The 53,608-nt window shown below is 40.8% G+C and carries 49 protein-coding genes, 3 tRNA genes and 2 pseudogenes; 22 read left to right on the plus strand and 32 right to left on the minus strand.

Annotated features, from left to right (window positions below):
* Both FTU72_RS10060 and FTU72_RS10065 read right to left on the minus strand, forming a co-directional pair.
* A pseudogene (locus FTU72_RS10060) lies at positions 1-131 on the minus strand (IS5/IS1182 family transposase); the annotation flags it as partial.
* Positions 132-271: 140 nt separating this feature from the next.
* Entirely contained in the window at positions 272-478 is a 207-nt protein-coding gene (locus FTU72_RS10065) for a hypothetical protein (protein WP_004782913.1), read from the minus strand.
* Positions 479-722: 244 nt separating this feature from the next.
* On the opposite strand from FTU72_RS10065, the gene FTU72_RS10070 reads away from it, so the two are divergent.
* The 3 genes from FTU72_RS10070 (at position 723) to FTU72_RS10080 (ending at position 2,774) form a co-directional block, all read left to right on the plus strand.
* The gene (locus FTU72_RS10070) at positions 723-1,472 is read left to right on the plus strand and encodes a sulfite exporter TauE/SafE family protein (RefSeq protein WP_180052790.1); all 750 of its coding nucleotides are present in this window, start codon (positions 723-725) and stop codon (positions 1,470-1,472) included.
* A gap of 84 nt (positions 1,473-1,556) precedes the next feature.
* Positions 1,557-2,318 carry a 3-oxoacyl-ACP reductase gene (locus FTU72_RS10075; RefSeq protein WP_180052789.1) on the plus strand — a complete coding sequence of 254 codons (762 nt, stop codon included), beginning with the start codon at positions 1,557-1,559 and terminating at the stop codon, positions 2,316-2,318.
* Positions 2,319-2,450: 132 nt separating this feature from the next.
* The gene (locus tag FTU72_RS10080; RefSeq protein WP_125278719.1) at positions 2,451-2,774 is read left to right on the plus strand and encodes a hypothetical protein; all 324 of its coding nucleotides are present in this window, start codon (positions 2,451-2,453) and stop codon (positions 2,772-2,774) included.
* A gap of 64 nt (positions 2,775-2,838) precedes the next feature.
* Here the strand turns inward: FTU72_RS10080 and FTU72_RS10085 are convergent, their stop codons facing one another.
* On the minus strand, positions 2,839-3,417 hold the full coding sequence (locus FTU72_RS10085) for a 1-acyl-sn-glycerol-3-phosphate acyltransferase (RefSeq protein ID WP_125278720.1): 579 nt from the start codon (positions 3,415-3,417) through the stop codon (positions 2,839-2,841).
* A 308-nt stretch (positions 3,418-3,725) separates the two neighbouring features.
* Here FTU72_RS10085 and FTU72_RS10090 point away from each other — a divergent pair, with 308 nt between their 5' ends.
* The gene (locus FTU72_RS10090) at positions 3,726-4,910 is read left to right on the plus strand and encodes a hypothetical protein (RefSeq protein ID WP_180052788.1); all 1,185 of its coding nucleotides are present in this window, start codon (positions 3,726-3,728) and stop codon (positions 4,908-4,910) included.
* 38 nt (positions 4,911-4,948) lie between these two features.
* Here FTU72_RS10090 and FTU72_RS10095 read toward each other — a convergent pair whose 3' ends face one another.
* Positions 4,949-6,103, minus strand: a complete 1,155-nt coding sequence (locus FTU72_RS10095) for a helix-turn-helix transcriptional regulator (protein WP_180052787.1) — start codon at positions 6,101-6,103, stop codon at positions 4,949-4,951.
* A gap of 230 nt (positions 6,104-6,333) precedes the next feature.
* Between FTU72_RS10095 and FTU72_RS10100 the strand changes: the two genes are divergently transcribed.
* Positions 6,334-6,840 carry a copper resistance protein NlpE gene (locus FTU72_RS10100; RefSeq protein WP_125278722.1) on the plus strand — a complete coding sequence of 169 codons (507 nt, stop codon included), beginning with the start codon at positions 6,334-6,336 and terminating at the stop codon, positions 6,838-6,840.
* Positions 6,841-6,910: 70 nt separating this feature from the next.
* Here FTU72_RS10100 and FTU72_RS10105 read toward each other — a convergent pair whose 3' ends face one another.
* Entirely contained in the window at positions 6,911-8,512 is a 1,602-nt protein-coding gene (locus FTU72_RS10105) for a YadA C-terminal domain-containing protein (protein ID WP_180052786.1), read from the minus strand.
* A gap of 510 nt (positions 8,513-9,022) precedes the next feature.
* Here FTU72_RS10105 and FTU72_RS10110 point away from each other — a divergent pair.
* The gene (locus FTU72_RS10110; protein ID WP_179992096.1) at positions 9,023-9,400 is read left to right on the plus strand and encodes a hypothetical protein; all 378 of its coding nucleotides are present in this window, start codon (positions 9,023-9,025) and stop codon (positions 9,398-9,400) included.
* Positions 9,401-9,833: 433 nt separating this feature from the next.
* Here the strand turns inward: FTU72_RS10110 and groL are convergent, their stop codons facing one another.
* The 4 genes from groL to FTU72_RS10130 all read right to left on the minus strand — a co-directional run bounded on the left by groL (position 9,834) and on the right by FTU72_RS10130 (position 13,702).
* Positions 9,834-11,468 (minus strand): chaperonin GroEL, encoded by a 1,635-nt coding sequence (gene groL, locus FTU72_RS10115; RefSeq protein ID WP_005234685.1) that lies wholly within the window; start codon positions 11,466-11,468, stop codon positions 9,834-9,836.
* 69 nt (positions 11,469-11,537) lie between these two features.
* Positions 11,538-11,828 (minus strand): co-chaperone GroES, encoded by a 291-nt coding sequence (gene groES / locus FTU72_RS10120; RefSeq protein ID WP_004646315.1) that lies wholly within the window; start codon positions 11,826-11,828, stop codon positions 11,538-11,540.
* A 178-nt stretch (positions 11,829-12,006) separates the two neighbouring features.
* Positions 12,007-12,783, minus strand: coding sequence for a metallophosphoesterase (locus FTU72_RS10125; protein ID WP_180052785.1), 777 nt, complete (start codon positions 12,781-12,783; stop codon positions 12,007-12,009).
* A complete protein-coding gene (locus tag FTU72_RS10130; protein WP_180052784.1) occupies positions 12,764-13,702 on the minus strand; it encodes a diacylglycerol kinase family protein in 939 nt (312 codons plus the stop codon). Before FTU72_RS10130 ends, FTU72_RS10125 begins: the two co-directional genes overlap by 20 nt.
* A gap of 414 nt (positions 13,703-14,116) precedes the next feature.
* Here FTU72_RS10130 and FTU72_RS10135 point away from each other — a divergent pair, with 414 nt between their 5' ends.
* From FTU72_RS10135 to FTU72_RS10145, 3 genes are all read left to right on the plus strand, one after another.
* The gene (locus FTU72_RS10135; RefSeq protein ID WP_034706283.1) at positions 14,117-15,946 is read left to right on the plus strand and encodes a phosphoenolpyruvate carboxykinase (GTP); all 1,830 of its coding nucleotides are present in this window, start codon (positions 14,117-14,119) and stop codon (positions 15,944-15,946) included.
* 355 nt (positions 15,947-16,301) lie between these two features.
* Positions 16,302-17,654 carry an MFS transporter gene (locus FTU72_RS10140; RefSeq protein ID WP_218947518.1) on the plus strand — a complete coding sequence of 451 codons (1,353 nt, stop codon included), beginning with the start codon at positions 16,302-16,304 and terminating at the stop codon, positions 17,652-17,654.
* 136 nt (positions 17,655-17,790) lie between these two features.
* Positions 17,791-18,213 (plus strand): hypothetical protein, encoded by a 423-nt coding sequence (locus FTU72_RS10145; protein ID WP_218947519.1) that lies wholly within the window; start codon positions 17,791-17,793, stop codon positions 18,211-18,213.
* Between the two features lie 55 nt (positions 18,214-18,268).
* Here the strand turns inward: FTU72_RS10145 and FTU72_RS10150 are convergent, their stop codons facing one another.
* On the minus strand, positions 18,269-18,937 hold the full coding sequence (locus FTU72_RS10150; protein ID WP_034704932.1) for a methyltransferase: 669 nt from the start codon (positions 18,935-18,937) through the stop codon (positions 18,269-18,271).
* 263 nt (positions 18,938-19,200) lie between these two features.
* Positions 19,201-20,049, minus strand: a complete 849-nt coding sequence (gene folD / locus FTU72_RS10155; RefSeq protein ID WP_004782941.1) for a bifunctional methylenetetrahydrofolate dehydrogenase/methenyltetrahydrofolate cyclohydrolase FolD — start codon at positions 20,047-20,049, stop codon at positions 19,201-19,203.
* A gap of 153 nt (positions 20,050-20,202) precedes the next feature.
* On the opposite strand from folD, the gene FTU72_RS10160 reads away from it, so the two are divergent.
* Positions 20,203-20,276 (plus strand) — tRNA-Cys (locus FTU72_RS10160).
* 11 nt (positions 20,277-20,287) lie between these two features.
* Positions 20,288-20,373 (plus strand) — tRNA-Leu (locus FTU72_RS10165).
* A 131-nt stretch (positions 20,374-20,504) separates the two neighbouring features.
* Here the strand turns inward: FTU72_RS10165 and FTU72_RS10170 are convergent.
* The 3 genes from FTU72_RS10170 to FTU72_RS10180 all read right to left on the minus strand — a co-directional run bounded on the left by FTU72_RS10170 (position 20,505) and on the right by FTU72_RS10180 (position 22,980).
* The gene (locus tag FTU72_RS10170; protein WP_180052781.1) at positions 20,505-21,410 is read right to left on the minus strand and encodes a YafY family protein; all 906 of its coding nucleotides are present in this window, start codon (positions 21,408-21,410) and stop codon (positions 20,505-20,507) included.
* A 139-nt stretch (positions 21,411-21,549) separates the two neighbouring features.
* A complete protein-coding gene (locus FTU72_RS10175; protein WP_159123322.1) occupies positions 21,550-21,750 on the minus strand; it encodes a hypothetical protein in 201 nt (66 codons plus the stop codon).
* Positions 21,751-21,987: 237 nt separating this feature from the next.
* Positions 21,988-22,980, minus strand: coding sequence for an NAD(P)H-quinone oxidoreductase (locus FTU72_RS10180; protein WP_180052780.1), 993 nt, complete (start codon positions 22,978-22,980; stop codon positions 21,988-21,990).
* Positions 22,981-23,109: 129 nt separating this feature from the next.
* Here FTU72_RS10180 and FTU72_RS10185 point away from each other — a divergent pair, with 129 nt between their 5' ends.
* Complete coding sequence (locus FTU72_RS10185) at positions 23,110-23,550, plus strand: N-acetyltransferase (RefSeq protein ID WP_180052779.1); 441 nt, start codon at positions 23,110-23,112, stop codon at positions 23,548-23,550.
* Between the two features lie 24 nt (positions 23,551-23,574).
* Complete coding sequence (locus FTU72_RS10190) at positions 23,575-23,925, plus strand: co-chaperone YbbN (RefSeq protein WP_034704950.1); 351 nt, start codon at positions 23,575-23,577, stop codon at positions 23,923-23,925.
* 17 nt (positions 23,926-23,942) lie between these two features.
* On the opposite strand, the gene FTU72_RS10195 is transcribed toward FTU72_RS10190, so the two are convergent.
* The 6 genes from FTU72_RS10195 to cysD all read right to left on the minus strand — a co-directional run bounded on the left by FTU72_RS10195 (position 23,943) and on the right by cysD (position 28,424).
* Positions 23,943-24,203, minus strand: a complete 261-nt coding sequence (locus FTU72_RS10195; protein WP_179992105.1) for a DUF2798 domain-containing protein — start codon at positions 24,201-24,203, stop codon at positions 23,943-23,945.
* An 18-nt stretch (positions 24,204-24,221) separates the two neighbouring features.
* Positions 24,222-24,533: a DUF3861 domain-containing protein gene (locus FTU72_RS10200; RefSeq protein ID WP_180052778.1), complete on the minus strand. Its 312-nt coding sequence runs from the start codon at positions 24,531-24,533 to the stop codon at positions 24,222-24,224.
* A gap of 9 nt (positions 24,534-24,542) precedes the next feature.
* Positions 24,543-25,058, minus strand: a complete 516-nt coding sequence (locus FTU72_RS10205; protein WP_180052777.1) for a PadR family transcriptional regulator — start codon at positions 25,056-25,058, stop codon at positions 24,543-24,545.
* A 254-nt stretch (positions 25,059-25,312) separates the two neighbouring features.
* Positions 25,313-25,579, minus strand: a complete 267-nt coding sequence (locus FTU72_RS10210) for a hypothetical protein (RefSeq protein ID WP_180016796.1) — start codon at positions 25,577-25,579, stop codon at positions 25,313-25,315.
* 147 nt (positions 25,580-25,726) lie between these two features.
* Positions 25,727-27,340 (minus strand): sulfate adenylyltransferase subunit CysN, encoded by a 1,614-nt coding sequence (cysN, locus tag FTU72_RS10215; protein WP_159122809.1) that lies wholly within the window; start codon positions 27,338-27,340, stop codon positions 25,727-25,729.
* Between the two features lie 169 nt (positions 27,341-27,509).
* The gene (gene cysD / locus FTU72_RS10220; RefSeq protein WP_034170514.1) at positions 27,510-28,424 is read right to left on the minus strand and encodes a sulfate adenylyltransferase subunit CysD; all 915 of its coding nucleotides are present in this window, start codon (positions 28,422-28,424) and stop codon (positions 27,510-27,512) included.
* Positions 28,425-28,741: 317 nt separating this feature from the next.
* On the opposite strand from cysD, the gene FTU72_RS10225 reads away from it, so the two are divergent.
* From FTU72_RS10225 to FTU72_RS10235, 3 genes are all read left to right on the plus strand, one after another.
* Positions 28,742-29,284: a hypothetical protein gene (locus FTU72_RS10225; RefSeq protein WP_180052776.1), complete on the plus strand. Its 543-nt coding sequence runs from the start codon at positions 28,742-28,744 to the stop codon at positions 29,282-29,284.
* A gap of 269 nt (positions 29,285-29,553) precedes the next feature.
* Positions 29,554-30,189 carry a YqiJ family protein gene (locus tag FTU72_RS10230; RefSeq protein ID WP_004782965.1) on the plus strand — a complete coding sequence of 212 codons (636 nt, stop codon included), beginning with the start codon at positions 29,554-29,556 and terminating at the stop codon, positions 30,187-30,189.
* A gap of 51 nt (positions 30,190-30,240) precedes the next feature.
* The gene (locus FTU72_RS10235; protein ID WP_159122812.1) at positions 30,241-31,959 is read left to right on the plus strand and encodes a flotillin family protein; all 1,719 of its coding nucleotides are present in this window, start codon (positions 30,241-30,243) and stop codon (positions 31,957-31,959) included.
* 100 nt (positions 31,960-32,059) lie between these two features.
* On the opposite strand, the gene sucD is transcribed toward FTU72_RS10235, so the two are convergent.
* The 9 genes from sucD to sdhC all read right to left on the minus strand — a co-directional run bounded on the left by sucD (position 32,060) and on the right by sdhC (position 44,090).
* The gene (gene sucD, locus FTU72_RS10240; RefSeq protein WP_180052775.1) at positions 32,060-32,950 is read right to left on the minus strand and encodes a succinate--CoA ligase subunit alpha; all 891 of its coding nucleotides are present in this window, start codon (positions 32,948-32,950) and stop codon (positions 32,060-32,062) included.
* Between the two features lie 11 nt (positions 32,951-32,961).
* Entirely contained in the window at positions 32,962-34,128 is a 1,167-nt protein-coding gene (sucC, locus tag FTU72_RS10245) for an ADP-forming succinate--CoA ligase subunit beta (RefSeq protein WP_004782971.1), read from the minus strand.
* A 184-nt stretch (positions 34,129-34,312) separates the two neighbouring features.
* Positions 34,313-35,746, minus strand: coding sequence for a dihydrolipoyl dehydrogenase (gene lpdA / locus FTU72_RS10250; RefSeq protein ID WP_004782973.1), 1,434 nt, complete (start codon positions 35,744-35,746; stop codon positions 34,313-34,315).
* A 60-nt stretch (positions 35,747-35,806) separates the two neighbouring features.
* Positions 35,807-37,027, minus strand: coding sequence for a 2-oxoglutarate dehydrogenase complex dihydrolipoyllysine-residue succinyltransferase (odhB, locus tag FTU72_RS10255; protein WP_005234619.1), 1,221 nt, complete (start codon positions 37,025-37,027; stop codon positions 35,807-35,809).
* A gap of 18 nt (positions 37,028-37,045) precedes the next feature.
* Positions 37,046-39,868, minus strand: coding sequence for a 2-oxoglutarate dehydrogenase E1 component (locus FTU72_RS10260; RefSeq protein ID WP_004782976.1), 2,823 nt, complete (start codon positions 39,866-39,868; stop codon positions 37,046-37,048).
* 822 nt (positions 39,869-40,690) lie between these two features.
* Positions 40,691-41,401: a succinate dehydrogenase iron-sulfur subunit gene (locus FTU72_RS10265; protein WP_004782977.1), complete on the minus strand. Its 711-nt coding sequence runs from the start codon at positions 41,399-41,401 to the stop codon at positions 40,691-40,693.
* Between the two features lie 14 nt (positions 41,402-41,415).
* Positions 41,416-43,314, minus strand: coding sequence for an FAD-binding protein (locus FTU72_RS10270; protein ID WP_004782979.1), 1,899 nt, complete (start codon positions 43,312-43,314; stop codon positions 41,416-41,418).
* A 12-nt stretch (positions 43,315-43,326) separates the two neighbouring features.
* Complete coding sequence (gene sdhD, locus FTU72_RS10275) at positions 43,327-43,692, minus strand: succinate dehydrogenase, hydrophobic membrane anchor protein (RefSeq protein ID WP_004782980.1); 366 nt, start codon at positions 43,690-43,692, stop codon at positions 43,327-43,329.
* Positions 43,692-44,090 carry a succinate dehydrogenase, cytochrome b556 subunit gene (sdhC, locus tag FTU72_RS10280; RefSeq protein WP_034705238.1) on the minus strand — a complete coding sequence of 133 codons (399 nt, stop codon included), beginning with the start codon at positions 44,088-44,090 and terminating at the stop codon, positions 43,692-43,694. The genes sdhD and sdhC overlap by 1 nt, the downstream gene beginning before the upstream one ends.
* Positions 44,091-45,094: 1,004 nt before the next feature.
* Between sdhC and gltA the strand changes: the two genes are divergently transcribed.
* From gltA to FTU72_RS10295, 3 genes are all read left to right on the plus strand, one after another.
* Complete coding sequence (gene gltA, locus FTU72_RS10285; RefSeq protein WP_004782984.1) at positions 45,095-46,369, plus strand: citrate synthase; 1,275 nt, start codon at positions 45,095-45,097, stop codon at positions 46,367-46,369.
* Between the two features lie 169 nt (positions 46,370-46,538).
* Positions 46,539-47,042: a hypothetical protein gene (locus tag FTU72_RS10290; protein ID WP_159122815.1), complete on the plus strand. Its 504-nt coding sequence runs from the start codon at positions 46,539-46,541 to the stop codon at positions 47,040-47,042.
* Positions 47,043-47,415: 373 nt separating this feature from the next.
* On the plus strand, positions 47,416-49,041 hold the full coding sequence (locus FTU72_RS10295) for an NAD+ synthase (RefSeq protein ID WP_180052774.1): 1,626 nt from the start codon (positions 47,416-47,418) through the stop codon (positions 49,039-49,041).
* Between the two features lie 204 nt (positions 49,042-49,245).
* On the opposite strand, the gene FTU72_RS10300 is transcribed toward FTU72_RS10295, so the two are convergent.
* A tRNA-Met gene (locus FTU72_RS10300) sits at positions 49,246-49,322 on the minus strand.
* 325 nt (positions 49,323-49,647) lie between these two features.
* On the opposite strand from FTU72_RS10300, the gene FTU72_RS10305 reads away from it, so the two are divergent.
* Positions 49,648-50,061 (plus strand): hypothetical protein, encoded by a 414-nt coding sequence (locus FTU72_RS10305; protein WP_081400934.1) that lies wholly within the window; start codon positions 49,648-49,650, stop codon positions 50,059-50,061.
* A 417-nt stretch (positions 50,062-50,478) separates the two neighbouring features.
* Positions 50,479-50,919 (plus strand): universal stress protein, encoded by a 441-nt coding sequence (locus tag FTU72_RS10310; protein ID WP_004782991.1) that lies wholly within the window; start codon positions 50,479-50,481, stop codon positions 50,917-50,919.
* A gap of 39 nt (positions 50,920-50,958) precedes the next feature.
* Here FTU72_RS10310 and FTU72_RS10315 read toward each other — a convergent pair whose 3' ends face one another.
* A complete protein-coding gene (locus FTU72_RS10315) occupies positions 50,959-51,255 on the minus strand; it encodes an MGMT family protein (RefSeq protein ID WP_180052791.1) in 297 nt (98 codons plus the stop codon).
* A 65-nt stretch (positions 51,256-51,320) separates the two neighbouring features.
* On the minus strand, positions 51,321-52,820 hold the full coding sequence (locus tag FTU72_RS10320) for a sodium:proton antiporter (protein ID WP_004782994.1): 1,500 nt from the start codon (positions 52,818-52,820) through the stop codon (positions 51,321-51,323).
* A 218-nt stretch (positions 52,821-53,038) separates the two neighbouring features.
* Here FTU72_RS10320 and FTU72_RS10325 point away from each other — a divergent pair.
* Positions 53,039-53,488, plus strand: a pseudogene (locus FTU72_RS10325) (hypothetical protein); the annotation flags it as partial.
* Positions 53,489-53,608 lie beyond the last annotated feature (120 nt).

Raw genomic sequence — 53,608 nt, forward strand, 5'->3', positions numbered from 1 at the left:
CAACCTGTCCTAATTCTATAGAGAATAGCTTCAATAAAATTGCGTAAATTTGAGTTGTGGTGAATGGATAAATTACGCAGAATAACTTTCAACTTTTGCCAGTGTTGATCTGTCAGCATGGTACGAGTCATAGCGAATAGTAAAATTGGGTTTGGCGATTTGATTTTACTACTTCGCTATTTTTTTAAGCTAAAAGTGTCAACACACCCTAAATACTTAAATAAAAAAGGATTCCTTAAAGGAAATCTTTTTTATAAATGGAAGGTAACGATTAACGATTACGACGCCAATCCCGATCGCCTCTGTCACGTTTCCAGTCACGATGATCTTTATGTTTTTTCCAGTCCTTATCACCACGATCCCGATCATAATGTCCATTACGATCATGATGACCGCGATAACCTTCATCCCAAGGATCAACCACACAGCCTGTTAGCGCTACTGCCAATACAGATGACAGTAATATCATTTTTTTCATGTTCATCACCTCTATACCGCACTCAATTAGTATCAAGTGATTTCATGAAGAGTACGCGGAGCCATTGTTGCACTCTTGTATGATTTTGTTCATTTTCCATACTTAATTAAAGGATTTGTCTCGGATTTAATAAAAATCATTTATGCATATTTACACTTAGATTCGCATAAATACAGCTAAGGATCTGCTTGGTTTTTCTAGCCATATTTTGAATACTACAAACTTTTCCAATATCCTGATTTTTATGACCTGGCTACTCTTTATTCTTGGTGCAATTATCGCAGGATTTGTACAGGGACTTACCGGTTTTGCTTTTGCATTAATTGCCATGTCATTCTGGGTATGGGGATTAAGTCCTCAACTTGCTGCGCCCTTAGTAGTTTTTGCCTCGGTGTGGAGTCACCTCATTTCATTATCCAATGAACCTAGACTTCCTCATCTGCACCGAACCTTATATCTACCTTATTTAATTGCTGGTCTGATCGGTGTCCCACTCGGCACCTGGTTACTGAATATCGTTGAGGCGAGTACTTTTCGTATTTTGCTTGGTATATTTCTCGTGATCTGGTGTCCACTGATGTTGCTTAATCCACAGATTAAATTGATTCAACATTCAGGTAAAACTGCGGATGCAGGGATTGGTTTGGTTGGCGGCATCTTAGGAGGTTTAGGGGGATTCTGTGGTTCTGTACCCTCTGCCTGGTTAATGCTGAAGCAACTGCCGAAAGAACAGCAGCGCTATATATTGCGTCATTTTAATTTTGCCATACAGGTGTTTACCTTAGCCGCCTATTTACTGCAAGGGACCTTAAATCAGACTCACCTCCCCTATATGGCGGTACTCATTCTGGCTGTAAGTATTCCCGCTATTTTAGGCGCACGTCTGTTTCATCAAATTTCAGAATTACGTTTTAAACAGATTGTCTTAGGCTTGCTCTTCAGCTCGGGCTGCTTTCTCCTGATCAAAGAAGGCATTGACTCATTTGCGCGATAGAGCAGCTCTAAAACCTTACATCACTTTGCTTTCAGCCCTATTGCTGTTATGTTAGCCCGAATGATTCTCAGGCGGATATAAGCAATGCAAATTCGTGATCAAATTATCCTTGTGACTGGTGGTGCCCGTGGATTGGGACTAGCCATTACCCAGCTCCTGATTCAGGAAGGTGCACGTGTGGTAGTAAATTACCATAGCAGCAAAACCCAAGCTGAAGCTTTGCAAAATCAGTATCCTGATCAGGTCTTTGCCTGTCAGGCAGATGTAACACAAGCTGATCAGGTAAAAGCTTTATTCACTGCCAGCAAGGCCCATTTTGGAGAAGCCATCCATTCCGTCATTAATAATGCGCTGGTGCAGTTTGAGTTTAATGGCGATGAGCGACCTAAAGTTGAAGATCTGACCTGGGAAAGCATGGCCCGTCAGTTTAGTGGAGCAGTTCAAGCCTGTTTAAATACGACGCAAGCTGCATTAGAAGATATGAAACAGGCACATTTTGGCCGTATCGTGAATATTGGGACTAACCTGGTTCAAAACCCTGTCGTTCCTTATCATGATTATACGACTGGGAAAGCGGCGCTATTGGCCTTTACCCGAACTACTGCGCAAGACCTGGGTCAGTATGGGGTTAACGTGAACATGCTTTCAGGCGGATTACTGCAAACCACGGATGCAAGTAAAGCAACGCCTGACTTTGTCTTTGACCTGATTGCTCAGTCCACTCCTCTGCGCCGCGTGATTACGCCTGAAGAATTTGCATCTGCTATTCTGATGTTCCTGTCACCTTATTCACGTGCAGTGACAGGTCAAAACCTGATTGTCGATGGCGGACTGGTTAAAGGTTAAAGATCGCCAAGGAAGAATGAGATTCTGAATTTTATTCTTCTATTTTTTGACCAGTTGTTGAATAAAACTACTTTTGCATAGCGCATTTACTTCTACAATAGTGCGCTCCCCATCAAAGTTCATCTATTTTCTATGAAACTCCTAACGGCATTGCTCAGTAGCATGTTACTGGCAGGTTGTATGTCCAATGATCTTAAAAAGTCAGAACAGCTTCTGCGAAACTTCAATTGTGCCAAGATTGATACAGCGCAAATGCCACACAGTAGTATGACGGATTATTATCAACACATGCTATACAGCAGCAAAACCAAGGTCGAATCTTATATTGAGCAATATCATCAAGGAGAAGAGCTTTTTGACCTGCCTTTATATGAAGTGGTAGAACAGCAATACAATCTTTATAAAGATGCCTGCCAGAATCTGGGGGGAATTTTATCTGAAGAGAATCAAAATTAAATTCGGTATTTATATATCGTACAGAAAAGCAGAGTCCATCCCTCTGCTTTTATTTTTCCTGAAATTAAAAATAGCGTTGATCAATACTGAATTTTTCAGGAAATTTAGGTTCAATATTGGCATAGAACGTCATGATCTCAGCCATATCCTGTTCATAATTTCCTGTTGGATAAATGATTTTACCTACGCCCGCTTCTTTTTTTGCATAATCCATATAAGCCAGCGCAATTGGCACACCCGCATTGATCGCCACATGATAAAAACCGGTTTTCCATTGTTCCTGACGGGCACGTGTGCCTTCCGGTGTAACCAGCATCACTAGTTTAGGATGCTCTTTAAATAGACCTGTCATGACCTGAACCATGCTTGGACGTGGCTCACCCGGTTGTTTGGGACGACGGTCAATACCAATTCCACCCATTGCACGTACAAAAGGCCCAAATGGAAATTTCATATAGCTGTCTTTAATGGTCAGACGCACATTCACTTTTAATGCCTTTAAGGCCAAACGTGCATATAGTGCATCCCAGTTACTGGTATGTGGCGCTGCAATCATCACACATTGATCAAGGTCTTCGGGCCATTGGTCATCGGTTTTCCAGCCCATTAAATTTAAAGTTTTCTCAGCTAAATTTTCAAACACAGCTACATCACAATCATTATCAAAATTTCGCCACAGTCTAACAATGCAGCAGAATATAGATAGTGCATCCTGATCAATAAAACATCAATTAATATATATTTGTATTTTTAAGCTTTAGGAAGAATTTCAATTTATTGTTATTTGAATATTTCTTCTTTCACTACCTATTGCAAGCTCACTCTTTTAAGCAAATAGTGAGTTCAATTTATTTTACTGATTTATATATTTTTCCATCCTAATTTTAGGATATGTCGATTTTAGCTTTCTTTCTATACTTCGCTGACATAATAAATTTCAGGAAGATTTTCATGAAAAAGACTTTAATTTGTCTTGCCTTAGCGGGGTTACTTACAGCATGTGGCGGTTCAGATAATGATCGTACAGAGGGTTCATCACCTGTTCCACCTACAGCTCCGGTCGGGACCGAAACTGGTGTACTGACAGATGGAATTATCTCAGGGGTAACATATATCACCAGCAGCGGTGCGGAAGGGGTTACTAATGAAAAAGGTGAATTTAAATTTAATGATGGAGAAAAGGTTAAATTCCTGATTGGTGACGTACAACTAGGTCAAGAAATTGAAGCGAAAGAACGTGTTACTCCGTTAGATTTAGCACAAACTGAAAATGCACGTACCAATCTGATGGTGCTTTTACAGTCTTTAGATACAGATAGTAATCATGACAATGGGATTAGCATCAGTACTGAAGCTGCTAATGCCCTTCTTAATAAAAGTTTAGATTTTTCTAAGGCCCCTACAGCATTTGCTACAGACGTGGTATCAACAGGCGTAGTTACCACAGAAAAATTGATTACACCTGAAAAAGCTGCAGAAAACTTCCAGTCAACTTTCTATAAAGATATTGCCGGTACTTGGGAAATTGGCCGTAATGCAAACAGCGCTGTTCTAATCCATATTTTAGAAGATGGCCGTTATGCCTTAGGTCAAGCAGAAGCTGCTGATGGTGATGGAACGCCTGGCATTGAAACTGGAGAGTTAAACTGGAATGCAACTACCAGTGTAATTTCACCGCGTATTATTCAAGACAGTAATGGTGAATGGGGACTCTCACATCCTGCAGGAGGCAAACCTTATACGTTAAACTATGATGGAACGACCTTAATTCTGACAGAACCGGGGATCAATACCGAATACCGTTTAAGCCGCGTCAAACAGTCTGCTAATGGTCTGGTAGGTGCTTGGAGATTTAGTGACACCCATTTATTTGCCTTCTTTGACACAAACTATTATTTCTTCCTGGACACTGAAGGCGGAGATGATTGTGGCTGGCCTGGAATTGAATATGGCAAATTTACTCTTTCAGGTAATACACTCACAACCACTGAAGTTTTATTCGATACCAATGAATGTGGCGGATTACAAGACAGTTCCGATGGCAGCAAGACCATTGCAAACGTCAATGTAACGGCTGAAACTCTGATCTTGCACCCACAAGGTGAAGGTCCTGTAACATTACAGCGCGTTAGATAATGAGCATAGCCTACCTAAAGAATTATCTTTAGGTAGGTTTAATTAATATGTTCAAAATGAATCGTACATCCCATCAATAAGTGCATCAGCTCAATTTGTGAAGTGCAGTCAGTTTTTTCATAAATATTCTTAAAATAAGTTCGTACTGAACTTAAAGTGATCCCACATTTTGTCGCAATTTCTTCTAATTTATAGCCATTGATTAAAAGCTCACACAAATCAAATTCACGTTTCGACAGTTGATATGCTTGCTGCAAATAAGCTCTAGATAATGAATAATGCCTGTTTTTGTCTGTCATAAATACGGCAATCTGATGCTGAGCTTCAGAAAATTGCTGCATCTTTTTTAATCTTTTAAAAGGCACAATAGTGAGCATCAATTGCTGTCCTTTAGAATCCTGCACAGCCAAGACCCCACCTATTTCACTCGACATACTGGTATCTTCCAGCAAAGCACTGGACAGCAATCTGTCCAGACGTTCCTGATCACCTACCAGTGTTTTTAGGCGGTTATGCATATCCATTTCCAGACATGTTGAAGCTTCAATCATGCTTTGTGCCAGTGGATTTGAATAAGACAGCTTGAGATCCTGATCCAACAAAATAATACCGATTTTTAAACAGTCTAATACGGTATATAAGCTGATATTGTCTTGTTGTACCAAACTGATTTGCCGATGAATCTGTAAAGAGCGACGCAAATGTATGCCGATCCGTTTGAGAAAATTCAGTTCAGCTGCTTCAAAACCTTGAGTGTGTGGAGCACGATGTAGTCCCATGACTGCCCAGCGATAGTTTCCTCTGTCCAGCAATACTCCCGCCATATACCCTATCCCTGTAGGCTTAAGGCATTTTTCATAAAAAATATACTGTTCTGTTCCAGGTTGATCCGCATAATGACGGCAGTCCTGATTAAGTGCCTCCCCCATATCAATTTCATTCCATAAAGGCATATGCAGCTTCATGTCAATGACCCGAATCCGTTCATCCTGATAAGCAGCCAGACTTTCTTCCGGGATATTGTAAGTATAAACAAAGTCATAGGCGGGATTGAATTGATCAAGACCGGTAAAAATTGCACTATGACTCTGGGTATATTGCACAATATCCTGAATGACCTCTAGCCATAAAGCAGGCAATAAAGCAGCATCATATATTTTCGCGATGATATTATTTTCCTGTTCTGCTTTCATGACCGCTCTTATTAATAATTATTTCTATCAAATCATAACCTTAAGGTTTATAAAATAAAACTAAAGAAAACCTATCGCTTATTTTGTATTTTAATTATCTTAGTTTCTCATCTACATATATTTAATCCGTTTCACTTAACGAATCAATTTTTAACAAGATCTCTCTGTATATTGATAGCTCATACTTTTAATGTAAATCCTAATACAGAAGAACAAGAGGATGATCTTCAATGAAAAAAATATTATGGCCTGCTTTATTGGTAGTAACAGTTACTAGTTTAAGTGCATGTTCTAAACAGAATGACCGCGATATGGCCAGTGCAGATACTCAATCTAATACCACAAATGCTCCTGTTACTACAGAGACTACAAATAGTCAAAGCAATATGAGTACTGAGATGAGCAGTAATGCCACTGCCAACTCAAACTGGGCAGGTGAATATGAAGGTGTTTTCCCGTGTGCTGACTGCGAAGGTATTAAAGTTGAACTAGATCTTAATCCTGACAAAACTTATGAATTGAGTGAGGAATATTTAGGTAAAACTGGAAATAATGAAACTGAAACCAAAGGTAGCTTCACTTTCGATCCTCAACAACCTTCTATTATCGTCCTAGATGGAAAAGCTGAAAACCGGAAGTTTTATGTAGGTGATAATTTCGTTGAAGCTCGTGATATAGAAACAGGTAAGGAAATACAGAGTAATCTGAATTATAAATTAGTTAAAAAATCACCTTAATCATTTTGTAACTTAATAAAAAATCCCCACAAAAGCGGGGATTTTTTATTTCAACTATGTTGAGGGTAAATTATTTACCGCCAAACACATATGAAACACCTACACGGCCACCAACTTCGTTACCGCCAGCGAAACCAAGAGCAGCACTTAGAGAAGTACGGCCATCAGCGAATACGCTTGCAACACCTAAAGCACCGGCAGTTTCACCTTCATAGTGACCTACACCACCGAATACTGCGAATTGACCAGCACCGATGTTAGGAATTTGTTGTTGAGCAGCTAAAGCAATTGCAACACCACGGTAAGCAGTTTGCTCTACGTCATCAATACGGCTGTTCAAACGAGCTGCTGTAGAATTGAATTGAGTTAAACGAGAATCAACTTCCACTAGAGCAGCATCAACTTTAGCATCAACAGCTTTAGAAGTTTCTTCTAAGTAGCCTTTCACAGAAGTTTTTGAACCAGTAGCAGCGTCAACAAAAGCGATGTCACCAGTGGTTTCAATACCAGCTGCAGTTACAGTTGTAAATTGATCTGCTTTACCAGTTTCAGTTTTAGCAACAGTTAAACCGTATACATTATTAGCATTTTGATCTGCACCAATAATACCAGTAGTTACTGATTGAGCAGTTTCGACACGGTTAGCATTAGCACCACCGATTGTATATTCTGTACCAGCTGCTAAAACACTACCTACATCAGCATTACCAACTGTAATAGTATTAGCATTGTCATAAGAAACTTTAGACTCGCCATATTTTACATTTTGAGCACCAACAAATGCTTGATTTGTTTTGATTTCAGTTTTTGAATCGCTAAAACCTGTTGCTGCACCAGCTCCAATTAGCGCCAAGTCACCAGCATCAGTAGTTTCAGTCAAAGATCCTTTTTCACCAACGTTATAGAATTTACCAGCAACTTCAATAACTTTAATATCTGTACCAGTACCGTAAGCTTTCACTTCTTGGTTTGGAGTTTCTACACCAGTAATTTTAGTTTCTGTTACCAGACCTTTATCAAGATCAACTACTACATTAGGATTAAGCGTATTTACTTCATGAACTAGACCTAAACCTTTTGAAGTAAGCGCTGAACCTGATACCACAGAAGAAACGAGGTTTTCATCTTGATCATAAGTATCAACCCCATCAACAACAGCTACACCAACACTATTTTCACTGATGTCACCAGCTGTAAATTCTTGATATTCTGATTTTTTAAGGTAGTCATATCCTGGTACAGTAATATCAGCTAAAATTTTCTCTTCAGTATCAGCTTCAGGCGCAGTAATTGTACCCTCAAGTGATGTTTTGCCGCCTTCATTAAAAACGATAGTGTCTTTCCATTTACCAGCATAGATTGTTTCTGCTGTATAACCACCAGAAATAGTTTCTTCTTCTTCTACACCGATTTCTTGAGAAGAGTCAACCAGACCACCACGTAATAGGTTACTGTATGCAGAAGCATCACCTTCAAACTTAACAAAACCTTCGCCAGTTAAAGTATACGCTACATCATTGATTTTGTAGATAACATCAGTAGCATCGATATCAGTAGTTTTACCATACTGGTAAACTGGTGTTTTACCTTTTACAGGTGTAACTTCTGCTGCTGTTACTGCTACAGCTGAAATAGAAAGAGCTACAGCTAAGAGAGTTTTCTGGAATTTCATATAAATTTCCTTCAATTTTTATAAAAAGACTGGCCTACCCTAGGATCATGTAAACCAGCAAAACTGTTACGAATGCGTGGTTAAAAGGGAATTACGCCATTCATACCCCACCGCCACCGCGGTCCTGAGGCAATAATATACAAAACATAACAAATTTATCAATCAAAATTTGATTTATTTTTTAAATATTAATTTATCTATTATGTTTAATATTAATTTATATGTATAACTTTATGTTTTTATTGCATATATAATTGGATTATAATCATCAACTAAAAGTTTATGTTGTTAGAATTATTTACTAATATTTGAATTAAGCTGAGCTAAATAAATTTGATTTAAGAAATAAAGAAAATTCATTACAAATAATTACAACAAGTTATCTTAAATAAAGTTGTTACAATTGAAATATTTTCGAAGTTTTCTTAAAATTAGGCTCTGAAACATTGTAGTATTTAAAATACTTTTTAAGGCTAGGCTTAAAAGTATAGGAATAGATAGAAGGAATTTATGAGCAGCCAAAAAGAAAAAAATCTATTTGCTGAACGGCTGAAAAGTGCTTTAACAAATGCAAGACATCCTATAAGTCCTACTTATTTATCAAAAGAATTTAATTATCGTTATGACGGTCCAGCTATTTCAGTACAGTCAGCAAATAACTGGTTGTTAGGAAAGGCAATTCCTAGCCAAGATAAATTGGCAATACTCGCAATTTGGCTTAATGTTTCCAACCAATGGTTAAGATTTGGAGACCATGATTTTAATCCTGCCCCTCAAGTTTCAGAACATGATACTGAAGATTTGGATTATTATTTAAAGTTTCGCTCTTTAAAAAATACCCAGAAAGATATTATTAAAAAGTTGATTGATGAATTTAATCAATTGTAATCTTTTGAGTGAAGTAAGCTAATAGCTTTCTATGTTCATATTCACTTTTCTTTAAACGATCTTCATACTCTCTTAATTTTCGGTATAAAGATTTTAATTCACATTTACTCACCAATACCAGTTCAGAATGATCCTCTGAACTTTTCCCCTCATTATTTATAACTGTACTGTTCATATAGCCGCATATCAATTATATTTTGATTAAATGATAAATCAAAACTTTACATAAACCAAGCCTAAAAATATTACAAAAGTAAACATTTTTCATTTATTTAAAAAAAATTGAATACTTCATCAATCATTTATGACTATAAGTCAACTTAAGTCTCAAATTCTACTATATTTTACACGAAAATCTCACTTTTATTTTATTTAAAATTAAAAAAATCCCCGCAAAAGCGGGGATTTTTTGAGCATATAATCGGGTAATGAATTACATCATACCGCCCATTCCACCCATGCCGCCCATATCAGGCATCGCTGGTTTTTCTTCTGGGATTTCAGTAATCATACATTCTGTTGTTAACATCAAGCCAGCAACAGAAGCTGCATGCTCAAGTGCAGAACGAGTTACTTTCGCAGGGTCAAGAATACCCATTTCCAGCATGTCGCCATATTCACCTGTCGCAGCGTTATAACCATAGTTACCTTCACCGTTCTTCACAGCATTGATCACTACAGATGGCTCATCACCAGCATTGGCTACGATTTGACGAAGTGGCGCTTCAATCGCACGACGAAGAATGTTGATACCTACGTTTTGGTCATCGTTAGCACCAGTCAGACCATCAAGTGCAGATGCAGCACGTACCAGTGCAACACCACCACCCGCAACAACACCTTCTTCAACCGCAGCACGAGTTGCGTGAAGCGCATCATCCACACGGTCTTTCTTCTCTTTCATTTCAACTTCAGTTGCAGCACCGATTTTAATCACTGCTACACCGCCTGCTAGTTTAGCAACGCGTTCTTGAAGTTTTTCTTTGTCATATTCAGAAGTAGATTCTTCGATTTGTGCACGGATTTGTTGTACACGTTCAGAAATCTGATTTGCATCACCAGCACCATCAACAATCACTGTATTTTCTTTAGATACAGTTACTTTGTGGGCAGTACCTAAGTGTTCTAGTGAAGTTTGATCTAACTGCATACCGATTTCTTCAGAAATTACAGTACCACCAGTCAGGATCGCGATATCTTGAAGCATTGCTTTACGACGGTCACCAAAACCAGGTGCTTTAACAGCACATACTTTGATAATGCCGCGCATGTTGTTTACTACAAGTGTAGCCAACGCTTCGCCTTCAACATCTTCAGCAATGATAAGAAGAGGCTTACCAGTTTTCGCAACCGCTTCCAAAACAGTGATCAATTCACGGATGTTGCTGATTTTTTTGTCAACCAATAGGATGTATGGGTTTTCAAGTTCAGCAGTCAACGTATCTTGTTTGTTTGCGAAGTACGGAGAGATATAACCGCGGTCAAACTGCATACCTTCTACAACATCAAGCGAATCTTCAAAGCCTGAACCTTCCTCAACAGTGATTACGCCTTCTTTGCCTACTTTTTCCATTGCTTGTGCAATCAGAGAACCAACAGTGGTGTCAGAGTTTGCAGAAATCGAACCGACTTGCTCAATCGCTTTAGAATCAGAAGCTGGTTTTGCAGTTTGTTTAATATTTTCAACAACAGTTTTCACTGCAAGGTCGATACCGCGTTTCAGATCCATTGGGTTCATACCCGCAGTTACTGACTTGATCCCTTCGTTCAGGATTGCTTGAGCCAATACAGTTGCAGTTGTTGTACCGTCACCTGCGATATCATTGGTTTTTGAAGAAACTTCACGAACCAGTTGCGCACCCATGTTTTCGAATTTGTCTTTCAGGGTAATTTCTTTCGCAACAGATACACCATCTTTAGTAATGTGCGGTGCACCGAAAGAACGGTCGATTACAACGTTACGGCCTTTAGGACCTAAAGTCACTTTCACCGCATCTGCAAGGATGTTCACACCAGCGATCATTTTTGAACGAGCTGAATCACCAAATTTTACGTCTTTAGCTGACATATTTGACTCCGAATATTGTTATATCTTTACAAAATCTGAATTGGAATGAGTAAAACGATCTGGCGCAGATTAAGCTTCTAATACTGCCAGAATGTCAGACTCTTTCATGATTAAAAGTTCTTCGCCGTTTACTTTTACAGTTGTACCTGCATAAGTACCGAACAATACTTTGTCGCCAACTTTTACGTCTAACGCGCGTACGCCATTGTCAGTGATTTGACCATTACCAACTGCAATGATTTCACCTTGTGCAGGTTTTTCAGCAGCAGAACCTGGAAGTAAGATGCCCCCAGCTGTTTTTGTTTCTTCTTCAACACGACGAATAACAACGCGGTCATGTAATGGACGAATGTTGCTCATAAATAACTCCATCAGACTAAGTCTTTTTTAGATCACCGATGACGACTTATTTATTCCATTGGTCATCATCAAAATTTTTTGATGTCCTTTTTATGGAGATGGAATAAAACGCTTCAAGGGCAAAAATGAAAAAAAATTGGTTTTTTTTTAATTTTTTGATGGATTGCGTATTTTTTGTCTATTTATTTATGGGATCAGGCTGTGGAACAAAGGTTTTTAACTGTTCATCAAAACAATATTGCGTAATTTTTCCTGTTTCATCAATTGCATTAAAGCTATTCGGCTGATTCTTATGGAGCCGATGTGACGCAGAAGTCCCTGCATGTACATCATAAACCGGATGATTTCCTCCCAATTCGAATATACGGTTCAAATCATAGACTGCGGTACGATGCAAATGCCCATGCAATACAGCAAACAGACCATGTTGCGACCAGGACTCCAATGCAATTTTGGCCATCAGGGGAATATCCTTAAACCCCCGCCTATTCTGAAATGGCACATAAAAAGGTTGATGACTGACAATAATCTTAATTTTGGAAGCAGGTGCCTGCTGTAGTTTCAGGTCAATCCTTTGAATCTGCTCAAGGGATAAATGGCCTTTGGTATGATATCGACGTCTAATCGAATTTACCCCGATCAGATAAAAATGTTCAGTTTCTAAAACAGGCTCGAGTTCACCGAAAAATAATTGATAACGGGTAAATGGAGTAAATAGCCGATTCCATAAATGATAAAGCGGAATGTCATGATTCCCTGGTATCACCAGATAAGGCGTATTCAACTGATCCAGAAACCGTTTACATGCAAAGAACTGCCCTAAACGTGCTCGCTGGGTGAGATCGCCGCTGACTACCACCGCTTCCAGTGCATGATCCCGACAAAATTGCTGGATGGCTTCCAAACATTCAGGTCTTTCTGTACCAAAATGTAGATCAGAGAGATGCAGAATCATGCGGCACCATTACACTTAAACTATTTTTTAAAACTGAAATATTTAACGGTGGTGTCATTTCTACCGTTTCTCCATCTATAGCTACCATTAATTTCTTACGTTTAGACTCAATTCGCACCTGATCTGCAGCAAAACTATAGACATCGGAGGCTTCATCAATTTTGCCCCGAATTAACTGATATACCAGCTTGAATAACGTCAGCTTGTCACTTTTAGAGACCACAACCCCAGCCACCTTCCCTTGCTCAGCAGCTTGGGCAATCCGCATTTTCATGTCTGCTAACTGTAGTGGATTATTGCCAAAGAAAATCAGTGGAGTTTTGACCGGATATTTCTTCTGATCTACCCAGATTTCCAGTTTTAATTCTTTACGGTCACGAATCAACACATCGAGTGCTGAGGTATAGGCATGTAAAGGGAAACGGCCAAATATGCGATTATAGTCTTCACGTTTTTTAATAAATAAGGGATATAAGCCCAGACTAGCATTGTTCAGGTAGATTTCCTGATTGATGCGTGCCACATGGATACGTTTGGTTTGACCCGTTGCAATGACTTGTGCGGCTTCAACCAAATCTAAGGGAATATCCAGCAATCTTGCCGCATAGTTAAAAGTACCTAGAGGCAATATTCCGACTGGAATATCAGTTTCAAGCAGGTGTTTGGCGACTGAATTGAGCGTTCCATCTCCTCCTGCTGCCACGACCACACCATGATCCGGCGATTGTTGATGCCGTTGCAGCACTTCAGCAATGACTTTTTTGAACTGTTCTGGATCGTTGATTTCAAAGGCTTTAGTCTCAAAATCATGCGCTGCAAAAATATCTAGTAATTGCTCATATTTTTCTTGTTGGTCGAATAGACGGAAACCAGAATTATGATTATAAATAATGGATAAGGGTTTAGATTGATTAGACATTTTTTACACAGATTGATGCACACCTATTGGCATTTTGTCCAATTCATAAACAATTAATAGTTGCTTTATGTAAAATTCGAATGGCGACCATTTATTTAATCAATAACAAATATAACTGAACAATTTTAATTAAACATTTGATTTAAATAAAAATAATTAAAATAAATACCACACATAAATTTAATAAATATATATTTAAGATTTTGAATTTATTTATATCTTATTGTTTTATATAAATTTAAACAGAAAATAGCATAATATTCCAAATAAAATCCAGCACTTCTTTAGTCTTATTTTTTTGATGATTTTATGCTTTAATACAGCCACTTTTTTTCATATTTCATCTGGCCAGTATTTTATTGACCAGATTGTACTTTGTACAAAATTTTGTACACATTTGAGATAGGCCTCACCATGACCCAAGTGAACGCACCAGAATTCGTTCGTCACCCTAAGCTTATTGCATGGGTGGAAGAAATTGCTAAATTAACAAAACCAGCAAAAATTGAATGGTGTGACGGTAGCGCAGAAGAATATCAACGTTATATCGACTTGATGATCGCTAACGGCACAATGCAAGCGCTTAACCAAGAGAAACATCCTGGTTCTTATCTTGCAAATTCTGATCCTTCTGACGTTGCTCGTGTTGAAGACCGTACTTTTATCTGTTCTGCAAATAAAGAAGATGCTGGCGCGACCAATAACTGGGAAGATCCAGCAGTTATGCGCGAAAAATTGAATGGTCTGTTTGATGGTTCAATGAAAGGTCGTACCCTGTATGTGGTTCCATTCTCTATGGGTCCATTGGGTTCACACATTGCGCACATCGGTATCGAATTAACTGACTCTCCTTATGTGGCAGTCAGTATGTCTAAAATGGCTCGTATGGGTAAAGCTGTTTATGACGTTCTAGGTACAGATGGCGAATTTGTTCCTTGCGTACACACTGTGGGTGCACCACTTGAAGAAGGTCAAAAAGATGTTGCTTGGCCTTGCAACAAAGAAAAATACATCGTGCACTACCCAGAAACTCGTGAAATCTGGTCATTTGGTTCTGGTTACGGCGGTAACGCATTGTTAGGTAAAAAATGCCTAGCTTTACGTATTGCATCTTATATGGGTCGTCAACAAGGCTGGTTAGCTGAACACATGCTAATCCTTGGCGTGACTAGCCCTAAAGGCGAAAAACACTACATCGCAGCTGCATTCCCATCTGCTTGTGGTAAAACAAACTTCGCAATGCTAATCCCACCAGCAGGTTACGAAGGCTGGAAAATTGAAACTGTAGGTGACGATATTGCCTGGATCAAACCAGGTGAAGATGGCCGCTTATATGCAATTAACCCTGAAGCTGGTTTCTTCGGTGTAGCTCCTGGTACAAATACCAAAACGAATCCGAACTGTATGGCAACGCTTCATAAAGACGTGATCTATACAAACGTTGCTGTAACTGACAACGGTGAAGTTTGGTGGGAAGGTCTGACTAAAGAAGCACCTGCGAATCTGACTAACTGGAAAGGCCAACCACACACTGGCGAAGAAAAAGCGGCTCATCCGAACGCTCGTTTCACAGTTTCTGCTGGTCAATGCCCTTCTATCGATGCGGATTGGGAAAATCCAGCAGGTGTTCCAATTTCTGCGTTCATCTTCGGTGGTCGCCGTGCAGACACAGTGCCTCTGATTTCAGAAGCATTTGACTGGGTTGATGGTGTTTATAAAGCTGCAACCATGGGTTCTGAAACAACTGCTGCTGCTGTTGGTCAACAAGGTATCGTTCGTCGCGACCCATTTGCGATGCTTCCATTTGCTGGCTACAACATGGCTGACTACTTCACTCACTGGTTAGAAATGGGTGAGAAAGTTGGCGAGAAAGCTGCTGCTGCTGGTAACAAGCTTCCTGGTATCTACAACGTGAACTGGTTCCGTCGTGATGCTGAAGGTAACTTCGTATGGCCTGGTTTCGGTCAAAACATGCGTGTTCTTGAGTGGATCATCGATCGTTGTGAAGGTCGTGCTGACGCTGTTGAAACTCCAATCGGCCGTGTACCTACTTACGAACAGCTAAACTGGACTGGTTCTGATTTCACTAAAGAACAATTTGACCTGGTAACTTCTCAAGACAAAGATCAATGGATCAAAGAACTTGAAAGCCACACTGAATTGTTCAACAAATTAGGTGATCGTCTGCCAGAAGCGTTGAAAAAACGCCAAGCTGAACTTCTTGAAGCGGTTAAATCTGCTTAATTGCTGATTTAATTTTAAAAAGGTCGCGTAAGCGGCCTTTTTTATTATCTTAAGATAAGGTTAAAGCCAATTTTTTAATCTATTTTACATCTAAATAAAAACTACCTTTACCATTCATTAATCCCCTTAAAGAACAGCATTTAACCAGTTAATCCAATATAAAAATCAAGCAATTACTCTAAACAAATGGTAAATTTATGTTTTATAAAAATATTTGAAAACTACATTATTTATTAAGACTAAAGTCCTATAAAAAGAGAAAACTTGGAGGCGTATAAGTATATGAAATCTCCTCACTTTCTCTCTCACTAAAACATAACTTTTTAGATTTTATAGCAATGAAAATTTAAAAAAGATGTGTTTTACAGCATTCCTTTGGAGCAATGTTGTGAATCAGCCACTTCCTGAAGCTGCTACACCGCAGCTTGATAGTAAAACACGGGTTAAATCTATTCTCGGTGGTTCTGCAGGTAACCTGGTCGAATGGTACGACTGGTATGTTTATGCAGCCTTTACCTTATATTTCGCTTCACAGTTCTTCCCTGATGGCGACAATACCGTCAAACTTCTTCAGGCTGCTGCTGTATTCGCACTTGGTTTCTTGATGCGTCCGATTGGCGCATGGATTATGGGAATTTACGCTGACCGCAAAGGTCGTAAAGCAGGTTTGACCCTATCCGTTTCTCTAATGTGTGTAGGTTCCTTGATTATTGCCTGTGCACCCACCTATGATTCAGTGGGCATGCTCGCCCCTGCGCTGCTGTTATTTGCTCGTTTATTACAAGGTTTGAGTGTAGGTGGTGAATACGGTTCAAGTGCCACTTACTTGACTGAAATGGCAGGTAAAAATCATCGTGGTTTCTACTCAAGCTTCCAGTATGTGACCCTGATCTCAGGTCAACTATTGGCACTCTGTGTCTTGATCTTCCTACAACGCACTTTGACTGAAGCACAACTCACTGAATGGGGCTGGCGTATTCCCTTCCTGATTGGTGCATTCTTAGCGATTGTGGTGTTCTGGATCCGTCGCGGTCTGGTAGAAACACAATCTTCAAAACAGGCTGTTGAACAGGCGAAAAAAGGTGGCCCTAAATCCGGTGCCTTAGCTTTATTCACTAAATATCCTAAACAGGCATTTACCGTGATCATGCTAACTGCAGGTGGTACTTTAGCTTTCAATACTTTCACTACTTATTTGCAGAAATATCTGGTGAACACCTCAGGATTTGAAAAAACCACAGCGACTGAAATCACGACTCTTGCGATCTTTGTATTCATGCTCTTGCAACCTGTGATTGGTGCACTTTCTGACAAGATCGGCCGTAAGCCAATCATGATTGCTTTTGGTGTGCTTGGTGTACTATTTACCATTCCTATCTTTAATGGCTTAGGCTCAACTACCAACCCAACTACAGCATTCATGCTGTGTATGAGTGGTATGGTGATTGTGACTGGTTACACAGCGATTAATGCCGTAGTGAAAGCTGAGCTATTCCCTGCCCATATCCGTGCCTTAGGCGTAGCTTTGCCTTATGCGATTGCCAATACACTATTTGGGGGTACAGCAGAACTGGTGGCTTTAAGCTTTAAAAATGCCGGCCATGAAAACTACTTCTTCTATTACATTACTTTTATGATTGGCCTGTCGCTGCTCACTTATGTCTTTATGAAAGACACTAAAAAGCACAGCATGATTACTGATGACTAAGTAACTGTATTGCTTTAGGAGCTTTCCGGATGGAAACATTCGGAAAGCTTTTTTATTGGAATTTTATGTTTACTGCCATTCCGCTATTTCGTTGCTATGGCATACTTGTCTGATAAAAATACGGGAAATCATCATGATGAAAAAAACAGTTTTTTTACTCGGCTTAACTATCGGCACTTTAGGCCTGACAGCATGTCAGACGGCACCTCAACAATTTAACGGTCAGACCGGTTATGAAATTCTGGAACGTTCAGAAAATACTGCGACCTTAAGCTATACATTAGCAGGACGACCAAGTCAGGATGAAAACAGGTTACAGGCTGCTTGTAGACAAGTTCTTGGAACCTCTAAAAACTATAATATCCAGATTATCAATAGTCAGGAAATAGTTAACCCAACTCCAGAACAGGTTCAGTATGGCCGTCAACTCGGGGATAGCCGCACCCAGATCAGCCTGAGTAATACACCTGATTTATATAACAGTGAAAATCCGGGTGCCCGAGAGGCATTAGAAGCTCGTCCTACCACTGTACGTGTGATTCGTTATACCTGCTCATAAAAACAGAGCATAAAAAAAGGGCATAATGCCCTTTTTCTTTTTCAATTCTTGGATGTTATTTAGTTCGATAGAAGCTGACATTGCGGAATTCTGGTGATTCATCCAGATCTGGCCAGGTGGTCGCACTGCGTTCATCCAGTTTAAGATATTGTGGATGACTAAAGTTTTTAACCCGGCTGTCTGCAACCCAGACCTCGGGTGCAAATTTCAGGAATTCATCCAGGAAGAAACGGTTACACTGATCATAAAGCACATCTGCCGCTAGCAGTATATCCACCTGTTCTGCTTTATAGAGATCATCCAGATATTCCAGCTCAACATCATTTAACTCAGCATTGGCACGACAGGCATTCAGACTGACCTGATCGATATCACAACAGATCACACGTTTGGCTCCTGCCATTTTCGCTGCAATAGCAACAACACCTGATCCTGCACCAAAATCTAGTACCACTTTGTCTTTGACATGATGCGGTTCAGCCAGCAACCACTGTGCCATGGCCAATCCTGATGCCCAGCAGAAGATCCAGTACGGCGTATCATTCCAGATACGACGAATCACTTCATCATCTAGTTTGTCTGTCGGAAAGACTGGTGGAATCAGCCAGAGTGAAATCGGTGTTTCTGGTAGCTGCTGTGCCATCAGTTCACAATTAGGAATAACTTGGTGTAAGGCTTGAAGTAAATGCTCAGGGGCTTTAGGAAATTGGAAAGTACAGCTCATGAAGAAAGCCTTGATGCGAAAATATCTTTATTGGAATTTATACATTAATCGGATACATGACCACGTCATTCGCAGCTGTTCGAGGCAGACTGAAATCTAATTCGTCCTGTTTTTGCGACACATCAACCACGCAAAAGAAATATGACGAGTTCTGCGAATGACAAATGGTTTTGGTTACTTTTGCCGAAACAAAAGTAACGAATGAGCTTCTTACATCTATAGTCACAACGATACAACTCCGCCGTAACTAATTAAAATTTCAATTAACCCAAAGCCTTCTCAGCAGCTTCTACAGTTTGACGAATCAGCGTAGTGATTGTCATAGGACCTACACCACCCGGAACTGGGGTATAAGCAGAAGCAACTTCTTCAATACCGACTAATTGAATATCACCCACACCACCGCCATCACGTGGGTGGAAACCAGCATCAACAACCACTGCACCTGGTTTAATCCAGTCTTTCTGGATCAGTTCAGCTTTACCCACCGCACCCACAATAATGTCAGCTTGTTTTACAAATTCTGGAAGGTTTTGAGTACGTGAATGGCAAATAGTCACTGTAGCATTCGCTTCAAGCAACATTGCTGCCATTGGTTTACCTAGAATCGCAGAACGACCAACCACTACCGCATGTTTACCTGCGATTTCAATATTGTTTTCTTTCAGGATAGTCATGATACCTGCAGGAGTAGCAGAACCATAAGCTGCTTCACCCATCGCCATACGACCATAGCCCAGACAAGTCACACCATCGACGTCTTTTTCAAGCGAGATAGCATCAAAACAAGCACGTTCATCAATTTGCGCAGGTACTGGGTGTTGTAAAAGAATACCGTGAACATCCGGATTTGCATTCAGTTTTTCAATTTCAGCCAGCAATTCTTCAGTAGTCGTTTCTTTTGGAAGCTCAACTTTTAGTGAATCCATACCAACACGGCGGCAAGCATTGCCTTTCATACGAACATAAGTTGCAGATGCGCCATCGTCACCCACTAAAATAGTCGCAAGAATTGGAGTACGACCTGATTTTGCTTTCAGCGCTTCTACGCGAGTTAACAAGTCAGCTTCAATTTGCTTCGCCAATGCACGACCGTCTAAAACTAATGCCACGGCACTTCTCCCAAGTGTTGATATGAATCAATTTTGCACATTCTACATGATAATTCTGAATATTTTCCGCCATATGCTGTTTTTATGCGCATACAAATGAATATCCTATTGTTTTTTTTTCAGAGCTTGATAATATACGCATCAACAAGACGCGGCGGGGTGGCAGAGTGGTCATGCAGCGGACTGCAACTCCGTGGACGCCGGTTCGATTCCGACCTCCGCCTCCAATCTTGTTAAAGCCCGAGTGGTGAAATCGGTAGACACAGGGGATTTAAAATCCCCCGCCCACAAAGCGTGCCAGTTCGAGTCTGGCCTCGGGCACCATTCTTCTACTACTGAAGATGGTGCAAATAAAGAACCCAGCTAAAGCTGGTTTTTTTATGCCTGTAATTTGCTAAATCTAATTCTCAATAGAATTCTATAAGCATTCGCCAACCTGCTCTGCTTTCAAAATATTATCCAGCAGAGCGTAAATAACCTTCCAGATCCTGTTCCAGTTTTTCCTGAAAATGAATCGGCTCAATGATCTTTACATACGGTAGCCAGTAACGTACCAGTGGCAATAACTGCATTTCATGACGAATCTGACAACTAATTAACAATTCTCCAGACTCTGATTCCTGTTCGATCTGCTGTTCCGGAAATAAACGGCGCTCTTTAAAAAATACCGTGACTTCAGGTTGCACCTTCATCAAAACCTGCTGTTTTTGCTGACCAAACCAGATGCTGTCTTCATCTGCCAGCATTTTCAGAACTTCAGGATCATGCTCAAAGCTTTCATTTTCAAAAACCAGTTTGACTTCCTGCAACTGACTTAAACGATAGGTTTTGAGCTCAGCTTCAGTGACACCGGCCAGATACCAGATGCCATGATGATGAATCAACCGGTATGGCTGGATGATCCGTGTTTGTTCGGAATATTGCAGCTCAATCTGCTGCCGTTTATAGATCGCCCCTGCAAGCAGCTTGAAATGCTCGGCAAACTGTTTGGCATCTTCAAAATAATAACCTTTTGCCGAAAATACCTGATTTGCCCGCTCATCCAGCAATTCACGAATAAAAGACATATCCAGTGCCGGATACAAGTCACTGATTCCAGACAACTGTGCAAAATTCTGGATATCCTGTAACTTGAAACGCCCTAAATATGAAGGCTCAAGATAATAGCGTTTGGTATTTTGATCCTGTATGAGCGGTAAATACGCATTCAGACGAACAAAATCACGCTCAATGGTACGGGTGCTGACCTGAAATTCTCGTGCCAGCTCCTGTACACTTAACTGATGCCCTATATTAAGTTTGGTTAAAATATTTGCCAAACGGTCTGCGAGGCGCTCATGCGTTGACGCATTGCCCTTCATAAATACCCTCTTCGTGCCGCTTGTGCAGCACAATGAATCATTTGCTTAGAATTTTTAAATTATGGGAAAATTATACAGCCAAATAAAAACAAGATTAGAGTTATTCACTTCAACTTAAGGCTAATAGGCAAGATGTTTTTTAAGATTTTTTACGACGTTTGTAGTGAGGTTTTGGTGCTGAGTGGCTCAGCCGTTCCATATAGCGTTCCAGATGCAACATGGCTTGATACAGCTTGTGTAAATCGGAACGAAGTAACTGATTACGGATAATCGCTTTATGCAAACGCTTCAATGCACGAAAGCCATGTTCATGCGTATAAGGGGCCGACACTATCTTCATAATATACTTCCTTTTAATACGTGACATTTCATCAAATACCAAACAATTTAGTCAGATTATATTTAAGCGCTAATTTACTCCTCAGTTTTGACAGGTTGTGTCGAATAATCGACACTTTTTACCGTTTTTTAAAATTTATACTCCTATTTCAAGCAATTAATTTAAATTATTTATCGTTTTTTATGCAAAATAAAAGCCAACAAAAGTTGGCTTTTAGTATTTCTATCACAAGAATAATTAGATGATTTCCACCACAATCTTACCGATATGTTCACCTGTATCCATCGCTGCATGCGCATCCTGAATCTGGTCAAACTTGAAGGTTTTATAGATCATCGGTAAACATTCACCTGTTGCCCAGAGTGGTGCCACATGCTCTTTCAGGCCCTGGGCAATTCCAGCTTTCTCAGCCGTATTGCGTGCCCGCATGGTGGAACCGGTAATGGTCAAACGTTTCATCATAATTTGACCCAATTTTACCTCCTTAGCCTTAGCACCGCCCAAGAATGCGATATACACCAGACGACCATCACGACGCAGCAGATTCAGGTTTTTCTCCAGGTACGGTGCACCTACCATATCCAAGATCACATCTACACCAGCATTATCCGTGGCTTCATTGATAACCTGCTCAAAGTTTTGGGTCTTGTAATTGATTCCTGTGGTCAGATGTGAAATCGCTTGGATTTTTTCATCACTACCTGCTGTCGCAAAGGTTTTGATGCCTAGAGATTTACATAGCATTAAGGCCGTGGTCCCAATCCCGCTGGTACCGCCATGAATCAGTACAGTCTCTCCTGCCTTAGCCTTACCCATCTGGAACACATTTGCCCATACAGTAAAGAAGGTTTCTGGAATCGCCGCAGCCTGTACAAAGCTCACGCCTTCAGGAATGTTTAAAGTCTGGCTCTCTGGCACAACGCAATATTCTGCATAACCACCACCATTGGTCAGGCCACAGACTTTGTCACCTACTTTAAACTGACTTACTTCACTTCCGACTGCAACCACTTCACCGGCAACTTCCAGACCTGGTACAGGTGTTACCCCTTTCGGAATTGGATACAAACCCTGACGCTGCAAGATATCCGGACGGTTAATCCCGAAAGCATGTACCTTAACCAGCACTTCGTCTGCTTTAGGTTCAGGGATGGCAACCGTTTCATAAGCGAGTTTCTCTACACCACCCGGTTCTGTAATGATGACTTGTTGCATGCTTTGTTGCGTCATGGATTCTTTCCCTAATATTCACGTTTCATATTTTTCGAACTTATTTGAACATAGAAATGCTATGGATTGAAGCAGCATGGACTTATGTATAATCAGCTGCCTATTTAGTAAATTGATATAAGACCACTGATGACAATAATTACAAAAGCGAAAACCGAGGATATCGACGCTATTCTTGAAATCTGGTTCCAGGCTTCTTTAAAGGCGCATGATTTTATTCCTGCTAGTTATTGGGAAAATCAGCTACTTCCAATGCGAGATGTATATTTACCCTTAGCAGAAAACTATGTCCTTAAAGAAAATCATACGGTACTTGGCTTTGTTTCGTTATTAAAATCGGAAAATATATTAGCTGCACTTTTCATTGATCCTGAGCAGCAAGGTGCTGGCTATGGTCGCCGTTTAGTTGACTTCTTAAAACAGCAATGTAATCAGCTGCATTTAAATGTCTATGCTGCAAATACATCAGCAGTTCATTTTTACCAAAAGCAGGGTTTTAAGGTGATCAATCAAGGAATCGATGAGAATACCGGTCAGGCTGAACTCACTATGAGCTGGTTTAAATCTTAATTTTGAAATGATGAGAGCAAATTCATGTCAGCAGTCATCCCCTACAATGAAGATAATTACAGTGACTTCGAATGGTTTGAAGGCTTTGCTGTGATCCGTTTCTATGCTGACTGGTGCAAGCCTTGTGTACAGAATTTTCCGGTTTTTGAGGAACTGGCAGCACAATATGCTGGGCATAACCCAGAAATTAAGTTCGGTAAAATCAATGTCGATCAATCACCAATTCTGACCTTACGCTATAATGTCTATGGCTTGCCTTCCACTCTAATCTTTAAAAATAGCCAGATTATTCATCGTATTGCGGGTGTGAAAAGCTTGTCTGAAATGAAATCTATTTTGTCTCAAGTTCTGAATAAGTCATCCGATTCCGACTGATTCGAATAAGCAATTTCTTATTTAGCAGATTGATCTGACATCTGCACAAACTGCATCAGAAATTTGCGTACCAGCGGCAATACAAGCAGAATCAGTGGAAATGCCACCAGCCATGACAGCCCCCAAGCATGTAACCATAGCGAGATAAACGCATCGCTCCAACCTTTATTCAGCAGCATATTAAAGCAGGAAATCGCACCGCTCATAATGCCGGAAAGGATTAAGGGCATTAACCAGTTCAGATGTTTTGAGTGAAATTTTGGGAGATTCTTTTTCATAAATGACCTTTAGAATACTTACTGTTCTTCACTTTGGGCTTTCACTGTCTGTTTTAAGGATTTCATAAACTGGGCAAATTGCGGCAGGAATTCCTTGAAGAGTGGCAACTCTTTATTTTCCAGCATGACTTCACTAAACAGTTTTAAGCCGATAACAAATGCTTTGGTACTTTCCTCATCTAGCAACTGACTGGCTTGAAGTTTTTCCAGTATTTTAAAGATGTCATCGTGATTACCCACCTGAAACTGTAGCGCTTCACTATAGGTTGATGGATTATCTTGAGCATCAGCCAGATGTTGAACAGTCACTTCATAGAGATGTTGTTTCATACCCTGCTCCTACAGTTGACGGATATTAATTGCAGCCTGTTCAATCTGGGCAGCAATATCACTGATCTGCTCTGGACGAAGTTCATTTTGCAGTTTGAATCGTAGTGAAGCTTTCAGGCTTTCCATTGAATTATGGATATCGATATAGCGCTCATCTTCTTGAATGCGGCGACGGGTTTCAAAACGGCTAAGAACTCTTTGTAGAGTTTCCTGATTATCTTTCAGATGCTCACGACCTTTGTCTGTAATGTGGTATTGCTTACGCTCATCAGCACTCATGATCACTTGGCTATATTGCTGTTCTTCAAGATAGCTAATTGTTGGGCAGATCGTACCTGTACTCGGTTTATAGTTCCCCCCGACCAAAGCAGCAACATCTTTGATAATGTCATAGCTGTACTTGGGTGCTTGGGCAATAAAATGCAGCACCAGTAGTTTCATTTCACCTGCTTCAAAGAGGCGTTTACGAGGTTTTGGAGAGTTTTTTCGCTCTTCTTTTAATGCAGAATCAGAAGTTCTAGACATACAAAAGATATATCTTAAATTTAATTAAGATATATCTTATCATAGATAATATTGAATTTATTTCAAGTGAAGCAATAAAAGTTAAATTTAAGAAGAAAAAATAGGCACGAAATACTTGTGAAAAAATCCTTCCTTATAAAGCCATTTTCTCAGTGGAGATTACAACAATTAACTAGGAACTTTTTTTATAGTTACTGTCTTATCTAAATGTATAAAAATAGATGATTTATAATCTTAGTCCCTCAACTTAAATTTTAACTTTTATATTCTCGCACCATCCGATCACTGACATCTTCCGGATAGCAAAACGGTGCATAACCACCAGCACGGTTATAAGCACTACGCTTGCCGCAACGACTACCATTACGCGCTGTATTGTATGGACAAGGACAATTTCCCGGATAGCTTTCAATCGACTGTTGAATAATCTTCTGTTTAATTGCTTCCGTACTTTGGCTGCTCTGCTTGGCTTCTGCTCCAAAAGCTACACATAGTCCAACTAGTAATAATAATTTTTTCATACATTCCCCCCATCTACGGAGCATTGTATAAAGCTACATATAAATTGAAAGATCACATTTTGAATAACCGAATGATTTTCAAACATTCAAAATTCAGGCAATAAAAAACCCGCCTTACAGCGGGTTTTTCTTAAAATCAGTCCAGTCTTATAGACGAACCAATTCCACAATTTTCTCAGCCAGTTCTTCAACTGCATCGGCTGTGTAAGTCACATCTGTACCTTCTGCAAGGTCAGTAATCACCACCACACCTGTTTCACGTACAAGTGCAACCTGTACATCAGTCAGACCCGCTTTAGCAATTGCAACTACACCTTGCTGAATCAACAGGCTTTCAAGTGCTTGAGCATTTTCCAGTGCTTTCGCAGTTACAGTGACCGCAGCAGGTTTTTGACCTAAACGTGCAGCACGTGCTTCGGCAGTCACAGGCTCGTTGTGTGCAGTCCATTCCACTGCAGCTTCAACCATACCCGCACCAACAGTCACGTTGCTTAGACGGTCGATGAAGATGAATGAACCTGTGTAACGGCTATCTTGATAACGGTCAAATACCACTGGCGCATCAAATTCGATAGTGACATCAGCAATTGCATTCAGATCCAGCTGCTCTACTTGTAGTTTTTCCAATGTATTGACATTGGTACGGTAGTTAATTTTCGCAACTTTCGCTGGAATAGTTTGAGTACCAAACTTCACATTATAAAGTTTGCCAACCACGAGCGGTTGATCGTTCATCCACACTACAGACGCACGTGCAGAACGTGAAATCAGTGGTTGTTCGCCAGCTTTTACCAACACGTTACCACGTGAAATATCGATCTCATCGTTCAGTGTTAACGTAACAGCTTGACCAGCTACAGCATGATCCAGATTGCCATCAAAAGTGACAATTTCTTTTACTGTTGATTTCTTGCCAGATGGCAGCGCAACAATTTCATCACCAACTTTCACTTCACCCAGTGCTATGGTACCGCAGAAACCACGGAAGTCGAGGTTAGGACGGTTGACATACTGAACTGGGAAACGGAATTCATCTTTGCTGGTATTACGTGTAATTTCAACGGTTTCCAAAGTTTCCATTAAGGTCTGACCTTGGTACCACGGCGTATTTGGTGATTTGTTTACAACGTTATCACCGTTCAACGCAGAAATTGGCGTGAACACAATATTTTCAGGTTTACGATCGCCCAACTGGTTCACGAACTCGTTGTATTCAGCCTGAATTTCATTGAAGCGTGCTTCAGAGAATTCAACCAGGTCCATTTTGTTCACTGCAACCACGATATTACGAATACCTAATAGGCTCGCAATAAATGAGTGACGACGTGTTTGAGTCTGAACACCGTAACGCGCATCGATCAGGATAATTGCAAGATCCGCAGTAGACGCACCAGTTGCCATGTTACGAGTGTACTGTTCGTGCCCTGGGGTGTCAGCAATGATGAACTTACGTTTTTCAGTAGAGAAATAACGGTAAGCTACGTCAATGGTAATACCTTGCTCACGTTCAGCTTGCAGACCATCGACAAGCAGTGCCAAGTCAGGAGCATCACCAGTAGTACCGACTTTTTTAGAGTCACGGGTAACCGCTTGCAGCTGATCTTCATAAATCAGTTTTGAATCATAAAGCAGACGGCCGATCAGGGTTGATTTACCATCATCCACGTTACCGCAAGTCAGGAAACGCAATAAGTCTTTATTTTCGTGCTGTTTCAAATAAGCCAAAATGTCTTGGCTAATAAGTTCTGATTGGTGAGACATCGCTCATAGCTCCACAAATACGTTGAAATCGTTTCTAATCTTCAAATCCACCTAAATCCTCCTTTACTAAAGGAGGACTTTCCTCCGCTTTTTTAAGCCCCTCTTTGGTAAAGAGGGTGAGCAGCACTGCTGCGCAAGGAGATTCTTAGGAGGAGATTTCTTAAGATTCTTAGAAGTAACCTTCCTGCTTTTTCTTTTCCATCGAACCTGCTTCGTCATGATCGATCATACGGCCTTGACGTTCAGATGTGGTCGCTAAAAGCATTTCCTGGATAATTTCCGGTAAAGTTGTTGCAGTTGATTCAACCGCACCCGTTAATGGGTAACAACCTAAAGTACGGAAACGAACCGATTTCATTTGTGGCACTTCGCCTGGATTCAGGCGCATACGCTCATCATCAACCATGATCAGTGTACCATTACGCTCAACGACTGGACGTTCAGCAGCTAAGTACAATGGAACAAGTTTGATATTTTCAAGGTAGATATATTGCCAGATGTCTAGCTCAGTCCAGTTAGACAATGGAAATACACGAATACTTTCGCCTTTGTTCACTTTACCGTTATAAAGATTCCAAAGTTCTGGACGCTGGTTTTTCGGATCCCAACGGTGTTTAGAGTCACGGAATGAATAAACACGTTCTTTGGCACGTGATTTTTCTTCGTCACGACGTGCACCACCGAAAGCAGCATCAAACTGATATTTATCCAGTGCCTGTTTCAGACCTTGGGTTTTCATAATGTCAGTATATTTAGAGCTACCATAGTCGAATGGGTTTACGCCCGCATCACGACCTTCTTTGTTCTGATGCACGATCAGATCAAAGCCATGTTCTTTGGCCATGTTATCACGGAACTTGATCATGTCTTTGAATTTCCAGCCGGTATCTACATGAAGTAGCGGGAATGGAAGTTTTGCAGGATAAAACGCTTTCAGTGCTAAATGCAGCATAACTGCTGAATCTTTACCGATTGAATAAAGCATAACCGGATTTTCAAACTCGGCAGCAACTTCGCGAATGATGTGAATACTCTCAGCTTCAAGCTGTTTAAGATGAGTAAGTCTTTCCTCATTTAATGACATGGACAACCTGCGTATTACACGTGTACTTATTACACTTTATAAAATTTATATTCATTATAGTGATTAACTTTTCATAACGATTGCTTGTTTTGTGATATTCATATATTAAAACGTCATATAAAAATTCACTAATATCAACTATCAGTTTTTATGAATCTGATAGCTTAGCTAAATAAAGACAATTGATTGTTTAGTCAAAGCACTCTGGAAGATTACTTTTAGCAATGAAATGATATATTAATCATCTAAACGGACAGTTCACATCGTGGTGAAAAAAAATTAGAGTAGGATTAGTTCTTCCAATTTATAAACTATGTATGCCTTATAACGAATTTGATTTAGATACTTTAAAATCCCGTCTGGAACAGGCAAAACTTGCCGGTTTTATTTACCAGCACCAGCAACATATTTTGGTTCTTCAGGAACCCTATACTGAAGATGGCAGTCCTTTAAACATTTATATCCAGCATGAATTGACCGCGGATCAGATTGGCATGCAGTTTGGCCTGCGTAAGCTGAACGGTCAATGGGAATACCTGCTCGGTATGACTTATAGCAACCAGCAGGCAGGTTACGAAATAGGTGCCGGCAATCTGAGAAGTGATCAAAAAGCTTTCAATCTGCTTTATGCTTTCTATAACTATCCTAAAGCCTTTTTCTTGGTGGCCCTTCCTTTGTCTGCAAATACTCAGGCATTGGAACAGGCTCTCGACGAACAACTATTTAATCAGCCTGAACTTAAATTTCTGGAGACTGCAGTAAAAACCAATCCAATGGGCGAACAGGTGCAATGGATCAAGAACTATATCCTGCAACAAGCCCTAGAAATGAAAGTCCGTATCCAGACCGCCATCCTTTAATTCTTTTATACATCTACCTAGGGACAGAAAAGCAAATGTACACAATTGCTTTTCTATTCTTGAGATAAAACCTCAGATTCGCCCACCTATAAAATAGTCGACATTTATTTGCAGCTAAGAAAAGCTCAACACATATTGTTAAATTTTGGATTTTATCAAGCTATCCCGATTGGGATTTTTGTTGTTTTTTGCTTACAATTTTATTAATAACTGTTATCTTTAACAGGGTCATAAAATTTCTATAAAACCATAATTAGAGACAGAAACTCATGTGGGAACTGTTCATTCATCCTTCCAACATTGTATTTAGTATCAGTTTAAGCCTGATGCTGATGTTTGCTGCCTTGGAATGTGTCTTGCTGATGCTGGGAGGTGGTTCCCAGAATATGTTCGAACAATTTCTGCCTGAAGAACCGCTTCATCCGGAAGTAGGTATTGATCAGCAGACCGGCCTGTTCAATAAAGTATTCGACTGGCTTTATCTGGGTCGCCTGCCTCTCTTTATCTGGCTCATTATTTTCCTGACCAGTTATGGTCTGAGCGGTTTATTGATCCAAGGCCTGTTCGAACGATTTACCAGTCAGCTTTTAAATGCATGGATTATTTCCCCTGCCTGTTTATTTTTATGCATGCCGATTGTACGTGGGCTGTCCGTGCTTGCTGCCAAAATTCTGCCTCAGGATGAAACCATCGCGATCTATAGCGATGAACTGATCGGACGAACCGCCACGATTATTCTGGGAGATGCCAAAGCTAACTCCCCTGCTCAGGCCAAAGTTCAGGATCAGCATGGTAAGACCCATTATGTGCTGGTCGAACCTGAACGCAATGAAATATTTAATCAAGGTCAGACAGTGGTTTTGACTCAAAAAACTAAAAATGGCTTTCAGGCTATTGAACTTTAATTAAACCAATTTCCTATAAAAATCAAGCTTGCCCAAAGAGACTTTATAACAATGCTAAATTTTGATTTATATAATGTTTTGATTATTGCGGGGATTATATTCGTTGGCCTAGTCACCTTCGGATTAATCATTGCGCGTTTATACCGTCGTTCCAGTAAAGAGATTTCCTTTGTACGTACCGGTTGGGGTGGTGAAAAAGTGATTCTAGGTGGTGGGGCTTTGGTGCTACCGGTGCTACATGAAATCATTCCCGTCAATATGAATACCCTACGGCTGGAAGTCCGTCGTGCCGATGATCAGGCGCTGATTACCCGTGATCGCATGCGTGTCGATGTAATGGCTGAATTCTATGTGCGCGTTAAGCCTACCGCCGATTCGATTGCAACCGCAGCACAAACTCTTGGTCAAAAGACCATGTCGCCAAACGAATTAAAGAATCTGGTAGAAGGAAAATTTGTCGATTCACTCCGTGCGGTGGCTGCTGAAATGGCCATGGAAGAATTACACGAAAAACGGGTCGACTTCGTACAAAAAGTACAGCAAGTGGTGTCTGAAGATCTGCACAAAAATGGTCTGGAACTGGAAACTGTTTCTTTAACTGGCTTAGATCAAACTGGCTTTAAATATTTCAATCCACAAAATGCTTTCGATGCTGAAGGTTTGACCAAACTCACTGAAACGATTGAAGATCGTCGCCGTAAGCGTAATCATATTGAACAGGATACAGATCTGGCCATTAAAGCCAAAAATCTGGAAGCTGAGCAAGCACGTCTACAAATTATCCGTGAAGAAGAATATGCCAAACTGCAACAGGAACGTGAAATTTCGATTCGCCGCGCTGAACAGTTAGCTGAAATTGCAGCTCAGGAAGCTGCAAAAAAACGTGAAGCGGAAGAAGCTCGCATTGCTGCTGAACGTGAAGTAGAACTGAAACGTATTCTGGCAGCTCGTGATGTTGAAAATGAAAACATTCAGAAAGCCCAGCTCATTCAAAAAGCTCAAGTTGAACAGAAGAAAACCATTGAGCTGGCTGAACAGGATCGTGCGATTGCGATTGCAGAAAAATCTCGTGCTGAATCTGAAGCCAAAGCTTTAGCTGATCAGGCACGTGCTCAAGCGGTTAAAGCGGAAGAAGAAGTCGTCACTGTCCGCCAGATCCAGCAAGCAGAACGTCAAAAAGCGGTTGAACTGGTTGCAGCGAAAGAACAAGCTGAGAAAGATGCAATTGCCATTACCGTTGCAGCAGAAGCTGGCAAACAGGCAGCAGCTGATGATGCAGAAGCGGTTCGTATTGCCGCTGAAGCTGAAGCTGAAAAAGTTCGCCTGAAAGCCAAAGGTGAAGCGGATGCCAAAGTCTTACTTGCTCAAGCGATGGAGAAACAGTATCAGGTCGATGCTGAAGGTACCCGCGCAGTGAATGAAGCAAATAATGTACTGTCATCTGAACAGGTGGAAATGCAAATCCGCCTAGCCATGCTGAAATACTTACCTGAAATCATTCGTGAAAGTGTTAAGCCGATGGAAAACATTGATGACATCAAGATTCTGCAAGTCAATGGCCTACATGGCACATATGCGGGTTCTTGCCAAGCAGATGCCCATCATGAAGGCGGCAATGTTGCCCTCTCCGATCAGGTGGTGAATAGTGCTTTGCGTTATCGTAGCCAAGCACCTTTGATTGATAGCCTGATGAATGAATTAGGCATTCAGGGTGGTGACATCAATGGGATGACTCAAAGCCTGAAAGCTAAAGCTGGTATAGATAACTAAATACTCAATTTTCGAATTATCATTTAGTTAGACTTTAATCTCCTTTTGCAGCAATTATAAAAAGCCCTCAATATTGAGGGCTTTTTATCAGCTTAATAAATTAAGCCAAACCTTTTTCTTTCAAAACCTCAAGCATGGTTGAACCCAACTCTGCAGGACTACGTGTATACGCCATTCCCGCGCGTTCAAAAGCTGCAAACTTCTCTTCAGCAGTTCCTTTACCGCCAGAAATGATGGCACCTGCGTGACCCATACGCTTACCTTTCGGCGCTGTTACACCAGCGATATAACCTACCACTGGCTTGGTCACATGCGACTGGATATACTCAGCCGCTTCTTCTTCCGCAGTACCGCCAATTTCACCAATCATGATAATGGCTTCAGTTTGCGGGTCTTCCTGGAACAGTTTCAAGCAATCAATCTGGTTCATGCCTGGAATCGGATCACCACCGATTCCGATACAGGTTGACTGTCCAAGACCTAATTTAGTGGTTTGTGCAACCGCTTCATAAGTCAAAGTACCTGAACGTGAGATAATGCCGATCTTACCTGGCTGATGAATATGACCCGGCATAATCCCGATCTTACACTCGCCTGGCGTAATGATACCGGGACAGTTTGGACCGATCAGACGCGTACCATTACCATTGGTTTCCAGATAACGTTTAGCTTTTAGCATATCCAGTGTTGGTACGCCTTCAGTAATCACCACAATCAGCTCAATACCTGAGTCAACAGCTTCTACAATAGAATCGAGGACAAAAGGTGCTGGCACATAAATCACAGAAGCATCAGCTTGGGTTTCTTGCATCGCTTCACGCATGGTATTAAATACTGGCAGATCCAGATGTGATTGACCACCTTTGCCCGGTGTTACCCCACCAACGACTTTAGTGCCATAGGCAATAGCCTGTTCAGAGTGAAATGTACCGTTCTTGCCTGTAAAGCCTTGGACTAAAACTTTGGTGTCTTTATTAATTAATACGCTCATTGTGATACTCCTTAAGCTTTTACTGCAGCAACAATTTTTTCTGCAGCATCGGCCAAGCCATTTGCAGAAATCAATTTCAAACCAGATTCATCCAGTAACTTGGCACCAAGCTCTGCATTGTTCCCTTCAAGGCGAACAACTACAGGCACAGTGACATTTACTTCCTGAACCGCTGCAATAATTGCCTCAGCAATCATGTCACAACGTACAATTCCACCAAAAATATTAATCAAGACACCTTGTACAGAAGAATCTGCCAAGATAATTTTAAATGCTTCGATGACACGCTCTTTGGTTGCACCACCACCTACATCCAGGAAGTTAGCTGGTTGACCACCATAAAGCTTGATAATGTCCATGGTTGCCATCGCAAGACCGGCACCATTGACCATACAACCAATATTACCCTCTAAAGCAACATAGTTCAGGTCAAATTCAGATGCTTTCAGCTCACGCTCATTTTCTTGTGATTTATCACGTAAAGCAGCAACTTCAGGCAGACGGTATAGCGCATTTGAATCAATACCGACTTTGGCATCGACACAGAGAATGTCACCATTTTCACGAACAGAGAGTGGGTTAATTTCAAATAAAGCAAAATCATTTTCGACAAAGGCTTGGTAAGCAGCTGTCATGACTTTAACAAATTGATTGATCTGGCTATCTTTTAACTTAAGTGCAAACGCCACTTCACGCGCCTGAAATGGCAATAATCCTACTAAAGGATCAACTTCGACTTTAATGATTTTTTCAGGATTTTCTTCTGCAACTTTTTCAATTTCGACACCACCTTCAGTGGATGCCATGAAAGTAATACGACGGCTAGAACGGTCTACCACTGCACCTAAATAGAGTTCACGCTCGACCGGATAAACATCTTCAGAAACCAAAATACTATTGACTGGTTGACCATTTGCATCGGTTTGATAGGTCACTAAACGTGAACCAATAATCTGATTGGCATATTCAGCTGCTTCTTCAGCCGACTTTACCACTTTTACCCCACCCGCTTTGCCACGACCACCTGCGTGAACCTGCGCTTTTAATACTGCAAACTTCCCACCAAGCTGCTCAAAAGCATGTACTGTTTCTTCAGCATTGGTAGCAAGAATACCTTCTTGTACAGGCATCCCATATTTTTTTAATAACGCTTTTGCTTGATACTCATGTAAATTCATTGATTAACCTTTTACTACTTATTTGACTTTGTTATTACACGTTTTCCCAATATTTCTTGGTTCACATCAATCAATATTGGTATTTTTGGATCTTAGATTTTACTTATCTTTATTTTTAGATGATTATTCATTCAAAAACAACCACCAAATGTAAAAAGAGCGGCCTGAGCCGCTCTTCGAAGAATTACTTACGCTTACGTTGGATCGCGTGGATCGCACGACCATCGACTGCAAGAGCAGCTTCATGTACGACTTCAGAGAATGTTGGGTGACCGAAAGTCATCAACTGTAGATCTTCAACTGAAGAGACAAACTCAAGTGCGATCATACCTTGGTGAACGATATCAGACGCAGCAGGTCCAATCACGTGCATACCAAGTAGACGATCAGTTTTTGCATCAGCAACAAACTTCACGAAACCGGCACCTTCACCAGCAGCCAAAGCACGACCATTTACAGCAAAACCGAATTGACCAGTTTTCACTTCATGACCTTTTTCTTTGGCTTGCTCTTCTGTTAAACCTACCCAAGCCGCTTCCGGGTGAGTGTAGATGACAGAAATGATAGTATCGTAGTTCACTTGAGCAGCATGACCGTGGATACGTTCAACAGCCATTACGCCTTCTTCCATTGCTTTATGTGCAAGCATTGGACCACGTACCAAGTCACCGATTGCGTATACGCCTTCAACAGAAGTTGCACACCAGTCGTTTACCTCAACCAGACCGCGCTCAGTCAGTTTGATACCTGAGTCTTCAGCCAATAGGCCTTCAGCATAAGCACGACGGCCTACACAAACGATCAGCTTATCGAAAGTCTGTTCTTTGTCTTCGCCGCCCTGGCTGTATTTAACAGTCACTTCACGACCGTTAACTTCAGTACCAGAAACTTTTGCACCAATGCGGATATCAAGACCTTGCTTGGTCAGCAGTTTTTGGTAGTCTTTTGCCAATGCTTTGTCAGCCATTGGCAAGAATGCGTCCATTGCTTCAAATACAACAACTTCCGCACCCAGACGACGCCATACTGAACCAAGTTCAAGACCGATTACACCAGCACCGATCACACCAAGACGTTTAGGCACTTCTGGGAATTCAAGCGCACCAGTTGAGTCTACGATCAGGTCTTGATCTACAGGAGCAACTGGAATATTGACTGGTACAGAACCAGATGCAAGGATGACATATTTAGGCTCTAAAACCTGAGTTTCGCCTTCATGCGGTACGAACTCAACTTTTTTACCAGCAAGTAATTTACCAGTACCTTGTAACCATTCTATGCCATTACCTTTAAGTAACTGCGCAACACCACCAGTCAATTGTTCAACGACTTTGTCTTTACGCGCAAGCATTTTAGACAAATCGAAAGCAACTTCACCCGTTGTAATACCGTGGTCATCTAAATGCTTAACAGTATCTTCATAACGGTGAGAAGAATCTAGAAGTGCTTTAGAAGGAATACAACCGACGTTTAAGCAAGTACCACCTAAAGAAGGTTTACCTTTATGAATACGTTTTTCGATACACGCAACTTTAAAACCAAGCTGTGCAGCACGAATTGCAGCTTCGTAGCCACCTGGGCCACCACCGATTACAACTAAATCGAATTGTTGAGACATTATTCTCTCCAAAAATGGGCCTAGAGGATCACCCTAAGCCCATGGATTTATTCTTTAGAATTAAAGATCAAGGATCAGACGAGCTGGTTCTTCTAACAATTCTTTGATTGTTACAAGGAAACCTACAGCTTCTTTACCATCGATTAGACGGTGGTCATAAGAAAGCGCTAGGTACATCATTGGCAAGATTTCAACCTGACCATTCACTGCCATAGGACGTTCCTGGATTTTATGCATACCCAGAATCGCAGTTTGTGGAGTGTTCAAGATTGGAGTTGAAAGCAATGAACCGAAAGTACCACCGTTGGTAATTGTGAAAGTACCACCAGTCATGTCTTCGATTGCAAGTTTACCTTCACGCGCTTTACCAGCGTATGCACGGATACCGTTTTCAACTTCAGCATAGTTCATGCGGTCTGTATCACGAAGTACAGGAACCACCAAACCACGGTCAGAAGAAACTGCTACACCGATGTCATAGTAACCATGGTAAACAATGTCGTCGCCATCGATAGACGCATTCACTGCTGGATAGCGTTTCAGTGCTTCAGTCGCAGCTTTAACGAAGAATGACATGAAGCCTAGACGCGCACCATGACGTTTTTCAAACGCTTCTTTGTACTGGTTACGCATTTCCATGATTGGTTTCATGTTAACTTCGTTGAACGTAGTCAACATTGCTGTTTCTTGAGTTGCAGCAAGCAGACGTTCAGCAACACGTTTACGCAGACGAGTCATTGGAACGCGTTTTTCAATACGTTCGCCAACCGCAACGCTTAACGGTGCAGCAGCAGGCGCTGCAGGTTTAGACTGATGGTTCGCAACATCTTCTTTAGTAATGCGACCGCCACGACCTGTACCAGATACGTCAGCAGCATTGATACCAGATTCAGTCAATGCTTTACGTACTGCTGGAGCTTGGTCTTGAACCTGTTGACGCTCAACGATCGGTGCATTACCCGCTTCAGTTTTTGCAGCAGCTTGCTCTACTGATGCTTCAGTTTCAGATTGAACTGCTTGAGTTTGAGTTGCGCCAGATACGGCACCCTCTTCAAACTGTGCAATCACTTCAGCAGAAAGCACTGTATCGCCTTCATTTTTAACGATTGATGCAATTGTACCGTCTGCAGGAGCAACAACTTCTAAAACAACTTTATCAGTTTCAATATCACAGATCACTTCATCACGTGATACTGCTTCACCTGGTTGTTTGTGCCAAGTTGCGATCGTACCGTCCGCAACTGACTCTGGAAATACCGGTGCTTTAATTTCGGTTGCCATTATTTAGAATCTCCTGGATTATTCAGCATCGATCGCTAGAGCGTCGTTAACGAGCTGAGCTTGTTGTTTTGCATGCAAGTATGGTGAACCACACGCCGGTGCAGCTGAAGCTTCACGGCCTGCATAACTAATACGGATTTGTTTGCCCGCTTTCATCACATCGTCATATAAACGAGGCGCGATGAACAACCAAGCACCTTGGTTTTTCGGTTCTTCTTGTGCCCAAACCAGTTCTTTCACGTTTGGATACTGAGCAAGAACTTCTGCAAGACGTGCTTCTGGGTACGGATACAATTGTTCAATACGTACAATTGCAGTGTTGTTCAATTCTTTTTCACGACGTTTTTCAACCAGATCGTAGTAAACCTTACCACCACACAATACCAGACGGGTTACGTCTGCTTTGCTGATGTTGTCTACTTCGTCGATCACAGTCTGGAATGTACCGTTAGCCAGTTCTTCCAGGTTAGACACCGCCAATTTGTGACGAAGCAATGATTTAGGTGACATGATGATCATTGGTTTACGGATCGGGCGGATTGCCTGACGACGTAACGCGTGGAAGATCTGTGCAGGTGTAGTTGGAGTCATCACTTGCATATTGTCTTCAGCACATAGCTGCAAGAAACGTTCCAGACGTGCAGATGAATGCTCAGGACCTTGGCCTTCGAAGCCGTGTGGCAGAAGCATAGTCAGACCACATACACGTTCCCATTTGGTTTCACCAGATGAGATGAACTGGTCGATCACCACCTGTGCACAGTTTGCAAAGTCACCGAACTGAGCTTCCCAGATGATCAGGCTCTTAGGAAGAGTCGTCGCATAACCATATTCAAATGCCAGTACTGCCATTTCAGACAATAAAGAGTCATAGATCGCAACACGCGGTTGGTTCTCTTTAATATGGCAAAGTGGAATATAAGTTGAGCCATCTACCTGGTTATGCAGTTTTGCATGACGGTGTGAGAATGTACCACGACCCACGTCTTCACCAGTTAAACGGACCAGATAACCATCATCTAGCAGTGATGCATAGGCTAGAGTTTCAGCAGCACCCCAGTTCAGCGGCATTTCACCAGTTTGCATTTTCAGACGGTCGTCAATTACTTTAGATACCTGACGCTGCATCACGAAGCCTTCTGGAAGCTCACGCATTTTGCGGCCAAGCTCTTTAAGACGTTCTAGATCGCAAGTAGTATCCCACTCGTCTGTGTATTCATGACCCAGGTACGGTGTCCAGTCTACAAACATTTTTTTGTTCGGTTCTAGAACCAGTGCATTGGCAACATGTTTACCTGCTTCAAGATCAGAACGGTATTGTTCAACCATTTGATCTGCAGTAGCACGATCAAGTACACCTTCTTGAACCAGTTTGTCAGCATAAAGCGTACGAGTGGTCGCTTTCTTGTTGATCACTTGGTACATCATTGGCTGAGTTGCAGCAGGCTCGTCCGCTTCGTTATGACCACGACGACGGTAACAGAACATGTCGATCACAACGTCTTTACGGAAAGTATGACGGAAATCGTGGGCAAGCTGAGCAACAAACAACACAGCTTCAGGATCATCACCATTTACATGGAAGATCGGCGCCTGAATCATTTTCGCGATATCAGTACAGTATTCTGTAGAACGCGCATCACGTGGATCAGAGGTTGTGAAACCAACCTGGTTGTTCACTACGATATGAACTGTACCACCTACTGTGTAACCACGAGTCTGTGACATCTGGAAGGTTTCTTGGTTTACGCCCTGACCTGCAAATGCAGCATCACCGTGAACAATGACTGGCAATACGTCATCACCGCCAATGTCTTTACGACGGACTTGACGTGCACGTACAGAACCTTCAACTACAGGTCCAACGATTTCAAGGTGAGATGGGTTAAATGCCAATGCCAAGTGAACTTCACCACCTGGAGTCATCACGTTAGAAGAGAAACCTTGGTGATACTTAACGTCACCAGAACCTTTCTTGTGTAGTGATTTGCCTTCGAACTCACCGAACAGGTCAGCCGGGTTTTTACCCATGATGTTAACCAGAAGGTTCAGACGACCACGGTGTGGCATACCGATTACGACTTCTTTACAGCCTACAGAACCGGCACGCTGGATCAATTCATTCACCATAGGAATGAAAGACTCACCACCTTCAACACCAAAACGTTTTGCACCCACGAATTTATTACCGAGGTATTTTTCCAGACCTTCAGCCGCAGTTAAACGTTCAAGAACATGTTTTTTCTGATCAGCACTCAGGCCATATTGACCACGTGCGCTTTCAAGACGTTGCTGGATCCAGCGTTTTTCTTTGGTATCCACGATGTGCATGTATTCAGCACCGATAGAGCTACAGTAAGTCGCTTCCATCGCTTGGACCATTTCGCCCAAAGTCGCTGCTTCCTTACCAATCGCAAGGTTACCGGTATTGAATATAGTGTCCAGATCAGACTGAGTTAAACCGTGCGCAGAAAGATCAAGATCTGGCACAACTTCGCGTTTAGCCAGACCTAATGGATCCAATTTTGCTTTTTGGTGGCCACGGTTACGGTACGCAGCAATCAGCTGTAAAACGCCAATTTGACGACGTTCATGCTCTGAACTTACTGTCGATTGGATAACAGGCTGAATACGGCTTGAATTGCGACCTAAAAGTAGGAATTGCTCACGTACATTACTGTGTGGTTGATCACCTTTTGGGAATTTATCGAAGTACGCTCTCCAGTCAGCACCCACTGAGTCTGGAGCAGTGAGGTACTGCTCATAAAGTTCTTCAATATACGCTGCACTATCAGCGGAAAGTTCAGTGTCAAGACGCAGAGCGTCAGCAACTTCTTGCATTTGTGGACCCATTTCCTATTGCAAAAACATTTTCAGGATGCTTTTTAAGCAAAACCCAGGATTAGTAATGTCAAATTGATAATTCAACATTAGTCCCCCATAAGGCATAAGCCATGAGGCGTTATCACCACACCAAGAAAATTCTTGATATGTTTAATGAACAATAACGCCCCTCAGCGGCATCATCACTCATTGAATACCCGATCGTGACCGAGCAATTTTTTGCAAATCGACTTAGAAAAAACAAAGATTTAAACTATATTTTTTCTAAAGCGACTTTGACTTACATTTATATACTATTCTCAACCTCTTCCGTGTTTAAAAAATGTACATCGGCCCACACATTTTTTAAATATAGTCTTGTGCTAAATGCTATCACGATCTCGACTAATCAATTGATTTTTTTGACGAGGAACGCATGTTTTTTAGTCAAATACTTCTATCAGAAATTACTCTAACATAGGGAGCTTTAAATGAAAAACACATTCAGCGTAGACCAAAGTCCTACATCTTTTTGATAAACAAAAAGAGAGTAAATCTTCCAATCCACTCCCTTTGCAACTTTGCGTTATATAATAACATTATTGAAAACCTTTTTCAGTCCAGAATTACATCTAAAAATCATAAATACCTCAAACAACATCATAATAGTGCATAAATCCGACCAAAATGTTCTGCAATGATTCATCACCCGATTTGATCATATGAGATACAGCACCAATAACAGCAGTTTTCACGACCACTGTTCGTTTATGGAGCCCTATAAAGCAAAAAGCACACCAAGTGGTGTGCTTTTTGAAAAACTGTTTATTGCAGTCTAAATTAGCCAGCCATATCTAGAAGCATGTTACGGATGTGACCGATTGCTTTAGTAGGGTTCAAGCCTTTAGGACATACAGATACACAGTTCATGATACCTTTACAACGGAACAGAGAGAACGGATCGTCAAGACGAGCCAGACGCTCTTGAGTACCTGTATCACGCGAATCGATGATGAAACGGTATGCATTCAATAATGCTGAAGGACCCAAGAACTTGTCTGGGTTCCACCAGAATGATGGGCATGAAGTTGAACAACATGCACAAAGAATACATTCATACAGACCATTCAAGTGTTCACGTTCTTCAGGAGACTGCAGACGCTCTTTAGGAGGTGCAGGCTGGTTGTTGATCAAGAACGGATGAATCTTGTTGTACTGGTCGTAGAACTGGTTCATGTCAACTACAAGGTCTTTGATTACTGGAAGACCAGGTAGTGGACGAATCGTGATTTCATTTGGTAAATCGTTCAGGTTCCAAAGACACGCCAAACCGTTTTTACCATTAATGTTCACACCATCAGAACCACAGATCCCTTCACGGCATGAACGACGGAATGTCAAAGATTCGTCCTGTACTTTTAATGCAAGAAGCGCATCAAGCAACATACGGTGCTTATCAGTCAGTTCAAGCTTAAAAGTTTGCATATACGGTGCTTTATCCTTATCAGGATCGTAGCGGTAGATATGAAATGTACGAGTACCTCTACTCATCTTTAATCTCCTGATTAGAATGTACGTGGTTTCGGTGGAATTGCATCAACCGAAAGTGGTTTGTAACGCACTGGCTTGTACTCAAGACGGTTATCAGCAGAGAACCACAAGGTGTGTTTCATCCACTCGTCGTCACGACGGCCATATGGATACTCTGGGTGATCTGGTGGTAATTCGAAATCTACCACAGTGTGAGCACCACGACATTCTTTACGTGCAGCAGCTGAAATCAAGGTCGCTTTAGCAACTTCATACAGGTTTTCAACTTCTAGAGCTTCAATACGTGCAGTATTGAATACTTTAGATTTGTCTTTCAAGTGAATGTTGCGAACACGCGGCTCAATTGCAAGAATTTGTTTTACACCTTCTTCAAGCAGCGCAGTTGTACGGAATACACCCGCGTGGTCTTGAACGATGTCACGGATTGCATCAGCAACTTCTTGAGCATTCTCACCAGTTGTTGATTCATCCAGCTTACGAACACGCTTAATTGTGTTTTCAAGCACAGTTGTAGGAAGCGGTTCATACTCATCACCGTGGTGTTTAGTCACGTAGTCGATGATGTGCTGGCCAGCAGCCTTACCAAATACAACCAAATCAAGCAGTGAGTTTGTACCTAAACGGTTTGCACCGTGTACAGATACACATGAACATTCACCGATCGCATAGAAGCCTTTCACTGGTTTCGTGAAGTTGCGACCTTCTTGGTTAGTAGAATAGGTATCAGTATTCTTGTCGTAGTTGGTTACTAGAGCTTCAGATTCTGGAGACTCAGGAACAACTACCTGACCATGAATATTTGTAGGAATACCACCCATTTGGTAATGGATTGTAGGTACTACAGGAATTGGCTCTTTAGTAATGTCAACGTTCGCGAATTTCTTACCAATCTCGAATACAGATGGCAGACGTTTCATGATGGTGTCAGCACCCAAGTGAGTCATATCAAGAAGGATATAATCACCTTTAGGACCACAACCACGACCTTCTTTGATTTCCTGGTCCATAGAACGTGATACGAAGTCACGAGGAGCCAAGTCTTTCAGAGTCGGTGCATAACGTTCCATGAACGGTTCGCCGTCTTTGTTACGAAGGATTGCACCTTCACCACGACAACCTTCAGTTAACAGTACGCCTGCGCCCGCAACACCTGTAGGGTGGAATTGCCAGAATTCCATATCTTGTAATGGAATGCCTGCACGAGCTGCCATACCAAGACCGTCACCGGTGTTGATATAAGCATTAGTAGATGCACGGTAAACACGACCAGCACCACCTGTAGCGAATAATGTAGCTTTCGCCTGGAATACAGCAATTTTACCAGTTTCCTGATCGATTGCTGTCACACCCAGTACATCACCAGCTTCGTTACGGATCAGGTCAAGCGCGATCCATTCAACGAAGAACTGAGTACCCATTTTCACGTTGCTTTGATAAAGCGTATGAAGAAGCGCGTGACCTGTACGGTCGGCTGCAGCACATGCACGTGGAACTGCTTTTTCACCGTAGTTTGCAGAGTGACCACCAAATGGACGTTGGTAAATCGTACCGTCTGCGTTACGGTCAAATGGCATACCTAAATGTTCTAATTCGTATACCACTTGCGGTGCTTCGCGAGTCATGAACTCGATCGCGTCTTGGTCACCTAACCAGTCAGAACCTTTAACTGTGTCGTAGAAGTGGTAGTGCCAGTTATCTTCTTGCATGTTACCAAGAGATGCACCGATACCACCCTGCGCTGCTACAGTGTGAGAACGTGTTGGGAATACTTTAGTCAGTACCGCAACTTTCAAACCTGCTTGAGCAAGTTGGTAAGAAGCGCGCATACCAGAACCACCACCACCAACGATAACTGCATCGAAAGTTTCGTGTGGAATATTTGTGTAATCTTCTTTAGGGGTTATAGCGCCCATGATTGTTTCCTATCAATTCGCCCAAAAAATCTGGATTGCCCAGATCGCATATGCAAATACAGCAATAATCACTGCTGAAGTCAGTACAAGGCGTAAACCTGATGCTGATGGACCCATTTGACGAGTAGTCACATAGTCAGTGAATACCTGCCACATACCGATCCATGCATGCGCAACAAGAGATAAGACTGCCAACAAAGACATGATCTTCATTGGAACTGTCATCATAAAGCCGTACCATTGCTCGTAGTTGAAGCCACCATTCAGTAGGATCCAACCAAACACCACAACGGTATAAACAGCTAGAACTACAGCACTGATGCGTTGGACAAACCAATCACGAGAACCTGAACCTGTTAAACCAGTAGCACTTTTCATTAGAGTACGATCCATACAAATGCTGCAACAATACCGATTGCAGACAAGATTAATGAAATAGTAGCTGCAGTACGACCGCTTTGCAGTTCTTCTGCAACGCCGATATCTGCAAGTAAGTGCTTAATACCAGTGAACAAATGATAAATTAAGCCGGCTACAAATACCCATACGATAAAGCGGACAAAGAAACCGTTAAAGATTTCCTGCACTTCAGCAAAACCTTCTGCTGAAGACAATGATTTATCCAACAGCCACAAAAGGACCGGTACGAGTAAAAATACGATGACACCTGAAAGACGGTGTAGAATTGATGCAATAGCCACGGGTGATTTTAAGTTTACTTCTAAAACTTGACCCATGGACAAATTGACAGGTCTGTTGCTTTTCACAGCGGGCATCCTGTAGTTAAAAACTCCATCCGGAGTTTGTTGGAATTAATTCGAAGGAAAGCTGGCATTATCAGGCAAATACATGCCTAAACATAAAACGACACTGAATTATAAAACGTGAACTATTAAAATACAAACAACTGTATTTGGCTTTTTGAACAAAAAACCTTTAAATAAGAATCATTAACAATAACTTTAAGTTCTCCTCCACTTACTTTATCTTCATATTCTCATTCTAGATATTTGTTTTTTAATAATTAACTTGATTAATTTAGTCTGTTATCTAGCCAAGCTTCGACTAAGTAGATTTAGACTAAAGATGAACAGCAAAAATATAATTTCGATCCTAAGTCCTTATTAATCCCAAGTAAAATCATAAGGATATATTTCACAAATAAATAATGACTATTTATATAAAGGCATCTCAATTTAGAATTTTTATACTAAAACCTACTTATCTCTTTATAGATCATAGTTTTTTTGATGTTTTTAGACATTTTATATTCAAAAAAACACTTATTTATTTTTGTTTAAGTTGTATTAAACAAAGTGAAGCAAATTTACGAGCTATTTTTTAGCCGATTAAACAGAGCCAAAAAGAAAATTTATTGCTTTTATTTATAATTCAAGTTTGAAGTAAAAACTTAAGGAAATCGATGTAAGTTACGAGATTTATATAATTTTAAGTTGCAGTCTTAGAATATTTTCTCAATTTCTCCTTTATTTTTTGCTAGGAAAAAACGCTTACAAATACGGCAAAGACTATATTTTTTTCTGCACCTTCTGTTCAATTTGACTTATTATAGAGGTTTGGTACTGTGATTTTATTAAACTTTTTATACCAAGATAAATGACTAAACCACTGTGAGAATGTCATTTTTCATCCATAAGTATAATTGACAAAATTTCAGTAGCCACTAATCTTATAGCAAATTTTTGATCCGTCCGTTTTGTGCATTAAAAGATTGATAGGCAACTCGGATATACATTCACCAGGACAGGAGATCTATTGAATGTCTGAAGCAACTGGCAAGAAAGCCGTTTTACAGCTTGATGGCAAAGAAATTGAATTACCAATTTACAGCGGCACATTGGGCCCAGATGTAATCGACGTTAAAGATGTGTTGGCTGCAGGTCACTTTACTTTTGATCCTGGTTTTATGGCAACAGCTGCATGCGAGTCTAAAATCACTTTCATCGATGGTAATAAAGGTGTTCTTTTACACCGTGGCTACCCAATTGACCAGTTAGCAACTAAAGCTGATTACCTAGAAACTTGCTACTTACTTCTTAATGGCGAGCTTCCAACAGCTGAGCAAAAAGAAGAATTCGACGCTAAAGTTCGTAACCACACTATGGTTCACGATCAAGTAAGCCGCTTCTATAACGGTTTCCGTCGTGATGCTCACCCTATGGCAATCATGGTTGGTGTTGTTGGTGCGTTGTCTGCGTTCTATCACAACAATCTGGACATCGAAGATGTTAACCATCGTGAAATCACTGCGATTCGTTTAATCGCTAAGATTCCTACTTTGGCAGCTTGGAGCTACAAATACACTGTTGGTCAACCATTCGTTTACCCACGTAACGATTTGACTTACGCTGAAAACTTCCTGTACATGATGTTTGCTACTCCAGCAGACCGTGACTACAAAGTAGATCCAATCCTTGCGAAAGCAATGGACCGTATCTTCACACTTCACGCTGACCACGAACAAAATGCTTCTACGTCTACAGTACGTTTAGCTGGTTCTACTGGCGCTAACCCATATGCATGTATCGCTGCTGGTATCTCTGCACTTTGGGGTCCTGCTCACGGTGGTGCGAACGAAGCTGTTCTTAAGATGCTTGATGAAATCGGCACTGTAGAAAACGTTGCTGGCTTCATGGAAAAAGTGAAAACTAAAGAAGTTAAACTCATGGGCTTCGGTCACCGTGTGTACAAAAACTTCGATCCACGTGCGAAAGTAATGAAAGAAACTTGTGACGAAGTTCTTGGTGCTCTTGGCATCAACGATCCACAGCTTGCTCTTGCTATGGAACTTGAACGTATCGCGCTTTCTGACGAATACTTCATCAAACGTAACCTTTACCCTAACGTAGACTTCTACTCAGGTATCATCCTTAAAGCGATTGGTATCCCAACAGAAATGTTTACTGTGATCTTCGCGCTTGCACGTACAGTTGGTTGGATCAGCCACTGGTTAGAAATGCACAGCGGTCCTTACAAGATCGGTCGTCCTCGTCAGCTTTACACTGGTGAAGTTCAACGCGACATCAACCGTTAATTCGGTTAGCGTTGAAAGACGTAAAAACCACCCTTCTGGGTGGTTTTTTTATGACTGACAAAAACCAACACAACCAAGATGTGAAAAACTTAAAATAGTAAACCTGAAGAATTTTCAATTTCTACAAATTTCTAGAAATTACTCTTATATCGTTAAGGATTGAGTTTTAATGCTGTTTTACCTGCTTCCCTTCATCCTGAGAATGATTCGTTTTGATCAGTTTAAAAGCCGGAACTTAACTTCAGGGGAAATCAAGCTTTGCCAGCAAGTCTTTGCTGACCGGATTGACTATTCAGCAGTCCGTGTCATGAATCACCCTTTCCTGCCTTGGCAATCCAAGCATGTGATTATGGCACCAAGTGGTTATATTCACGTCCGCAACCTGAATTATCGGGACGATTATTCTAAAGAAAGCCGTTCTTATCAGGCGCTTTTCATTCATGAAATGGCGCATATTTATCAATATCAGCAGAATATTAATGTGTTGTTTAAGGGCGCTTTTTTACAAGCCGCTTATTTTTTAAGTATGGGAAAATATAATCCTTACAAATATCAATTTAATCCCAACAAATCCTTTTTAGACTATAACATTGAACAACAGGGAGATATTGCACGCGATATTTTTCTAAAAAAAATTCCCAATATTATTTTAAAAAATCAGATAAGCAGATGATATTGAATACTTTTCACTCAAGTATTCTGTTGATTTCTATTTATGAAAAATAAACTTATTTAAATCCAATTGAGTATTTTTGTGCATTTATCAGAATAAAAAAGCACCATAATAAGTCATTTTTGACCATAACTTTGTGCATCTGTTTCAATTCTCCTGAAACAGCTCTAGCATCTGCCTCAAATTTCGATAAAATAAGCCAAGTATGATATTTTTAGCTCGCAAATCAAGATTTAATGATCATGCGGTCATGACTTTTTTAATTTTGGCCATTTGGCATTTTGTTCGTATCAAACTGCACTCAGCTGGATAATTAGAATTTTAAAAATCAGTGATTTAGTGTATTCACCTATAGGAATAGGACTTAATTGGAATGAAAAGTTTTAAAATTGCGATTGCTCAATTCTCTCCACATGTGGGCAATTTAGATGCAAATACGCAGACAATGATAGATTTGGCAAATCAGGCCAAAAAAGATAATGCTGATCTTATTATTTTCCCTGAACTTTCAACTTTAGGTTATCCGGCTGAAGATTTATTAATTCGTCCAAGTCTGGCTAAACGTACAAAACTGGCGTTTGAGAAACTGACTGAAGTAAAAGATATCGTCATGGTCTTCGGTTTTGTCAATCAGACTGAAGATGGTGAACGTTATAACTCAGCAGCCGTCATGAAAGATGGTGAAGTTTTAGGGGTTTATAATAAGCAGACTCTGCCAAACTATGGTGTATTTGATGAGAAACGCTATTTTGGTGAAGGACATCAGCATCTGGTCTTCGAATATCTGGGACACAAGTTTGGTGTTCTGATCTGTGAAGATGTCTGGTCATTATCTACGGTTCAACAGCTGGCTCAATTGAATATTGATACTGCAATGGTTCTGAATGCTTCTCCATATGAAGTCGGCAAACCGCAACACCGTATCGATACCATGGCTGCGCTGGTCAAACAGTTGAATATCAATCTGGTGTACTGTAACCAGGTAGGTGGCCAAGATGATCTAATCTTTGATGGTACCAGCTTTGTACTCAATAAATCAGGCGAAGTGGCTCTGCAAGCACCTAGCTTTGAAAAAGGCCTGTATATCGCTGAATATGATGCAGAAAAATTAGAGTTCAGCAAAGGTACGATTACTCCAGCCCTAGAAACTATGGCCGAGATTTATCAAAGTCTGGTGATGGCAACCCGTGATTATGTACAGCGTTCAGGTTTCCCAGGTGTAATTCTGGGTCTGTCTGGTGGTATTGACTCTGCCCTGACTCTTGCCATCGCAGCAGATGCGATTGGCCCTGACAAAGTTCAAGCAGTGATGATGCCTTATACCTATACTGCTCAGATCAGTGTAGAAGATGCCACTGAACAGGCAAAAACCATGGGTGTAACTTTCGGTATTGCCGAGATTAACCCGATTGTAAGTGGCTTCTTGCAAACCCTGTATCCATTCTTTGGCAATGCCCCTGTAGATGCCACTGAAGAAAACCTGCAAGCACGTGCACGCGGTACGCTATTAATGGCGCTGTCTAACAAGTTCGGCAATCTGGTTCTGGCAACCGGCAATAAATCTGAACTTGCCGTTGGCTACTGTACGCTATATGGCGATATGGTGGGCGGCTTCGCTGTATTAAAAGATGTTTATAAAACCATTGTGTTTGAACTGGCGAAATACCGTAACAGCATCGCAGAAACTCCTGTGATTCCTGAGCGTGTCATTACTCGCCCACCATCAGCAGAACTTCGTCCAGATCAGGTCGATCAGGATTCATTACCGGCTTATGAAGTACTTGATGCGATTCTTTATGCTTATATTGAAGAAGATCTGAGCCAGGATGACATCATTGCCAAAGGTTTTGAAGCTGAAGTCGTGAAAAAAGTGATTCGTCTGGTTGATATTAACGAATACAAACGTCGTCAGGGTGCGATTGGTCCACGTATCAGCTCGCGTTCTTATGGTCGTGAACGTCGCTATCCGGTCGTTAATGGTTGGAAAGCAGGTATCTAAGTTTTAACAAAACTAGATTAGCTATAATGCCCAAGTAAATGCTTGGGCATTTTTTTATCTTTAAGCAATAAATAGGGTTAAGAAATTAAAAGAAGATTCAAAAATTTAAACAGACAGATATTTAGAAGAACTTTCTCTTAATTTTTTATTGATATTTTTATGGCACAAAAAAAGAGACCAAGCTGAGAGCTTGGTCTTTAAAAATGGTGGCTATGACGGGACTTGAACCTGTGACCCCCGCATTATGAGTGCGGTGCTCTAACCAACTGAGCTACATAGCCGTAAACTGTGTGCGCATTATCGTAATTTCAGGTTGTATCGTCAAGCATTTTAAACCACAAATGTTCAGTCTTTATGCAAATTAATCATAAACTCTTAAACTTTGTACAAATCATGATTTAATTCGAAATCCCATAACAGAATCTACAAAAATTGGTACCAACTTTTAAAGCCAAATCTGAATCAAAGTCGTATCATATAATATTTAATTTTAAGAATAACTTGCTGAAGAAACAAAATAAAAAGTGAATCTAGGACCTTTTCCTATCGCTATAATACTTTTCCAAATATGGCCAATAGTATCTCTGGATTAAAGCAAAACTGAAGATGACGAAATTCAAAATATACCTAAGCCTGCTCCTATTGAGTTTTATAAGTTTAGCCAATGCAACTGTTATTCATCCAAGCAGCAGATTTTCAGGATGTGATGATGTGAAAAGTTTGGCTCAAGAAGTCATGCTCTTTAGACTGAAAGGTGCACCACAGAAATGGATGATTCAGCAAATAAAACAGCACTACGGTACAGCGAATGATCTCCATACTCTGATTGGTATAAAACTTACTGAAAAAGCGTTTAAATATGAAATACCCCAAGATCAGTCTGGACGTTCCGCCTTAATTAAAAACTTTGCAATTGATCACTATAATGAATGTGAGAAATCCATTACAGATCGTGCTCAATTTAAAAAAGAAAATAACGGTATTAACCCACCCTTGGAAAGGGAAGTTTTAGAACACTAAAATTATGCTGATAGAAGCTTACTATTAGAAATAGCAGTCTATCTTTATGCAGTTTGATAGATTTTTCATTATTAAAATCTCAATTTTAAACCTGTTCCTATAGTTTTATATAACAGGGATTTTTTGAATCTAAAATTACAGGTAATAACGCAGTATTAAAATCAGATGGCTTTTTTAAGTTAGTTCATTAATATTCTAAAATCATATTATTTTAATCTCAAAATATAAATATAAATCAAAAACTTATAAAATATACCAACCATTAAAAATTATTGCTTTGTTAAACATAATACTGAGGTATTTACTTGGTTTTATTTTTATAAAATACGCGTTATGATCAAAGTATAAACAACAATTCGTATACGATTTTAACGCGTCATATTTTTATAAAACTTATTTCCGATAAGGAGAATTCTAATGTCATTTGAACATATTTTAGTACCCGTTGACGGTTCAGAAACTTCCTACGCTGCAGTCGATAAAGCTGTCGAAATTGCCAAAGCATTTAACAGTAAAGTGACAGTGGTTCAGGTGCTGGCACTTGATCCCTATATCGCTGCTGAATACATTACAGCAGCTCAAACCAATGACCTGGTTGAACGTGCCCGTACTGCAATTCTGAAGACACTTGATGAAGCAAAAGCGAAATTTGCTGCGGCAGGTATTGATGCAGAGACCCAGCTACTCGAAGGTCAGGTGATTTATAGTGAAATTGTCAAAGCAGCAGAATCCTTGAATACTGATCTGATTGTGATTGGCTCACATGGCCGTACTGGCTTCAAGAAACTGTTCCTGGGTAGTGTTGCGCAAAGCATCTTGGGACAGGCCAATGTTCCTGTAATGGTTATCCGTAAATAATAAAAAAATCCCCACTTCAATCAAGTGGGGATTTCTCTTTCAGACAAATCCATCCCATTGATACTGCTTTAAGCTGACCCGATTTCCAGCACATAGAATTCCTTCTGCGCCTAACTTTTGCTGTTGAATATTATGTCCATATTCATCCAGTTTATTGAGACTGATCTTACCTTGAGCGTTCAGGACACGATGCCAAGGCAAATCGGTTTCTGTATCAAGCTGGCTTAAAACCCTACCTACCAGACGTGCATGTTTGGGCAAGCCAGCCAGCTTAGCGATCTGTCCATAGGTCGCTACTTTCGCATAAGGAATCTGGCTGACTACACCCAGAATCATTTGTGCCATTTCCTGGCTTGCACTTGATGTCATAGGCTTTCAATCTTGATAGAAAATTCTAACAATTAGAAATTCTCCGGATTTTCTAAACGTTTCACTTCCTGTACTTTATCAGGATGATGCACGGTTGCTACACCATCGGCATCTTTCTTATCAATCAGCATCTCAGGCTGGAAGATGGTGATGGTTTCATTTCCATTCGCATCCTCCCCCACAATATACTGAAAACCGCGCCGGTTCATCTTGTGGCACATCCGCTGATACCAGCCTTTAAAGCCTTGAGTTTCTTCATTCGGGTTGTAATAGAAGGCATTCATTACGGCTGGCAAACCTAGGCCACAAACCACCCCAGAAAGAAGTACCACAATGAAGGTATATCCAATCAGAATACTGCTATACGCTTCCAGTTGCGGAATATTGGCCACTGCCAGAATCAGGGCTAAGGAAATCCCGCCACGTACACCGCCCCAAGACAGAATGGTTAAACTGCCGTTATAACTTTTTTTACGCATTCTAGGGAATAATGCAAAAGACAGATGGTTGGCCAGGAAGCGTGCCAAATGCAGAATTATGAAAGCGACAATCCCGCCTAGAACCAGACTGGTGCTTAGATCAATAATGAACAGTTCCAGACCGATCAAGGTGAACAGGAAGGAATTGATAATCCCCTCTACCGTATGCCAGAAATGGTTTACATCACCGATGTCTGCATCAGCCAGAATTTCTTTCCATTTATTACCGACGATCAAGCCGCCTATTACACAGGCAATTGGTGCAGAAGCATGCGCCAGTAAAGCAACCAGATATGAACCACAAGCCAACAGTGCAGTAGTTAATATCAGTGATTCCATTTCATGCTTACCGCGCAGAATACGTAAAATCGCCAGACCAAAACCGATTCCGATCAAAACTGCCACGACAATTTCATAAAGCAATGTTTGCAGGACGGCGAGTACGGTAAAGTTTTCACCTTGCAGTACATTTAATAAGGTCATAAATAATGCAATACACATGGCATCATTAAACAGCGACTCACCTTCCAGCTTCACGATCAAATGATGGGGTGCGCGTACCGAACTGAGGACACCTTTAATCCCAATTGGATCCGTTGCTCCGAGCGCAGCACCTAGCAATAGTAGAACCAATATATCGACGTGGTTACCAATCAGAAACTGATAACCGTACAGCGCAATACCAAAGAAAACTGCACAGAAAACCAATGCCAGACTGGCCAGAATACCAATCGGCCGCCAGTGATTGCGTAAATCTGAAACCTTAAACTTCAATGCGGATGAAGTCAGAATGAAACAGATCACCCCATTAATCAGGAAGTCATAAAAATCGACATGGCGCACTGCTTTCTCAATATTATCAATATTGATGCTAAAAAATGGATTACCCTGTAACAGGCTGGCGCACCATTGCAGGATAAATACAAAAATAGCGGAAACAATCGGCACACCAATGGCCTGAGGAAAACTTAGAACACGTTTGTTGAACATGGTGGTGGCAATTGACAGAGCAAAGACCACCGTCAACAGTTGTAAAAAAAAGAAACTTCCCATTAGGTTTCCTAAGATTTGGCAATTTGCAGCCGTGAGCTGAAAGATTTACTTGAAATATAGATTTAAAAAAACAGTATATTTTAGCGGATCAAGTTTAGTCCCATTTTTTTTCGAATTAAGTTAAGTTTCTTTTCAATATTCACAACTGATGATTTAACATACAGTCTTAAAGCACTTTATTGCTCATCTCTCTTCTTTCTATTTAGAAATTTTCTCCTATGCATCAAACTGTCAAAACCATATTCCGTCTATGTCTCGCTGCTGTCATTTTTCTGGTCACACTCTCCTTGATGTTTACCTGTGTTGCCAAAGTTCAGGAAATTCTGAAAGCAGATCAATATTATCAGCAAGCCGTGAGCATTCCTTTAAAAAGCAGTGCCAAAGCACAATATGTACTGGTGTCTAATAATCAACGTCCAGACAACGCGCTGTTTATCCTGATTGCGGGAAATGGTTATGCAGCAAAAATCAGCTGTGAGCATTATGCGGCCCTATGTACTGATGACTATAATCAGTCACATACCCGGCAGATTCAAAATGTTAATTTAGTAAAAGTGAGAAATTATTTTTATATTGAAAATATTCAGTTCCAAGATAGTCGAACTGGTCAGATCACTAAACTTAGCTATTCCAAAAATGAATTGAAGCAATTTTATAATAAAGAGGTGGTTCCACTTGTTTGAACAACTAAAAGCGTATTTATAAGTGATATTCCGCTCTAGTTAAGCCACCTTGTTTTGTTGGGGTAGCTGATCATAGTAAAACTCATTTGGTGTCATTTTGTCTAG

The sequence above is a fragment of the Acinetobacter sp. YH12137 genome (genome assembly GCF_013418535.1).
In the GTDB taxonomy this organism is placed as follows: Bacteria; Pseudomonadota; Gammaproteobacteria; order Pseudomonadales; family Moraxellaceae; genus Acinetobacter.

Coding starts and splice junctions, on each gene's coding strand:
- FTU72_RS10185 (WP_180052779.1), top strand. CDS start 23,110: ATGACAATAATTACAAAAGCGAAAACCGAGGATATCGACGCTATTCTT.
- FTU72_RS10130 (WP_180052784.1), bottom strand. CDS start 13,702: ATGTCTAATCAATCTAAACCCTTATCCATTATTTATAATCATAATTCT.
- FTU72_RS10190 (WP_034704950.1), top strand. CDS start 23,575: ATGTCAGCAGTCATCCCCTACAATGAAGATAATTACAGTGACTTCGAA.
- FTU72_RS10095 (WP_180052787.1), bottom strand. CDS start 6,103: ATGAAAGCAGAACAGGAAAATAATATCATCGCGAAAATATATGATGCT.
- sdhD (WP_004782980.1), bottom strand. CDS start 43,692: ATGAAAAGTGCTACTGGTTTAACAGGTTCAGGTTCTCGTGATTGGTTT.
- sdhC (WP_034705238.1), bottom strand. CDS start 44,090: ATGCCCGCTGTGAAAAGCAACAGACCTGTCAATTTGTCCATGGGTCAA.
- FTU72_RS10200 (WP_180052778.1), bottom strand. CDS start 24,533: ATGAAACAACATCTCTATGAAGTGACTGTTCAACATCTGGCTGATGCT.
- FTU72_RS10260 (WP_004782976.1), bottom strand. CDS start 39,868: ATGCAAGAAGTTGCTGACGCTCTGCGTCTTGACACTGAACTTTCCGCT.
- gltA (WP_004782984.1), top strand. CDS start 45,095: ATGTCTGAAGCAACTGGCAAGAAAGCCGTTTTACAGCTTGATGGCAAA.
- FTU72_RS10105 (WP_180052786.1), bottom strand. CDS start 8,512: ATGAAATTCCAGAAAACTCTCTTAGCTGTAGCTCTTTCTATTTCAGCT.
- odhB (WP_005234619.1), bottom strand. CDS start 37,027: ATGGCAACCGAAATTAAAGCACCGGTATTTCCAGAGTCAGTTGCGGAC.
- sucC (WP_004782971.1), bottom strand. CDS start 34,128: ATGAATTTACATGAGTATCAAGCAAAAGCGTTATTAAAAAAATATGGG.
- FTU72_RS10210 (WP_180016796.1), bottom strand. CDS start 25,579: ATGAAAAAATTATTATTACTAGTTGGACTATGTGTAGCTTTTGGAGCA.
- FTU72_RS10205 (WP_180052777.1), bottom strand. CDS start 25,058: ATGTCTAGAACTTCTGATTCTGCATTAAAAGAAGAGCGAAAAAACTCT.
- FTU72_RS10235 (WP_159122812.1), top strand. CDS start 30,241: ATGCTAAATTTTGATTTATATAATGTTTTGATTATTGCGGGGATTATA.
- FTU72_RS10090 (WP_180052788.1), top strand. CDS start 3,726: ATGAAAAAGACTTTAATTTGTCTTGCCTTAGCGGGGTTACTTACAGCA.
- FTU72_RS10070 (WP_180052790.1), top strand. CDS start 723: ATGACCTGGCTACTCTTTATTCTTGGTGCAATTATCGCAGGATTTGTA.
- FTU72_RS10180 (WP_180052780.1), bottom strand. CDS start 22,980: ATGACGCAACAAAGCATGCAACAAGTCATCATTACAGAACCGGGTGGT.
- FTU72_RS10175 (WP_159123322.1), bottom strand. CDS start 21,750: ATGAAGATAGTGTCGGCCCCTTATACGCATGAACATGGCTTTCGTGCA.
- FTU72_RS10145 (WP_218947519.1), top strand. CDS start 17,791: ATGAAAAAAACAGTTTTTTTACTCGGCTTAACTATCGGCACTTTAGGC.
- FTU72_RS10135 (WP_034706283.1), top strand. CDS start 14,117: ATGACCCAAGTGAACGCACCAGAATTCGTTCGTCACCCTAAGCTTATT.
- FTU72_RS10170 (WP_180052781.1), bottom strand. CDS start 21,410: ATGAAGGGCAATGCGTCAACGCATGAGCGCCTCGCAGACCGTTTGGCA.
- FTU72_RS10075 (WP_180052789.1), top strand. CDS start 1,557: ATGCAAATTCGTGATCAAATTATCCTTGTGACTGGTGGTGCCCGTGGA.
- groL (WP_005234685.1), bottom strand. CDS start 11,468: ATGTCAGCTAAAGACGTAAAATTTGGTGATTCAGCTCGTTCAAAAATG.
- FTU72_RS10270 (WP_004782979.1), bottom strand. CDS start 43,314: ATGGGCGCTATAACCCCTAAAGAAGATTACACAAATATTCCACACGAA.
- FTU72_RS10320 (WP_004782994.1), bottom strand. CDS start 52,820: ATGGGAAGTTTCTTTTTTTTACAACTGTTGACGGTGGTCTTTGCTCTG.
- FTU72_RS10295 (WP_180052774.1), top strand. CDS start 47,416: ATGAAAAGTTTTAAAATTGCGATTGCTCAATTCTCTCCACATGTGGGC.
- sucD (WP_180052775.1), bottom strand. CDS start 32,950: ATGAGCGTATTAATTAATAAAGACACCAAAGTTTTAGTCCAAGGCTTT.
- FTU72_RS10195 (WP_179992105.1), bottom strand. CDS start 24,203: ATGAAAAAGAATCTCCCAAAATTTCACTCAAAACATCTGAACTGGTTA.
- FTU72_RS10305 (WP_081400934.1), top strand. CDS start 49,648: ATGACGAAATTCAAAATATACCTAAGCCTGCTCCTATTGAGTTTTATA.
- FTU72_RS10310 (WP_004782991.1), top strand. CDS start 50,479: ATGTCATTTGAACATATTTTAGTACCCGTTGACGGTTCAGAAACTTCC.
- cysD (WP_034170514.1), bottom strand. CDS start 28,424: ATGTCATTAAATGAGGAAAGACTTACTCATCTTAAACAGCTTGAAGCT.
- FTU72_RS10315 (WP_180052791.1), bottom strand. CDS start 51,255: ATGATTCTGGGTGTAGTCAGCCAGATTCCTTATGCGAAAGTAGCGACC.
- FTU72_RS10100 (WP_125278722.1), top strand. CDS start 6,334: ATGAAAAAAATATTATGGCCTGCTTTATTGGTAGTAACAGTTACTAGT.
- FTU72_RS10225 (WP_180052776.1), top strand. CDS start 28,742: ATGCCTTATAACGAATTTGATTTAGATACTTTAAAATCCCGTCTGGAA.
- FTU72_RS10150 (WP_034704932.1), bottom strand. CDS start 18,937: ATGAGCTGTACTTTCCAATTTCCTAAAGCCCCTGAGCATTTACTTCAA.
- groES (WP_004646315.1), bottom strand. CDS start 11,828: ATGAGCAACATTCGTCCATTACATGACCGCGTTGTTATTCGTCGTGTT.
- FTU72_RS10110 (WP_179992096.1), top strand. CDS start 9,023: ATGAGCAGCCAAAAAGAAAAAAATCTATTTGCTGAACGGCTGAAAAGT.
- FTU72_RS10290 (WP_159122815.1), top strand. CDS start 46,539: ATGCTGTTTTACCTGCTTCCCTTCATCCTGAGAATGATTCGTTTTGAT.
- FTU72_RS10065 (WP_004782913.1), bottom strand. CDS start 478: ATGAAAAAAATGATATTACTGTCATCTGTATTGGCAGTAGCGCTAACA.
- FTU72_RS10265 (WP_004782977.1), bottom strand. CDS start 41,401: ATGAGTAGAGGTACTCGTACATTTCATATCTACCGCTACGATCCTGAT.
- lpdA (WP_004782973.1), bottom strand. CDS start 35,746: ATGTCTCAACAATTCGATTTAGTTGTAATCGGTGGTGGCCCAGGTGGC.
- cysN (WP_159122809.1), bottom strand. CDS start 27,340: ATGTCTCACCAATCAGAACTTATTAGCCAAGACATTTTGGCTTATTTG.
- FTU72_RS10125 (WP_180052785.1), bottom strand. CDS start 12,783: ATGATTCTGCATCTCTCTGATCTACATTTTGGTACAGAAAGACCTGAA.
- FTU72_RS10080 (WP_125278719.1), top strand. CDS start 2,451: ATGAAACTCCTAACGGCATTGCTCAGTAGCATGTTACTGGCAGGTTGT.
- FTU72_RS10140 (WP_218947518.1), top strand. CDS start 16,302: ATGTGTTTTACAGCATTCCTTTGGAGCAATGTTGTGAATCAGCCACTT.
- FTU72_RS10230 (WP_004782965.1), top strand. CDS start 29,554: ATGTGGGAACTGTTCATTCATCCTTCCAACATTGTATTTAGTATCAGT.